Genomic DNA, 57,371 nt, shown 5'->3' with positions numbered 1-57,371 from the left:
CAGGATGGTGGAGGGGCCAAGAAACTCCGCCGAGACCAGCGGCGGGAGCGGCGGCGGCACAGGTCCGTCCGCGACGGCGGTGGCGACTATGGATTTGCGCCGCCAGCGCACATGGATGAACGGCCAGACCAACGCCAGCATCAAGGCCCAGAACAGTGCGCGCGGGATGCTGATATATTGGAGGATGAGTTTCGGATTGAGCAGGGACACCCATTGCTCGATCACCGGATTGGCCGCGGCGAACAGCGCGACGAAGACCGTGCTGAGTGCTGCCGGGAGCAGCCAGCGCGCGATGCCGCGGGTCAGCGCCGACGCGTTGAACCCCTGAGGCGCATCGAGGAAGAACCTGAAGGGGCCGAGCAGGACGAAGTTGCGTAGCGCGCGGACGCGGTCGGCGAGCCCGGTCGTCTCCGGATTGGTCGCCAGCAGCAGGGCGATAAGCAGAGCCGCGCCGAGGATCAGCAACGAGATCGCGTTGAGCTCCTCGACGGCCGGTGCGAGGCCGGCGATGAGAATGGCTGTGGCGATCAGGGCGCGCCGCAGGTTCAGGGCCGCGTGATTGAAGAGCACCGACACGCAAGCCGTGGCGACGGCAAAGAGGGCCAGCGATAGGCCGATCCGGTGGCCATAGAACAGCCAGTCCGCCAGTGCGGCCAGCACCAGCGCGAGGCCGAGCTTGGCCGGAATGGAGGAATGCCTGAGCGGCTGGAGGTCCGCTGCTATCGTCGAAGCCAGGCTCGTCATGTCCAGAAGACCTTTCGTGATGGGTGGCATCACGAAGTCTGAACGGTGCTTGTGCAGAAGCCGGGATCATCGTCTGCACGGTTTCAGGAGTCTTTTGCAGTTTTCGTGCAGGCGCGCTTTTGCCTCTCGCCCAGCGCAAATCGCTTTGATAGGTGCGAAGCATCGCCACTCCCAGCGCGTGATGCATCATGCAATTCCTCCGCGGTATCGGTCTCATCCTGCTCTGGCTTGCCGCGCCTGTGGTCGCATTCGCGGCCGCGAACAAGAACGATCCCTATCTGGTCCCGTTGCGCGGCGCCGGAAACATCGCGCTTGTCGTCGCAAGCATCGCGATCGTCGTTCTCCTGCTGCGCCGCGGGCGCTGGCGTAGTATCGCGGGCAAGCTGCTCGTCACGCTCTGGTGCTTGTCGCCGCTCCTGATGTCCGCGGCACATCTGAAGTTCGAGCTGCGCAAGCACGACGTTCTCGGCGCAAGCGCCGCCGAGGCGCGACAGCTCGGGCCTCATTTCATGGTCGGCTATTCCTCGTTTCCCGAGGTCGCGCGGCTGGCCGAGCAGGGATTGATCGGCGGCGTCTACGTGACCCGGCACAACATCCGGGGCCGGACGATTGCGGCGCTACGTGCCGAAATCTCGGCGCTTCAGGACAAGCGGCGCGCGGCGGGCCTGCCGCCGCTGGTCGTCGCTGCCGACCAGGAAGGCGGCATCGTCGGGCATCTTGCCCCGCCGCTGACCAAGGTGCCGGCGCTGGCGACGCTCACCGGGCTGGCGCCCGACGACCAGCAAGCCAAAGCCGAAGAATTCGGCCGCATTCACGGACACGAGCTCAGTGCGCTTGGCGTCAACCTCAATCTCGCGCCGGTGCTCGACCTCAAGCCGCCGGCGAGGCGCAACCGTCTCGATTTCCACACGCTGATCGGCCAGCGCGCAATTGCAACCGATCCTGCTGTCGTCAGCACGATCGCAAGTGCCTATGTCCGCGGGCTGGAAGAATCCGGCGTCGGTGCCACGCTCAAGCATTTTCCGGGCATCGGCCGCGTGCGCAACGACACGCATCATTTCAGTGCCAATCTCGATACACCGGTTGGGGAATTGGAAGCCACCGACTGGCTTCCGTTCCGCGAGGTGCTGTCGCATTCGCGTAGCGCGCTGATGGTCGGCCATGTCACGCTGACCGCGGTCGATCCCGACCGTGCGGCCTCGCATTCCAAGCGCGTCGTCGATGGCATTCTCCGGGACAAATGGGGCTACCAGGGCATGGTGATGACCGACGACCTCGTGATGGGGGCGATCTACCAGAACGACGTCTGCAAGGCCGTGGTCGAGGCGATCAATGCCGGCGTCGACCTGCTGCTGGTCGCCTATGACGGAACGCAGTTCTACCGCGTCTTCGCCTGCGCTCTGGACGGCTGGCGGCAGGGCCGGCTCGATGCGGCGATGCTGCGCGCAAGCGCGACGCGTCTGGAAAGAGGATTTCCGATCGAGCAGGCACTCGTAGGCTCGGGCGCGATCAGCCTCGCCCGCCAGGACTAGCTTTTCACATACTGACGGTAGTCCGGCTCGCGGTGAAACCAGAACTCGTAGCCGGTGACGGCCTTCTGCATGGCGACGTCGTGGATCGGCTGGTTGAGCGGAACGATCGGCACGTCGCGCATGCAGAGCGCGATGAAGTCCTTCACGCACTGGTCGTACTCGGCCGCGTCCGCGGTGAAGCGGGCCTTGTCGATCAGCGCGTCCATCTCCTTGTTCTGGTAGGAGGAGATGTTGAAGATCGAGTTGTTGCCGTGGAAATTCCAGTAGAAGTAATATTCGGGATAATCGAGCCAGCCGCTGAAACGGTTGAGCGCAAGCGGCAGCTCTTTTTTATTCAGCGTCGTCCGCCAGTTTGCGCCGGGGGTCTTTTCGATTCCCGCCTTGATCCCGATCTTGGCGAGGTTCTCCTGGATCAGGATCGCGGTCGGCTCGCCGACGGTCGCGGTGCCTGTGTCGAGCGACAAGGTCGTCTCCAGGCCAGAGGCGAAGCCGGCTTCCTTCATCAACGCCTTGGCCTTGTCGAGATCGGTGACATAGGGAAACGGCTGCGGCCAAACCGGCTTTGAAACGTCGGCGGCGCCGCCGTACATGGGAACGGCGCGGCCGAAGAACGCGCTGCTCTGGATCTGCTCATACGGCATCGCCCAGGCGATGGCCTGGCGCAGCTTGGCGTTGTCGAACGGCGGCTTTGCGGTGTTCAGAGCAACGTACCAGAGCGCATTGGGGATCGGCACGCCCGACACCCTGACCTTGCCTTCCCTGATCAGCTGGTCGAAATCGCGCGGCGCAAAGCCGCTCGACAAGTCCGCATCGCCTCGCTCCAGCATGGCGCGGCGCGTGCCGCCGGAGGGAACGTCGCGTGCGATCACGCGCCTGATCTTCGGCAACGGTCCGCTCTTCCAGTCGTCGAAGCGCGCCAGCACGGTCTCGCTGCCGGGCTTCCAGCTCTCGATCCTGTAGGCGCCGCCGCCGGCCTCGTTGTTCTTCAGCCACGCCAGCGCCCACGGGTCTTCAACCGTCGCATTTTTCTTCGCCAGCTCGGAATTGATGATGAACGGCACCACGACGGCGACGTTGAACAGCAGCATCTTGTCCTTGCGGACATAGTCGATGCGGAAAGTGTGATCGTCGACGACTACGAACTGCTCGGGCTTTTCCAGCGATCCCGCCGACATCTGGAAGGTCGGAAAGCCGCCGACCTTCACCGCGCGGTCGAACGACCATTTCACGTCCTTGGCCGTAACCGGCGTCCCGTCGTGGAATTTTGCATCTTTTCGCAGGCGGAAGGTGCAGGACATGCCGTCGGCCGCGACCTCCCAGCTCTCGGCGAGTTCGGGCGCGAGCCTCTCGCGATCATACGACAGCGTTCCGTCCGGCAGCGTCTTGGAGGCGTAGGAGAGCAGGCGGTCGTAGCAATTCCACGATAGCCCGTTCACGGTCTGGTTGGAGCCGACGCCCTGCATGTCCAGCGAGTTCGGACCCAGCTCCTGCACCACCAGCAGCGTCTCGCTCCGGCCCCGCGCCCAGGCGAAGGAAGGCGCGACGGCGCTGATGCCGGCGGCACCCACGCCGCCGAGCACCACGCTGCGGCGGCTGATATGGAAGGGTGAACTGCTCATGGGGGCCTCCTGTCCGGCAATTGTCCGGTATCGAGAGGCAAGGTGTGTGCCACCGGCACGAATGATCGTACCGTATCCATGGCCGGCCGCCTCGCGCGACGGCGCGAGGCGGTTTCATTCAGTGCGCCGGTGCGTTGCGCCAGGCGCTTCCTATTCGGCCTGCTCCAGAGCGGCAGGCATCTTCGCAACCGACATCAGCGATCGCGCGACCTGATTGAGCAGGAGATCGGCGTTTTCCTCTTCGGCGAGGGATTTGGAGAGCAGGGCGACCACTGCGCTATGCCGGAGCTGCTGTGCCAGGTTGCGTGCGGTGGTATAGCCGGACATCTCGTAATGTTCGACGCGTTGAGCCGCAGAAATCAGTGCGAGGTCGGCGGCTGCGTCCTCTTGTTCTTCGCCTTCCTTCATGACCTCCTGGCCTTCCTCGATGAGGCCCATCATGCCCTTGCAAGGCTTGGCGCGAGCGTTCTCGCCGAGCAGCTCGAAGCATTCGTTGATGCGCTCGATCTGATTCTCGGTCTCGGCCAGATGCTGCTCGAACAATTCCCGCAACTGGTCGAAGCGGGCGGCCTGCGCCATCTTGGGAAGCGCCTTGGTCAACTGCTTCTCGGCATGGAGAATGTCGCGCAGTTCATGGAGCAGCAGATCGGTCAGGCCGGCTTCGTCGACGGGCGGTGAGCTCTCCGTGACGATCGGCGTGCCGGCGCCGGGATCGGCGGACTGCAGCGCGGGCGATTCCGTGAACACCCAGTCCTCACCCTCGTTCCAGGGACCGCGGGTGTCGATTTCGCCGTGCTCACCGCTGCCGGTGGAATCGTTGAAGTACTGGTTCACCAGGCCGGGCGTCGGCGCGATCCTGCCGACGCTGAAGGCCGGCTTCGACAGGCTTTCGAGCGCTCGCGCGAACGCCTTCATATGAGTGATCTCCCGCGTCATCAGGAACTGGAGTGCGTCCTTGCTGCCGGCGTCGTCGCAGAAATTGATCAGCCGTTCATAGACGATCTTCGCGCGCGCTTCGGCGGCGATGTTGCTGCGGAGGTCGACGTCGAGCTCGCCGGTGATCTTGAGATAGTCGGCGGTCCAGGGATTGCCTTGCGAATTGAACAGGTTGACGCCGCCGCCGCCGGCGATCGCAATCAGCGGATCGGCTTCCGCCGCCTGGCGGTCGTTCTTCGAAGGCGCAAGATGCATCCGTGCGAGACAACCGACGACTTCGAGATGGCTGAGCTCTTCGGTGCCGATATCCATCAAGAGATCCTTGCGGTCGGGGTCCTCGCAATTCAAACCTTGAATCGAGTATTGCATCGCGGCCGCGAGTTCCCCGTTGGCGCCGCCGAACTGCTCGAGCAGCATATTGCCGAAGCGGGGATCGGGTTCGTCGACACGCACGGTGAACATCAGTTTTTTGACGTGATGATACATGGGAGGGCTCGCGCTCTGAGGGAAACTATGCGCGTCAACCGACCCTCGGAATGTTCGTTCCTACTCTCGTCGAGATTCGGATCCGGTGCTGTGCGAGGAAGTAAAGCGGAGCGCATATGCACGTTCGTTGGTGCAGGCGAGATCTCTACGATCCCGCTGCTGCGCGGCTCTACGGCGCCCGCGCGATCAGTCCGTCAATCATCGCGCGCACGAGGCCTGCGATTTCCTTGCGCAGCGCCGGTAGCGGCACGGCGACCAGCTTCTGCTCCAACCCCAGCGCCACCATGCCATGCACCGCCGAGAACAGGCTGCGCGCGGTGATGCCGAGCTCCTCCTGGCCGCGCTTTGGAAACAGCGCGGCCAGCGGCTGGTAGATGTGGCGGAACAGCTGCATCTGATCCGCGACGGACCAGTCGGGGACGACCTTGTCGGCCTCCATGCGGTGCTCGAACAGCGCGCGCCAGAGCTGGAGATTTTCCGCCGCGAAATCGCAATAGGCGATGGCGATGCGGACCAGGGTCTCCTGCGGCGAGGGGACGCCCGCGCCTTCCGCCACGCTCAGCGCCTCGTCGAGCCGGAGCAACGTGCGCGACCCCACACGCAGGATCAGCTCGTCCATGTCGGCCACGAGATTATAGACCGCACCATTGGCGCAGCCGATCTCGCGGGCGAGATCGCGGGTTTTCAGCCCTGACAAACCACGGTCCGCGATCATCCGTTCCGCCGCCAGGATGAGCGCGGATCGAAGTTTCTCTCGACGTTCCAAGGCTTTAGACATATGTCGGCAAAATTCTTGAGCGTTGCTCAAATTTCTCTTGAACAATGTTCAAGGTTGTTGCTACAAAGGTTCTGTGAGCAACGCTCATAACAGGGAGCAACAGATGTTCAAGACCGTCGTGACACTTTTCCGCGGCAGCGTGGCCGCCGCCGGCGAAGAGCTGGAAGACCGAACTGCCCTTCTGATCCTCGACCAGCAGATGCGGGATGCGGCAGCCGCCGTCGAGCGCAGCAAGCGGACGCTGGCCCTGGCCATCGCGCAGGATCAGCAGGAAGGCCGCAAGCTCGAGGCGACGATCGCCCGCATTGCCGATCTCGAGACGCGCGCGGTTGCGGCGCTCGACGGCGGCCGCGAGGATCTCGCCAGGGACGCTGCCGAAGCCATCGCAGGCTTGGAGGCCGACCGCGATGCGGCGATGACGGCCCGCGCCTTGTTCGCGACCGAGATCGCCCGGCTGAAGCGACACGTCGCAACCGCGCAGGCCCGCATCACCGAGCTCGATCGCGGCCGCCGCGTCGCCCGCGCCTCGGAGGCGGTGCGCTCGCTTCGCCGCAGCGGCATCGAGGCGGCACGCCCTTACGAATCCACGCTGCCGGAGGCGGAGAGCACCCTGCGGCGCCTGCGCGAGCGGCAGGTGGAGGCCCAGGCGGCCGATGATGCGCTGGTCGAGCTCGATGCGGCCACCGGTCCGCTCGCCACCGCCGAGAGACTCGCCGAGCAGGGTTTTGGCCCCCGGCTGAAGACGACTGCGGACGACGTGCTGGTCCGGTTGAAGTCCAAGCGCGCGCCGACTGCCTGATCCCCAACCCCATCATCATTCGAACCAACAGGAGACGATCATGAACCAGAACGGCCAACCCCATAGCAGCGCCTGGGTGACCTTCACTTACGCGTCCTTCGCAGCCTCCGCGTTCCTCATTGCCATCGGCATCTTCTTCCTGCCGATCGACCTCTGGATGAAGGGCTATCTCACCATGGGCATCGTGATGCTGATCCAGACCTGCATCACCCTGACCAAGACCGTGCGCGACAATCACGAGAGCAGCCGGCTGGTGAACCGCATCGAGGATGCCAAGGCCGAACGGCTGCTGATGGAGGTTTCCAAGGCGGCTTGAAGAATGTGCCTTGCGCCAATCGGACCACGAGCAAGAGAGCCGCGGAGCGTCGCGCCGCGGCTCTCGCGTCCGCGACCACCCGGAATGACGTTTTGATCGGGCCTTCCGATCCGCATCCCGCATTGTACTTCGAACGCAGGTGCGTTATGGCTCTCGCGCTTTCCAGAGGCGGAGACGAGCTTTGTCGAAACAATCGCTGCGTGAGGAGGCCGAGCGCCTGATCCGCGAATCGATGGAAAAGAAGACCATCGTCGTCAAGCAGGGCGCGACCCGCATCGAGGCCGTCTGCGGCAAGTGCGGCGCGCCGAACCGGATCCAGGCGGAAAAAGGCCAGACCCGGGTCAAGTTCGCTTGCAAGAATTGCGGGCATCAGCAAGAGACGCTGTAGGGCGGTTGCGACTTACCGCGCCGCGAACACTCCAACCCTCATCCTGAGGAGCCCGCTGAAAGCGGGCGTCTCGAAGGATCGAGGCCGGGCTGTTGCAGCCGGGCCTGCATGGTTCGAGACGCGCGCAAGGGCGCGCTCCTCACCATGAGGGTCTGACAGTTATTTCCCTTCCACGAACCTGGTGAACGCGTCCGCGTAGTCCGGGTGCCAGCGCGACAGCGGCGGGCGGTTCTCGACGATGTCGCCGGCGGCCCATTGCATGCGCTTCTCGTCGAGCGCGCGCGGCACGTCGTTGTCCGGGCACAGGATGTAGAAATCGCCCGCCTCCAGCCGCGCCAGCATGAAATCGACCGTTTGCTCCGGCGTCCACGCGCCGTCCGGCTTTTCGGTGCGCCCCTTCGCGGTGAGGCCGGTGAAGACGAAGCCGGGAATAAGCAAATGTGCCGTGACGCGACAGTCTCTCATGTTGCGCAGCTCGTGCTGAAGCGCTTCGGTAAATGCCTTCACGCCGGCCTTGGAGACATTGTAGGCGGGGTCGCCCGGCGGTGTGGTGATGCCCTGCTTCGAGCCGGTGTTGATGATGAGGCCGGTCTTGCCGCGTGCGATCATGTTGGGCGCGAAGATGCGCGAGCCGTTGATGATGCCCCACATATTGACGGCGATGATGCGCTGCCAATTGTCGGGTTCGCCGAACAGCGTGCTGCCCGGCTGGATGCCGGCATTATTCATGAGCAGGTCCGTTCCGCCGAACTGCGCAGCCACGGCGTGTTCCAGTTCCGTCACGCTCTCCGCGCTGCTGACATCGACGGCGAAGGTCATCACGTTCGTGGCAACCGTGACGGATGACAGTTTTGTCGCAGCGTCCGCCAGCCGCTTCTGGTCCACGTCCGCGATACACACCTTCATGCCGGCGCGCGCGAACGCTGCGGCCGCCGCAAATCCGATTCCGGATGCGCCACCTGTGATCACGGCGACATTGTCTTTGACGATGGCGGGATGTGGCATGGATCATCTCCGGGGAGGACTCTTCGTCGCGTTATAACATGGCAGCACTCCGACCCTGCACAAGTTGGCATGGGAGGTCTTCGTTCGGCGCTGCCTTTACGCCTATCCGGCACGGCTGTATCCTTCATCCCAACGATCCCGCCCAGATCGAACCAATAAATCACCTGACAGGGAGTGCAGCCATGGCTGTGTCGCAGGCTATTCCGATCACGCGCCATCCGTTCGCGAATGGGTCCTACAAGCAGATGCTGATCGACGGGAAGTGGGTCGACGCAGCCTCAGGCAAGCGCTTCGAGACTCACAACCCTGCCACCGGCGAATTGCTCGCCACCGTCGCCGAGGGCGACAAGGAAGACATCGATCGTGCGGTTGCCGCCGCCCGCCGCGCCTTCGAGGGCCCCTGGAGCAAAGTGAAACCGTTCGAGCGGCAGAATCTGCTGCTCAAGCTCGCCGATCTCGTCGAGAAGAATTTCGACGAATTGTCGCAGCTCGACACCCTCGACATGGGTGCGCCTCTCAGCCGCACCCGGGCCTATCGTCTGCGCGCCGTCGGCATGCTGCGTTATTACGCCGGCCAGACCACGGCGATCCACGGCGAGACCATCGAGAACTCGCTGCCCGGCGAAATCTTCTCCTACACGCTGAAGGAGCCGATCGGTGTCGTCGGCGCCATCATTCCCTGGAACGGCCCGCTGACCGCGACGATCTGGAAGATCGGCCCGGCGATCGCGACCGGCTGCACCGTGGTGCTCAAGCCCGCCGAAGAGGCGCCGCTGACATCGCTGCGTATCGCCGAGCTGGCGATGGAGGCCGGCATTCCGCCCGGCGTCGTCAACGTCGTGCCCGGCTATGGCGAGACCGCGGGCGCCGCGCTCGCCTCGCATCATGACGTCGACAAGGTCGCCTTCACCGGCTCGCACGTCACGGGTCAGTCGATCATCCGCGCCTCCGCCGGTAACCTCAAGCGTGTTTCGCTCGAGCTCGGCGGCAAGTCGCCGGACATCGTGTTCGCCGACGCCGATCTCGACGCCGCAGTGCCGGGTGCGGCGATGGCGGTGTTCGCCAATTCGGGGCAGATCTGCAGCGCCGGCACGCGCTTGTTCGTCGAGCAGTCGATCTACGAGGAGTTCGTCGGCCGCGTCGCCGAGTTCGGCAAGAAGCTGCAGGTCGGCAACGGTCTCGATCCCAATGTGCAGATCGGCCCGCTGGTGTCCGAGCAGCAGCTCGAGCGCGTCACCGGCTATCTCGACATCGGCCAGAAGGAAGGCGCGAAGGCGCTCGCCGGCGGGGGCCGCGTCACCGAGGGGGCATTGTCGAAGGGCTTCTTCGTCTCGCCGACCGTGTTCGCGGGCGTTCAGGACAACATGCGCATCGCGCAGGAGGAGATTTTTGGCCCCGTCATCTCAGCGATCGCATTCAAGGACATGGACGAGCTGGTCAAGCGCGCCAACAACACCACCTTCGGCCTCGGCTCGGGCCTGTGGACGCGCGACGTCAGCAAGGCGCATGCGGTTGCAAAGTCGCTGCGCGCCGGCTCGGTCTGGGTGAACTGCTACCAGGCCATGGACCCGGCCGTGCCCTTCGGCGGCTACAAGATGAGCGGCTATGGCCGCGAGTCCGGCAAGCAGCATGTCGAGGAATATCTCAACGTGAAGGCCGTCTGGGTCAAGACGGCCTAGCCCCTGTGCTCTCCGCCTTCCGCGAGAGGGAATATCTGCTTTTGTGGGGCGGCGCCTTTTCCGGGGGCCGCCCCTCGCTATATGATCCGCATCCTTCCAAAGTAATTCGGGGTCAGCATGAAATTCGAGGCGTTGTTTAGACCGTTGCAGGTCGGGCCGTACAAGCTTGCGCATCGCGTGGCGATGGCGCCGCTGACACGCATGCGGGCCGAGCGCGCGAGCTTTTCTCCGAGGCCGCTCAACGCCGAATATTACGGCCAGCGTGCGACGCAAGGTGGCCTGATCATCGCCGAAGCCTCGCCGGTGCTCTCGCATGGCCGCGGTAATCCCGCGACGCCCGGCATCTATTCGGAAACGCAGATCGCCGGCTGGCGCAAGGTGACGGATGCGGTGCACGCCAAGGGCGGCATCATCTTCCTCCAACTCTGGCATGTCGGCCGCGTCTCGCATTCCTCCTTCCACGGCGGCGAGCTGCCGGTTTCGGCTTCGGCGATCCCGATCAAGGCCGAGGGCATGAAGGCGATGACGGCCGACGGCAAGATCTCGGACTATGAGACGCCGCGAGCGCTGGAGACCGAGGAGGTCAAGGGTATCGTCGAGGCCTTCAGGCAAGGCGCGAAGAATGCGCTCGCGGCCGGATTCGACGGCGTCGAGATCCACGGTGCCAACGGCTATCTGCTCGAGCAATTCCTGCAATCACGCAGCAACCAGCGCACCGATCAATATGGCGGCGGAATCGAGAACCGCGCGCGGCTGCTGCTCGAGGTCACGCAGGCCGCGATCGATGTCTGGGGCGCCAACCGCGTCGCCGTGCGGCTGTCGCCCCACGGCATCGCCAATGATTCCGGCGAGCCCGACCCGATGCCGCTCTATACACACGTGGTGAAGGCGCTCGACAAGCTCGGCCTTGCCTATCTGCACTTCATCGAGCCGCGCTCCAGCGGCGCCGGCCGTGCCGACGTCCATTGGGAGAACGTGCCTTCCGCGATGGTGCTGTTCCGTCCGCACTACAGCGGCGTGCTGATGACCGCCGGAGGCTTCACCGGCGAGACCGCCAATGCCGCGATCGCCGAGGGGCACGCCGACATCATTGCCTTCGGCCGCATCTTCATCTCCAACCCCGACCTGCCGCGGCGGCTGGAGCATGACTATCCGATCACCCCGTACAACCGCGCGACGTTCTACGGCGGCGAGGAGAAGGGGTACACGGATTATCCTGTTTATGACGAGCTGACGCCGGCCTGATCTCTTCCGTCATCCGGGCGATGCGTAGCATCGAACTATGGTGCGCAATTGCGCACCGGAGAATCTCGAGATTCCGGGTCTGGTGCTTCGCACCATCCCGGAATGACAGCAGGGAAAACACAAATGGCCAAAGCCGCAGCCGCCGCAGGCCTCGCCACCGGGCAATGCCTCTGCGGCAAGGTCACCTTCGAGATCGATATCCCTGCGCGCTGGGCCTGGCACGATCACTCCGCCTCCAGCCGCCGCGCTCACGGCGCGGCGTACGCGACCTATGTCGGCAGCTGGAAGAAGCGGTTTCGCATTACGTCAGGCAAGACGGCTCTGACGCGCTACGAGGACAAGTCCACCAGGACCACGCGCAGCTTCTGCTCGCAATGCGGGACGCCGATCGCCTATGAACGTCCGCGCGGTCCGCACATGGTCAACATCCCGCGTGCGCTCTTTAGGGAGCGCACCGGCCGCCAGCCGCTCTATCACATCGCGATCGAGGAGCTGCAGGATTGGGCCTATACCGGCGAGCCGCTGGTGCCGCTGAAAGGCTTTCCGGGCGTGGTCTGGCAGCGCTCGAAAAAGAAGAAGCGGGCGGGTGGCGAGGATCCGTTCGAGCTGGGGCGGGAGGAGATGTAATGCGCAACGTACTCCGCTCTCGTGCCCCGGAAGCGGTGCGGCACGAAGTGACGCTCCGCTGAGCCGGGGCCCATACGGCGGAGAATGCGGCGAGCAACTGGGTCCCGGCTCTGCGCCGCACCGCTGCGCGCTGCGTCGCGTCCGGGACACGAGCGGGGTTTCCATGCAACGCAGCCATGACCACGCTTCCTTGCGCGCCTCCCGCGACTTCGGCCATCATGCTTTCAGTCCTTGCGGCAACGTCCGCTCCTGGAGGAAACATGAAGAACAAGATCACCGGCCGCTCCGCCTTTCTCGCGCTGCTCAAGGACGAGGGCATCACGCATCTGTTCGGCAACCCCGGCACCACCGAGCTGCCGATCATGCATGCGCTGAAGGACCATCCAGACCTCACCTACGTGATGGCGATGCAGGAGAGTCTGGTGGTCGCGATCGCCGATGGCTATAGCCGCGCTTCGGGAAAGCTCGTCGCCTGCAACGTCCATGTCGCGCCCGGCCTCGGCAACGCGATGGGCTCGCTCTACAACGCCCAGTTCACGGGTACGCCGATGATCCTGACCGCCGGCCAGCAGGAGCAGGGCCATGGCCTGATGGAGCCAGTGCTGTATGGCCCGCTGGTGCGCATGGCCGAGCCGCTGGTGAAGTGGGCGGTGGAGGTGACGCGGCTGGAGGATCTGCCGCGCATCGTGCGCCGTGCCGCCAAGATTGCGACGACGCCGCCGACGGGGCCGGTGTTCATCTCGCTGCCCGGCGACATCCTGAACAGCGAAGCCGGGATCGATCTCGGCCGCTCCACCCGCATCGACGCGCGGACGAGACCGTCGGACGAAGCGCTCAAGGCGTTTGCTGCGCGCCTGCTCAGGGCGGAGCGCCCCGTGATCGTCACCATGGACGAGGTGGTCAAGAGCGATGCGCTGAAGGAGGCCGCCGAACTTGCCGAACTGCTCGGCGCGGCGGCCTTTCAGTCCTCGACGCCCTATGGCTCGCACTTCCTGTCGGAGAGCCCGAGCTTCGTCGGCACGCTGGCACGCGTGCAGAAGGTCGCGCGCGATACGCTTGCGCCATACGACCTCCTGATCGCGCTCGGCGGCGATCCGTTGCGGATGTCTGTTTATAGCGAGGTTGATGCGCTGCCGGATGGTCTCGGTGTCGTGCAGATCGGCCTCGTCGATTGGGAGATCGCCAAGAATTATGGCGTCGAGATCGCCCTGAAGGCGGATCTGAAGGAAACCTTGCGCGCGCTGATCCCGGTGCTGAAAGAGATGGGTGGCGCGACACTGGCGAGCCGCGCCAAGCAGCGTCTCGCCGAACTCGCGCCGAAGAACTGGACCGCACGCCGCGCGGCGCTGGTCGAGCAGATCGGCAAGAGCGCTGGCCGCACGCCAATCGATCCGGACTTCCTGGTGCTGCAAATGGTCGAGGCCATGCCTGACAATGCCATCCTGGTCGACGAAGGCCTCACCTCCAGCCGTCAAGTGACGGCGCTGCGGCCGCATCGCGATCGCTACGGCTATCACGGTCTTGCCTCGGGCGGCATCGGCTGGGGCCTGCCGGCCTCGGTCGGCGCTAGCATCGCCAATCCTGATCGTCCGGTCGTCTGCTTCTCGGGCGATGGCAGTGCGATGTATTCGATCCAGTCGCTATGGACCGCGGCGCATCACAAGCTGCCGCTCAACGTCGTCATCGTCAACAATGGTGGCTACCGCATCATCAAGCAGCGCCTGCTCGCTTTCCACGGCGACGACAATTATGTCGGCATGGATTTCGTCGATCCGCCCGTGGATTTCGCCGGCGTCGCCAAGGCGCTCGGCTGCGAGGTGATCAAGGTCAGCGATCCCCGCGAGCTGAAGGCGACGCTGGCATCGGCGTTCAATCGGCCGGGGACGAAGCTGATCGAGGTGATGGTGGACGGGAAGGTGTAGGGCAGGCTGCTTCCGAACGCCGGGACCCACCGCGCGATCTATCGATTGCGGACAGAGCTAATCCCGAACAAGGAGTCTTCGCCAAACCACTCCCTGGGGTTATGGGTCCCGGCGTTCGCGGGGACGACACCTAGGACGTGGCAACTACCCCTTCCTCCCCACCCTATATCCGGCCGCCGGATGCGGCGCATCGAGCCTTGCGCGGCCGGCGCCGAACAGCTTCTCCCGCAGCGTGCCCTTGGCGTATTCCGACTTGTACCGTCCGCGCCGCGTCAGCTCCGGCACCAGCATGTCGGCAATATCCTCGAAATCGCCGGGCGAGATCGCAAACGCGACGTTGAGGCCGTCGACGTCGGTCTTCTCGAACCAGTCCTCGATCTTGTCCGCGACCATCTCCGGCGTGCCGACCACGACAGGGCCGGCGCCGCCGATGCCGACATGCTCGATGACGTCGCGCACGGTCCAGACGCGGTCCGGATCGCCGCGGGTGACGTTGTCGAGTGCGCTGCGACCGGCATCGTTCTGGACGTGACGGACCTGCTGGTCGAGCTCGTAGCCGGAGAAGTCGATGCCGGTCCAGCCCGACATCAGGGCCAGCGCGCCTTCCGGGTTGATATGCGACCGGTAGTCGGCATATTTCGCCGCAGCCTCTGCTTCCGTGTTGCCGAGGATGATCGTCATCATGTTGAACATCAGGATCTCAGCCGGATCGCGGCCGACCGCGGCGGCCTCCTGGCGGATCGCGGCGACACGCGGCCCGATGATCTTGGCCGACGGTCCCGACATGAACACGCATTCGGCATGCTTGGCCGCGAACTGCCGGCCGCGCGGCGAGGTGCCGGCCTGGTACAGGACCGGCGTGCGCTGGGGCGAGGGCTCGCTGAGATGGATGGTGTTGTTGATGCGGTAGTTCGCGCTCTCGTGATTGATGCGGTGAACCTTGCTGGGATCGGTGAAGATGCCGCGCTTGCGGTCGCGTAGCACGGCGTCGTCCTCCCAGCTCCCTTCCCAGAGCTTGTAGACCACCTCCATATATTCGTCCGCGATGTCGTAGCGGTCGTCATGCCCGGTCTGCTTGTCCTTGCCGGCGCCACGCGCGGCACTGTCGAGATAGCCGGTGACGACGTTCCAGCCGATCCGGCCCTCGGTGAGATGGTCCAGCGTCGACATCCGCCGCGCGAACGGATAGGGCGGCTCGAACGACAGATTGCTGGTGACGCCGAAGCCGAGGTCTTTCGTCACCGCGGCCATCGCCGAGAGCAGCAGCAGCGGCTCGTTCGACGGCGTCTGTGCTGCGTTGCGCAAGGCAGCGTCAGGACTGTTGCCGTAGACGTCGTAGACGCCGAGCACGTCGGCCAGGAACAGCCCGTCGAAACGGCCGCGCTCCAGTGTCCTGGCAAGATCGATCCAGTAGGGCAGGCGGTTATACTCGGCGGTGCGGTCGCGTGGATGAGTCCACAGGCCCGGCGACTGGTGCGCGACGCAATTCATCGCAAAGGCATTGAGCCTGATCTGCTTGGCCATGATCGTTCCCCGGCGCTCTATACTGAGCGCTCTTCGAATGGTAGATGTGCGCCCGAACTTGGCGAAGTTCTTGCATATAACCTGCGCTTGGCAAGGCCAAAATCAGCGGGCTGCCGCCCTTGGCAAGCCAGTCTCAAGAGAGCAAGAACGAATTCCCAAGAGAACTACAAGAGAAGTTCAAGAGAACTCCAAGAACTATCGACGTCCCCGCCACTTTCGAAGGGCCACCTGTCTCGGGTAGTGTCCTTTGTCTCAAAGTCTCGAAAAGCAAGTCATGACCAGAGCCGACGCCATCGCCCGCGCCCGTGAGGATTTCAAATCCGGTGCGTTCCTCGCTGAACTCGACCGCCGCGTCGCCTTCAAGACCGAAAGCCAGAATCCCTCGCGCGGCGCCGAGCTGCGCGCCTATCTGGAACAGGAGATGCAGCCGGCGTTTGCCGCGCTGGATTTTACCAGCCGCATCGTCGAGTCCCCCAGTGGCAAGTCGCCGTTCCTGTTCGCCGAGCATCACGAAAACGCCTCAGCGCCCACCGTGCTGATCTACGGCCATGGCGACGTCGTCGACGGCATGGAGGGCGAGTGGCGCGAGGGCCGCGATCCCTGGCGCACGACGGTTGCGGGCACGCGGCTCTATGGCCGCGGCACCGCCGACAACAAGGGCCAGCACAGCATCAACATGGCGGCACTCCGCGCGGTGCGCGACGCCCGTGGCGGCAAGCTCGGCTTCAACGCCAAGTTCATCGTCGAGATGGGCGAGGAGATCGGCTCACCCGATCTGGGCAAGGTGTGCGACCTCAATCGCGACGCGCTCAAGGCCGACCTGTTCATGGCCTCCGACGGGCCGCGCCTGTCCGCCGACCGCCCGACGCTGTTCCTGGGATGCCGCGGCGGCATCCGCATTCATCTGGATGTGAACCTGCGCGATGGCGGCCACCATTCCGGCAATTGGGGCGGCGTGCTCGCCAACCCCGCGACCATTCTGGTGAATGCGATCTCGACGCTGGTCGACGGCCATGGCCGCCTGCAGCTCGACGCCCTGAAACCGCCGCGCCTCAGCAACCAGATCCGCAGCTATCTTGCCGACGTACAGGTGGTGCCGACCGAGGACGAGCCGGCGCTTGCCGAGAACTGGGGCGAGGAGGGGCTGTCGGCCGCCGAGCGGCTTTACGCCTGGAACACGCTGGAAGTGCTGGCGATGTCATCCGGCAATATCGAGAAGCCGGCCAACGCCATTCCGGGCCATGCCAATGCCGTGCTGCAACTGCGTTTCGTGGTCGGCACCGAGGTCGGCGGCCTGATCGAGGCGATCCGCGCGCATCTTGTCCAGAAGGGCTTTTCGATGGTCGAGGTGCGGGCGGCGCAGAGCTTTGCTGCATCGCGCACCGATTTCGACAGCCCCTGGATCAATTGGGCGGCGGATTCGGTGAAAGAGACCACCGGCAAGCCGCCGGCGGTGCTGCCGAACTTCGGCGGCTCGCTGCCCAACGACGTATTCTCCGAGATCCTGGGTCTGCCGACGATCTGGGTCCCGCACTCCTATCCCGGCTGCTCCCAGCATGCGCCCAATGAGCACATCCTGCTGCCATTGACGGAAGAAGCCTTGACGGTGATGGCCGGCCTGTTCTGGGATCTCGGGGAATTGCCCAAGCCGCTGACCTGAGCCCATTAACCTCTGCCGCAAGCCAGCCGAAAGTCACATTCTAATCCGGCCCAATCTGTGCTTGCATCCGGGCCGCATCATCCTGAAAGGGGACCAAAAAAGTGAAACATTTCCGTAGCATTGGGCTCGCGCTCGCCGCGACCTTCGCCGTCAGCCAGGCCGGGGCCCAGGAGCTGACAGGCACGCTGAAGAACATCAAGGACACCGGCGCCATCACGCTGGGCTTCCGCGACTCCTCGATCCCCTTCTCCTATCTCGACGACAATCAGAAGCCCGTCGGATTTGCGATGGACATCTGCTACAAGATCGTCGACGCCGTGAAGAAGGAGCTCAAGCTCGACAAGCTCGAGGTCAAGCTCAACCCGGTGACGTCGGCGACCCGTATCCCGCTGATGGCGAACGGCACCATCGACCTCGAATGCGGCTCGACCACCAACAATGCCGAGCGCCAGAAGCAGGTTGCCTTCACCAACACCCACTACCTGACCGCGAGCCGCTACGTCTTCAAGAAGTCGAGCGGCCTGAAGTCGATCGAAGACCTCAAGGGCAAGACCGTGGTCTCGACCGCGGGAACCACCAACATCAAGCAGCTGACCGAGGCCAACGTCGAGAAAAAGCTCGGCGCCAACATCATTCCGGCCAAGGACCACGCCGAAGCCTTCCTGATGGTCGAGACCGACCGCGCGGTTGCCTTCGTGATGGACGACATCCTGCTCGCCAGCCTCGTCGCCGGCTCGAAGTCGCCGGCTGACTACGTCATCTCCAAGGACGCATTCTCCAAGCCGGAGCCCTACGGCATCATGCTGCGCAAGGACGATGCCGCCTTCAAGAAGGTGGTCGATGCGGCGACCGCGGCGCTCTATACGTCCGGCGAGGCCCAGAAGATCTATGACAAGTGGTTCACCGCCAAGATCCCGCCGAAGGGCCTGAACCTCAACACGCCGATCTCGGCCGAGCTGAAGAACGAGTTCGCCAAGCCGACGGACTCGCCGAACCCGGACGACTATAAGTAAGATAACCTCGATCTTTCGATCGGGATCATGTCCGGCCACTCTTGACACAGGGGTGGCCGGACATTTGCATAGGCGGCCAGGATATCTCTGACTGGCGCGTTCGCGCGGGGGACACGTGAACTATAACTGGAACTGGGGAATCTTTTTCCAGCCGAACCCGATGGGGACGGGCACCTATCTCGACATGCTGCTGTCGGGCCTGGCGCTGACCCTGAAAACCGCGGCGCTGGCCTGGGTCATCGCGCTGATCACCGGCTCGATCGTCGGCGTCATGCGCACGCTGCCGTCGAAGGGGGCGAACTGGTTCGGCTTCGCCTATGTCGAATTCTTCCGCAACATGCCGCTGTTGGTGCAGCTGTTCCTGTGGTTCTTCGTGCTGCCGGAGCTGCTGCCGAAGGCCGCCGGCATTTGGCTCAAGCAATTGCCGAACGCGCCGTTCTGGACGGCGGCGATCGGCGTCGGCTTCTTCATGTCGGCGCGCGTGGCCGTGCAGCTGCAGGCCGGCATCGGCTCACTGCCGCGCGGGCAGAAGATGGCGGCGACCGCGCTGGGTCTGACCACCGTGCAGGGCTATCGCTACGTGCTGCTGCCGATGGCGTTCCGCATCATCCTGCCGCCGCTGACGTCGGAGTTCCTCAACACCATCAAGAACACGGCGGTCGCGATCACCATCGGCCTGCTGGAGCTGACCGGACAGGCGCGCTCGATGCAGGAATTCTCGTTCCAGGTGTTCGAGGCCTTCACCGCCGCGACCATCCTCTATCTCCTCGTCAACGCCGTCGTGGTGACCGCGATGCGCTTCCTCGAACGCTGGGTCGCGATCCCCGGCTACATCACGGGGAAATAAGCGATGTTCGGCAATCTCGATTTCGACGTCATCCGCCGCGCTCTGCCCTATCTGTTCTACGAGGGCATGACGTTCACACTGACGCTGACGGGCCTTGCAGCCCTCGGTGGCCTCGTCTTCGGCACGGCGCTCGCCCTGATGCGCCTGTCGGGCCTCAAGCTGCTCGGCCGGATCGCCGGGGTCTATGTCGACTTCATGCGCTCGCTGCCGCTGGTGCTGGTGATCTTCTGGTTCTACTTCCTGGTGCCCTATATCGGGCAGTGGCTAACCGGCGCCTCGCGTCCCATCAGCGTCGGCGCGTTCGCATCCTCGCTCATCACCTTCATCATGTTCGAGGCGGCGTACTTCTCCGAGATCATGCGCGCCGGCATCCAGTCGATCTCGCGCGGCCAGCCGGCCGCGGCCAGCGCGCTGGGGCTGACCTACGCCCAGACCATGCGCTACGTCGTGTTGCCGCAAGCTTTCCGCAACATGCTGCCGGTCCTGATCACGCAGACCATCGTGCTGTTCCAGGACACCTCGCTGGTCTATGTCCTCTCGATCACGGACTTCCTGGGAGCGGCGAGCAAGGTCGCGCAGCGCGACGGGCGTCTCGTCGAAATGTATCTGTTCGCAGCCGTCGTCTACTTCACCATTTCCTGTATCGCGTCCTTCGGCGTCCGTCGCCTCCAGGCGCGCATCGCCATCATTCGATAGAGCGTGTCGGTCATGATCGAAATCAGCCACGTCAACAAATGGTACACTCCGAGCTTCCAGGTGCTGACCGATTGCACCACCAGCGTCACCAAGGGCGAGGTCGTCGTGGTCTGCGGACCCTCGGGCTCGGGCAAGTCGACGCTGATCAAGTGCGTCAATGCGCTGGAGCCGTTCCAGAGCGGCGACATCAGCGTCGACGGCACCAAGGTCAACGACCCCAAGACCAATCTGCCCAAGCTGCGCTCGCGCGTCGGCATGGTGTTCCAGCACTTCGAGCTGTTCCCGCACCTCAAGATCATCGATAATCTCTGCCTCGCGCAGCAGAAGGTGCTGGGCAGGTCGTCTGACAAGGCGGTGACGAAGGGCATGATGCTGCTGGATCGCGTCGGCCTGAAGGAACAGGCACAGAAATTTCCCGCGCAGCTTTCCGGCGGCCAGCAGCAGCGCGTGGCAATCGCGCGCGCGCTTGCCATGGACCCGATCGTCATGCTGTTCGACGAGCCGACCTCGGCACTCGATCCCGAAATGGTCAGCGAAGTGCTCGACGTCATGGTCGATCTCGCCCATGAGGGCATGACCATGATGGTCGTCACCCACGAGATGGGGTTTGCCCGCAAAGTGGCCAATCGCGTGATCTTCATGGACCGCGGCGAGATCGTCGAGGACGCGGCGAAGGACGATTTCTTCGGCCAGCCGCGCAGCGACCGCGCGCAGAAGTTCTTGTCGAAGATTCTGTCGCATTAGCTCCCCTGTCATTCCGGGACGCGCCTCTTGGCGCGGGCCCGGAATCCATCGGGCGGCAGTACGCGAGGTAAGATGGATTCCGGGCTCATTCGCTTTGCGAATGCCCCGGAATGACGGATCGAGGGTTTATCGGGCTCGCCAAATCTCCTATACCGGTGGCCAAATCCCCCTTCCCCCCAGGAGACCTGCCTTGGACCCGATCGCCTACGTCAACGGCTCATTTGTCCCGCTCTCGGACGCCAAGATCTCGGTCCTCGATCGCGGCTTCCTGTTTGCCGACGGCATCTATGAGGTCTCGGCCGTGCTTGACGGCAAGCTGGTCGACAACGCCTCGCATCTGGCGCGGCTGGAGCGCTCGGTCGGCGAGATCAGCTTGAAGCTGCCGGAGACGGTCGCGCGCATCACCGAGCTGCAGAAGGAGCTGATCGCGCGCAACAAGGTCGCCAATGGCCTGGTCTATCTCCAGGTGACACGCGGCGCCGACAAGGGCCGCGACTTTCCGTTTCCCAAGGGCGACGTCAAGTCGAGCCTGGTGATGTTCACCTCGGAGAAGGATATCATCAACGCCGCTTCGGCGAAGACCGGCATCAACGTCATCACCGTGCCAGACATCCGCTGGGAGCGGCGCGACATCAAGAGCGTGGCCCTGCTGGCGCAGGTCTTGGCAAAGCAGGCGGCGGCCGAAGCCGGCGCCGGCGAAGCCTGGATGCTGGAAGATGGCTACGTCACCGAAGGCGGTTCGTCCTCGGCCTTCATCCTCACCAAGGACGACGTCATCGTGACCCGCAAGAACTCCAACGCGATCCTGCCGGGCTGCACCCGCAAGGCCGTGGTGGCGCTCGCCGAGGAACGTCAGCTCCGTGTCGAGGAGCGCTCGTTCACGGTCGCCGAGGCGCTTGCCGCGAAGGAGGCTTTTGCGACGTCGGCTTCACTGTTCGTCCAGCCGGTGGTCGCCATCGACGGCAAGACCATCGGCGACGGCAAGCCCGGCCCGATGGCGACGCGCCTGCGCGAGATCTACGTGGAGTTCGCCAAGGCGACGGCGGTCTGAGCCGCGCACTCAGCTGCCGTAGGGTGGGCAAAGCGCAGCGTGCCCACGTCCTGCCTATTTGATGGGAAGACGTGGGCACGGCGCAAGTGCGCCTTTGCCCACCTACGAGACTTACCCGTGAGGGGAGCGCCTCCCGTCACGCCACCGACGCCTTCATCTTCACCGGATGAATCGCACGGAACGCGATCGCGATCCTGTTCCAGGCGTTGATGGCGCCGATCAGCATGGTCAGGTTCACGGTCTCTTCCTCGGAGAACTGCGCACGGACCTGCTCGTAGACATCATCAGGCGCATGCGTCTGCGAGATCAGCGTGACCGATTCCGTCCAGGCCAGCGCGGCGCGCTCGCGATCGGTGTAAAGCGGGGATTCGCGCCAGGCATCGAGCAAATAAATGCGCTGCTCGGTCTCGCCGCGCTTGCGGGCGTCCTCGGTGTGCATGTTGATGCAAAAGGCGCAGCCGTTGATCTGTGACGCCCGGATCTTGACGAGCTCGATCAGCGATTTCTCGAGCCCCGTGGACTGGATCTGCGTCTCCAGCGCCATCAGCGCTTTGATCGTATCCGGCGCGGCCTGATAGTAGTTCATGCGGGGTTTCATGGTCGTTCTCCTTGCTTGCTGGGTTGAGTCAGTGGGCGCCACCGGCTGAGGTCTGGCCGGGCTTCTTCAGGAACAGGACCGCGGCGAGCGCGACGATCAGTGCCATGCCGAGCAGATAAAACGTGTCGCTGAAGGCGAGAATGTACGCCTGCTTCTGCACGATATGGCCAATCGCGACATAGGCGCGATGTGCTGCATCCGCACGGTCGAGGATGCCGTGATTGACGAAATATTGCGTGAGCTGTTCCAGCCGTGTGCGGGTGGCCTGCTCGAACACCGAGACGGACTGCATCAGCACATTGGAGTGATACTGCTCGCGCTTGGTCAGCACGGTCTGGAGCAGTGCGATGCCGACGGCGCCGCCGAGATTGCGCATCATGTTGAACAGGCCCGAGGCCGAGCCCGCGTTCTCCGGCTCGATGCCGGCGGTAGCGACCGCCGAGAGCGGCGCCATCACCAGCGCCTGGCCGATGGCGCGGACGACGTTGGGCCACAGCAGCTGGTCGGCGGCGTAATCGTTGGTCATATAGATGTTCATGAAGTTGGAAGCCGCGAACAGCACGAAGCCGACGCCGATGATGATCCGCGCATCGAACTTTTGCATCAAGCGCGGCACCAGCGGAATCAGCAGAAGTTGCGGCAATCCGGTCCAGGCCAGCACCATGCCGATCTGCTCGGAATTGTAGCCCTGGATGCGCGACAGATACTGCGGCAGGATGAAGACCGAGCCGTACAGCGCGATGCCGAGCAGGAAGTTTGCGAGCATGCCGAAGCCGAAATTGCGGCGGACGAGCAGGCGCAGGTTGAGCAGCGGCTTCTTCACCGTGAGCTCGATGATCAGGAAGGCGGTCAGCGCGACGGCCGCGATCACTGACAGCTTGACGATGAAGGGCGAGCCGAACCAGTCGTCCTTGTTGCCTTCCTCCAGCACGGTCTGCAGCGCCGATAGCCCGATCGCCATGGTGATGATGCCGGCCCAGTCGCCGTCGCGCAGCAGCGCCAGCTTCATCGGCTTGGGCTCGAGCGCGTACCAGAGCATGCCGACCATCACCGCGCCGGGGACGAGGTTGACGTAGAAGATGTACTCCCAGCCGAAATTTTCGGTGAGATAGCCGCCGATGGTCGGGCCGATCGCCGGCGCAAACGTCGCCGACAGCGCGAACAGCGCAAGGCCGACCGGCTGTTTTGCGCGCGGCAGCAGCGTGATGATCAGCGTGAACGCCATCGGAATCAGCACGCCGCCGGTAAATCCCTGCACGGCGCGCAGCACGATCATCTGCGGCAGATCCTGCGCAAGTGCACAGGCCGCCGAGAGAACCAGGAACAGGATCGCATTGGTCAGAAGGTAAATCCGGATCGAGAACACCTGCGCCAGCCAGCCGGACAGCGGGATCACCACGATCTCGGCGACCAGATAGGAGGTCGAGATCCAGCCGCCGTCGTCGATGCCGGCGCCGATCGCACCCTGGATGTCGGCGAGCGAGGCGTTGACGATCTGGATGTTCAACACCGCCATGAAGGCGCCGAGCGTCGCGCCGATCACGGCGACCCAGGTCTTTGCGGATACGGCCGGCGTGCTCGGAGCTGCGGGGGCGGCGAGATTGGTGGCGGCGTCGAGGGTCGGTTGCAGCGTGCTCATGAAGGCCTCGTCTCGGGTACGGAGACAGGATGCGTCAGGCGAATGGTTTCGATAATCGATGAAGCTGTGGAAGGATCGTTCGGCAGGATTTGATAATCCTGCCGAGGCCTTCCGGCTTCAGCCGCCGTTCGGGCGGGACGTGTTGCCGGCGAGGCGCTTCGCCGTCTCGCGCTTCGGCCAGCACCGCCTGCTTGGTGTCGACCGTCGGCACCGCCGACATGCCGGGGCGCAGCAGGCCGGTGAGGCTGTGGTCGTCGAGCACGATCTTCACCGGGACCCGCTGCACGATCTTGGTGAAATTGCCGGTGGCGTTGTCGGGCGGCAGCAGCGCGAATTCGAGCCCGCTCGCGGGCGACAGGCTGTCGACATGGCCGTGCAGGGTTCGATTGCGAAAACTGTCGACGTGCAACTCGACCGGCTGACCCGGCCGCACATGCGTGAGCTGGGTCTCCTTGAAGTTGGCGACCACGTAGACCGCATCGAGCGGCACCACCGCCATCAATTGCGTGCCGGCTTGCACGTACTGGCCGACGCGCAGCGAGCGAGCGCCGACGGTGCCCTCGACCGGCGCGGTGATCTCGGTATAGGACAGGTTCAACGCCGCCTGCTGTGCGACAGCGCGGGCCCGTTCGAGCTGGGCCGCCGCCTGGGCGCGCTGGGTGGTGAGCACGTCGATCTTGCGCTGAGCGGCAAGAAGGCCGGATTTCGCGTGCTGCAATTGCGCGCTGCTCGCGCGTAGCGCCGCGTCGGTCTGCTGCGCGCGCTGGATCGTGCCGGAGCCGGTCTTCATGAGGTCGTCGTAACGGGCGCGCTCTTCCTGCGCGAATTTCAGGTTGGCGTCGGCTGCAGTGACGTCAGCCGTGCTCTGCTCGATGATCGGCTGTTGCAGCTCGAGCTGGGCATCGATGTTGCGCACCGAGGCTGCGCCGGCGGCGACGTCGGCTTTGGCCTGGTCGAGCGCCGCCTTGAAGTCGCGATCGTCGATCTTGGCCAGCGCCTGCCCCGCCTTCACCTTTTCGTTGTCACTGACCAGCACCTTGGCGATGTAGCCGGAGATTTTTGGTGCGATGATCGTGGAGTCAGCCTTCACATAGGCATCGTCGGTTGTCTCGAGGTAGCGGCCGTTGGTCCAGTAATCGTGCCCGTAATAAACAGCGGTTGTCGTGCCCGCGAGGAACGCGAGCGCCAGCGCCGCGCGCCGCACCCCGTTCCGGGCCGGGGCAGTCGGCGGGGTCTTGGGGTTATCGGGGGTGATTTCAGTTGCCTGCTGAAAAGTCTCGGCGCGGGGCATCTCGGACATGGAAGTCTCCTATCGGCGTCCTGAGACTATTGGTCTTTCTGGGCCGGGTGATAATCGGCGAAATGCTGGAAGGATTATCCATCAGGGTTGGATAATCCGGAGAGGTCGCCTTGGTTGTGATGTCTAGCGAACCAGACCCGCGACTGCCCCAGCGGGATTGCCGCGCCCGTCGAGCGATTGCTGCTAACGCATGCGTCCTGCTCCACGCGGGGTGAAATCCCGTGTTTTGATAGATAATCGGGGTGAATTTCTTGCGATTATCCATCAAAGGCGGATAATCGGCGCCATGGATCGATTGACCAGCCTCGAAGTCTTCAGCCGGGTGGTAGAGACCGGCGGCTTCTCTGCAGCCGCCCGCAAGCTCAACATGTCGACCACCATGGTGAGCAATCACGTTCAGGCGCTGGAAGACCGGCTCGGGGTGAGGCTGCTTCAGCGGACCACGCGCAAGGTCAACCTCACCGAGATCGGCAAGGCCTATTACGACCGGTGCGTCCAGATCCTCGCCGACATCGAACAGGCCGACGATATCGCAAGTGAATTGCAGTCGGTGCCCCGCGGCACGCTGCGCATCCACGTCGCCACGCATATGGTGCAGTTCGTCGCGCCTGTGGTGGCAAAGCTTCTGTCGACCTATTCGGAGCTCAAGGTCGATCTGCGAATGGGCGAGGCTGACGTCGATCTCATCGAGGAAGGCTACGATGTCGCCTTGCGCATGACCTCGCCGCCGGATTCAAGCCTGATCGTCCGCAGCCTCGCCACCTGGCGTCACGTGCTGTGCTGCTCGCACGATTATCTCGAGAAGCACGGCCGGGTGCAGAAGCTCGACGAGCTCGCCGCGCATAATTGTGGCCGGCACCTGAACTATCCGTTCGGCGACGAATGGCGCTTCCTCGATCGCAAAGGCGCACCGGCCTCCGTACGCATCTCGGGCAGCTTCGTCACCAATAGCGGAGAAGCGCTGCGCAAGGTCGCACTGGAGGGGGCCGCAATCTGTCTGATGGCGGGATTTCTCGTTCAGGACGACCTCGAAGCCGGCCGCCTCGTGCGCCTCTTGCCGGAATATCGGACGATCGAGCTGTCGATGAACGCGGTCTATCCGCATCGTCATCATCTGTCGGCAAAGGTCAGGACCTTCATCGACCTGCTCGCGTACCACAGCGCCGAGCAGCAAAAGCTGATCAATCCGTATTCGTGAGCCGCGCCGGCAGCGGCCGTGTCGTATGGTGGGCAAAGGCGCCCTTGCGCCGTGCCCACGATCTGTCAATTGGTGGACAGAAGACGTGGGCACGCTTCGCTTTGCCCACCCTACGAGAGCGTCAATGCGGCGGCGGCAGCCGCCCGAACAGCTTTTCAACCGACAAGCCGATCGCGAGCAGGCGGCGATCGCTTCCGGCAGGGCCATCGAGTTCAAGTCCGATCGGCAATCTGCTGGTGGCGCCGAGCGCGATCGGGATCTGGATGCCGGGAATGCCGGCATTGCTGCCGGGGTCGGTGTTCTGGATGAACAGCCCGAAGTTCTCGAGGCTGCTGGAGTCGGGATTGGATGCGATTGCGACGCGCGGCGTGGTCGGGAAAGCGATGGCGTCGAGCCGATGATCGGCGAAGGTCCTGGCATAGAGCGCCTGTAGCGCCGGTCGTGCGGTCTTGATCGCCGCGTCGTAGATCGGCCTGGCATCGAGCAGTGTATTGTCCGGACCCGGCAATTTGCGCGGGATGACGAGGCCATCATAGGTGCCCTTCACGTCGGGGCTCGCAATCTCCTTCGCCAGCGCTTCGATGGTGAGGCCTGTGCCGGTGCGGGCGAGATAGCCGACCATGTCGTCATAGGCTTCATAGAGCGCGACCGGGAAGCCGACCTGGCCGTTGAGTTCGGCGAGCTGCGGCATCTCGACCTCGACGATCGTGACGCCGTGGGCCTTCATCCGCACGATAGCGGCCTGGAAGGCGGTTTCGGTATCGGCATCGAGATTGGTCAACATCGTCTTCACGACGCCGATCCGCACCTGCTTCAGGTCGGCCGGTAGGGCCGCCTCGCCATTCGTGATGACGCGATCGAGCAGTGCGACGTCGGCCATGGTCGCGGCCATCGGGCCTGCAGTGTCGCGCGTGTGCGAGATCGGGGCGATGCCTTCCTGTGGATAGCGGCCGACGGTCGGGCGCAGCGAGGCACATCCGTTCAGCGCGGCGGGCACGCGCACCGATCCTCCGGTATCGGTGCCGAGCCCGCCTGAGACGATCCGTGCGCCGATCGCCGTACCCGTGCCCGACGAGGAGCCGCCGGCGATCAGGTTGCGATCATAGGCGTTCCGCACGCCGAACTCGGTGCCGGTCTTGAACGCGGTGTTGTAGCCGGAGATGCCGAAGGCCAGCTCGTGCATGCTGGTCTTGCCGATGATGATCGCGCCCGCCGCGCGCAGCTTTGCCACGACCGGCGCATCGGCTTTCGGAACGTAATCTCTGAGTGCGGGTGTGCCAGCGCTACAGGGCAGTCCCGCGACCTCGATGTTGTCCTTGATCACAAGGGGCACACCGCCGAGCGGCTTGTCCTTGTCACCCGTTGTGTCGAATGCCGCGGCGGCCTTCAAGGCGCCGGCCTCGTCCAGCGTGACGAAGGCATTGAGATCGGCATTGGCCTTGGCGCGGGCAAGAGCCTCCGTTGTGAGCGCGGTACTCGTGACTGAACCGGCGCGGAGGGCGGCCGCGGCCTGGGTCAGGGTCAACTGGTCGAAATCCATGATGCGTCACCCGATTGGCGGGCAGCCGTCAGGGCGCCCTCCCGGGCATAGAGGCTGAAGCCTCGCCGGCTCCGCGTCAACCGGTGGCGCGCAGCTTTGCCGGCGGCGACGGGTGGAGTTCATTGAACAGCCGCTCGACCTCGATCTTCGCCTTTCCGATCGCGGCGTCCTTGACCGGGCCATAGCCGCGAATGTCCATCGGCGCTGTCGCGATTGCGACGAGACCTGGCAGATGTGCGGCATCGAGCCCGCCGAGGAACCGCTCGATCAAACCTTCATACCAGGCAATCAGCTCGCGCTCGGTGCGCCTTTCCCGGGTGTAGCCGAACGGATCGAACCGCGTGCCGCGCAGCCCCTTCAAGCGCGCGAGCACGGCGAGTGGCATCTGGATCCATTGGCCGAAGGCGCGCTTGCGCGGGCGCCCCCGTGCGTCGCGCCGCGACGGCAGGAAGGGCGGGGCGAGGTGATACTGGACGCTGAAGCCGTCCTCGAATTCGCGCTTCAGCTCGTCGAGGAATCCGCCCTGCATGTGCAGCCGCGCCACCTCGTATTCGTCCTTGTAGGCCATCAGCTTGAACAGGGCGCGTGCGACGGCCTCGGTCAGGGCCTCGCTGTTCAGGACAGCTTCGGCGCGGCGGACCCTTGCGACGGTCGCCCGGTAGCGCGCCGCATAGGCGTCGTCCTGATAGGTGGTGAGGAAATCGGCCCGACGGTCGATCATCTGGTCGAGCGTCTCGGCCTTGGGCGCATCGTCCACCCTCGGCAAAAAGTCCGGATCGACTGCGGCGACCCGGCCCCAGGCAAAGGCCTGCTTGTTGCGCTCGACGGCGACGCCGTTGAGCTCGATTGCACGCAGCAGCGCTTGCAGTGAGATCGGCACCAAACCGCGCTGCCAGGCAAAGCCCAGCATGATGATGTTGGCATAGACGGCATCGCCGAGCAGTCGTTCGGCCAGCGCATTGGCGTTGATGGTGCCGAGATTGCCCTCGCCGATGACTTGGCCGATGGCACGCAGGCGCGCGGGGGAGGCGAGATCGGCATCGCGGAAACGGACGACGTCGCCGGTCGGCATCTCCGCGGTGTTGATCGCGGCGCGCGTGCCGCGGCGGTAGGTGCCGGAGGCCTTCGGCGAGGAGCTGACGACGAGATCGCAGCCGATCAGCGCATCGGCTGCGCCCTGGTCGATACGGACCTGATGCAGCGCCGCGGGGCTCGAGGCGAGGCGGATATAGCTCAGCACGGGCCCGAATTTCTGCGCGAAGCCGGTGAAGTCGAGCACTGAGACGCCGCGGCCTTCGAGGTGCGCCGCCATGCCGATCAGCGCGCCGACAGTAATCACGCCGGTACCGCCGACGCCGGTCACCAGCAGGTCGTAAGAACGGTCGAGTGCCGCCGTCGCGGGCAACGGAAGTGTGGCGGTCCGACCAACCGCGTCGAGCTGGCTCGCGCTCTTCTTGCGACGCGTCGCGCCTTCGACGGTCACAAAACTCGGGCAGAAGCCGTTGAGGCAGGAAAAATCCTTGTTGCAGGTCGACAGGTTGATCTGGCGCTTGCGGCCGAACGGCGTCTCCTTCGGCTCGACGCTGAGGCAGTTGGATTCCACCGAGCAGTCGCCGCAACCCTCGCAGACGAGATCGTTGATATAGGCGAAGCGCTTCGGGTCGGCCATCTGCCCGCGCTTGCGCCGGCGTCGCTTCTCCGTGGCGCAGGTCTGCTGATAGATCAGGACCGAGACGCCGGGGACATCGCGCAGCTCGCGCTGCACGGCATCCATCTCCTCGCGCGGATGAAGGGTGACGCCGGCCGGCAGGTCGGCAGGCGAGAACTGTGCCGGATCATCCGACACCAGCGCGATGCGCGCCACACCTTCGGCGCGGACGCTGTGGGCGATGGCATGCACGCTGATGGGACCGTCGACCGGCTGGCCACCGGTCATCGCGACGGCGTCGTTGAACAGGATCTTGTAGGTGATGTTGGCCTTGGCGGCGATCGCCTGCCGGATCGCCATCGAGCCGGAGTGGTAATAGGTGCCTTCGCCGAGGTTCTGAAAGATGTGCTTGTGGCCGGTGAAGCGTGACGAAGCCGCCCAGTTGACGCCTTCACCGCCCATCTGGATCAGTGACGAGGTCTCGCGGTCCATCCAGCTTGCCATGAAGTGACAACCGATGCCGGCCAGCGCCTTGGAGCCTTCAGGTACCTTTGTTGACGTGTTGTGCGGGCAACCCGAGCAGAAATACGGGGTGCGCGTCGCGCCCGAGACGTTGATGGTGCGTGCGGCCTCCGGCATCAGAGCGGCCGCGCGTGCGGCGAGATTGAGGCCTGGAAACATCGGATCAAGCCGGCGCGCCAACACGCCCGCCAGCGCGCGGGGCGACAATTCGCCGATCCAGGAGATCAGCCTTGCCCCGGTTTCGTCGTGCTTGCCGACCATGCGCTCCGGCTTGCTGCCAGGATAGTCGTAAAAATATTCCTTGAACTGGCTCTCGATAATGCCGCGCTTCTCCTCGACCACGAGGATCTCGCGCTTACCCTTCACAAAATCCATGGCGTCATGCAGCGCCAGCGGCCAGACCATGCCGACCTTGTAGACGTCGATGCCGATGCTGCGGCAGGCGCCTTCATCAAGGCCCATCAGCCGCAGCGCCTCCATCAGGTCCAGATGTGCCTTGCCCGTGGTGACGATGCCGTAGGTCGCGTCCGCAATGTCGTAGATGTGACGGTCGATCGGATTGGCCTTTGCGAAGGCGTAGACCGCGTGCTTCTTCGCCTCCAGCCGCTCCTCGATCTGCGGGCCCGGCAAATCAGGCCAGCGATAATGCAGGCCGCCTGGCGGCGGCGTGAACTCCGGCGTGCGGAAGTGACGCGGCGGCTGCAGCGCGACGGAGGCGCCCGACTCGACGATCTCCGAGATCGCCTTGAAGCCGACCCACATGCCGGAGAAGCGACTCAGTGCATAGCCATATTCGCCGAACGCGAGATACTCGCCGACGCTCGCGGGATGCAGCGTCGGCATGAACCAGCTCATGAAGGCGACGTCAGACTGGTGCGGCATCGAGGAGGAGACACAGCCATGGTCGTCGCCGGCGACCACCAGCACACCGCCATGCGGCGAGGAGCCGTAGGCATTGCCATGCTTCAGCGCATCGCCGGAGCGGTCGACGCCGGGTCCCTTGCCGTACCAGAGCCCGAACACGCCATCGACCTCGCGATCTCCCTGCGTCTCGACCTGCTGCGAGCCGAGTACCGCGGTCGCGGCGAGGTCCTCGTTGACGGCGGGCAGAAACTCGATGCGGTCTCGCTTCAGCCGCTCCTGGATGCGCCAGAGCTCGAGGTCGATGCCGCCGAGCGGCGAGCCGCGATAGCCTGAGATGAAGCCGGCCGTGTTGAGCCCCGCGGCCCGGTCGCGCCTGACTTGGTCGAGCGCGATGCGAACGATGGCCTGTGTGCCCGTAAGGAAGACGCGGCCGTGTTCGCGATCGTAGCGATCGGAGAGTTCGTAGGGGTCGAGTGACGGAAAGGCGTCCATGCGGACCTCCCGCGGCATCCTTGCCGGATGAGCGGAGGGTAGGCCCTGATGGTTGGTAGGTCTTACCTATCTTTCCTAGCTGCAAGCTGATTCTGGTAAATTATCCCGGATTCCGCTATCATGCGGTAGAATACACCAGATTGAGCCGATCGATGATCGAAGACCAGGACACCCGGATTCTCGCGCACCTCCAGAAGGACGGCCGCGCCACCAACCAGCAAGTGGCGGACGAGGTCGGCATGTCCACCTCTGCCTGTTGGCGCCGAGTGCGCGCGCTGGAGGAGGCCGGCATCATCCAGGGCTACGCGGCGCTGGTCGCGCGCGAGCAGGCGGGCTTTGCGATGTCAGCCATTCTCCACGTCTCACTGGAGCGGCATGACGCAAAGTTCGTCGACGAATTCGTCGCGCGGGTAACCAAGCGCCGCGAGGTGCTGGAGTGCTTTGCGACCACGGGCGACGCCGATTATCATTTGCGCGTCGTCGTGCAGGACATGGCGGCCTACAACCGCTTCCTCGACGAGTTCATGTTCCGCATTCCCGGCATCCGCTACGTCCGCAGCAACGTGGTGCTGAAGGAGATCAAGTCGAGTGTGGCGCTGCCGTTTTGATTCCCGAGAGGTGCCGTAGGGTGGGCAAAGCGAAGCGTGCCCACGATCTTTCACGACGGAAAAAGATGGTGGGCACGGCGCAAGAGCGCCTTTGCCCACCCTACGGCACCGGTGCTGCGGGGCCGCTAGCGCCCCTCCCGCACAAACCTGTTCCGCAACGTCCCGACACCGGTGATGTCGATCTCCACGATATCGCCGTGCTTGATGTCGGGCGAGGCACCGTCCGTGCCCATCCAGATCACGTCGCCGGGCCATAAGGTAAAATACTTGGTCAGTTCGACCAGGAACGGCACCACGCCGAAGATCATGTCGTTGGTCGCGAAGCGGTTGGTCTCGTTGCCGTTGACCCGGACCACCGTTTCCATCTGTTCGAGATCGGCCTCGGTCTCGATCCACGGTCCCATCGGCTTGAACGTGTCGGCGTTCTTCGAGCGCCACAGGCTGCGGTCGGCCTTCTGCCAGCTGCGCTCGCTGACGTCGTTGCCGACAGTGTAGCCGAACACGCAATCCATCGCGTTGTCCTCCGTGAGATGCTTCACCTTCTTGCCGATGACGACGACGAGCTCGCCCTCGTAATGGATTTTCTCCGTCGCAAAGGACGGGATCACGACGTCCTCGTCATGTGCGATCAGCGCGTTCTGGGCGCGATAGCCGATCTCGGGACGGTCAGGCACGGCCGGCACGGTGCCGGCCTTGTCGGCGGCTTCCTTCAGGTGCTTGAGGTAGTTCAAGCCGACGCAATAGAAGGTGCGGGGGATCAGTGGCAACTCGATCTTCACGTCCGACAGCGAATGCGTGCGCGAGCTGCGTTGCCATTCGTCGAAGGGATCGCCTTCGACTGCGATTACCTTGTCGTCCTCGATGATTCCCCACGAGGTCTTGCCTGCATCAGTAAATTTCAGCCAGCGCATGCCAAGTCCTCGTTGCTATTCCGCGGCATCGCGCGGCAGCACCTTCCAGGCGCCGGCCGCGGGCCGCTTCAGTCCGAGATTTTCGCGCAGCGTCTTGCCGCGATAGTCTTTTTGAAACAGTCCGCGGCGTTGCAGCTCCGGGACGACATGCTGGACGAAATCGGCGTAGGAGCCGGGCACATAGGTCGCCGCGATGACAAAGCCGTCGCAGCCGCGCTCGACAAACATCTCCTCGAGCTTGTCCGCGATCTCCTTGGGGCCGCCGATCATTGCGTCCTGCACTTGCCCGCGGCCGGAGAAAGTGACGAAGTCGCGCGCGCTCGGATTGCTCTTGCCCGAATTCTTCAGCACGCCGTCGCGGATGCCCAGAATACCCTGCATGCTCTTCAGCTCGTCAGTGGTCAGCGGCTCGTCGAGATCCTTGGAGGCGAAGTCGTAGTTGAGCGCTTCGGCAAGCAGCGACAGCGCGTCGATCTGGAGCGGCAGCTTGTTGATCAGCGCCATCCTGTCCTCGGCTTCCGCCTTGGTCGCGCCACAGACCGGCGTCGTCAAATTGCAAAGGAACATCTCATCAGGATCGCGGCCGGCCTTGGCGGCCTCGTTGCGCACGGACGCATAGCCGTCCTTGGCGCCCTGAAGATTGCGCGCGGCGGTGAAGATCACCTCGCCCCACCGCCCGGCAAAGCGCTGGCCTCGGCCCGATGCCCCGGCCTGGATGATCACGGGATGGCCTTGCTGCGAACGCGGCACGGTGAACGGCCCGCGTGACTTGAACGCCGCGCCCTTGTGGTCGAGCCGCTTCACCTTGGTCGGATCAGCAAAGCGGCCGGTCTTCTTGTCCATGATGAGCGCGCCGTCTTCCCAGGTGTCCCAATGGCCGAGCACGACCTCCATGAATTCGTCGGCCTTGTCGTAGCGGGAATCATGTTCTGGATGGGAGTCGCGCCCCATGTTGAGCGCCTCGCCGTCGTTGAGCGAGGTGACGACGTTCCAGCCGGCGCGTCCGCCGGACATGAGATCGAGCGTCGCGAAGCGGCGGGCGACGTCGAACGGTTCGTAATAAGTGGTCGAGCACGTCGCGCCCAGCCCGAGCTTCTCGGTGACCATGCCCATCGTGGTCACCACGATCAGCGGATCCATCTTCACGCAGCGGATGCCGTATTCGACGGTATGGGCGTGGTCGTTGCCGTAGCGGTCCGGCATCGCCAGGCGGTCGTCGAAGAAGGCCATGTGGAACTTGCCGGCTTCGAGAATTCTGCCGATCTCCTGATAATAGTCCGCCGACATCGAATCGTCGCGCGAATCCGGATGCCGCCAGGAGCTCGGCAGGTTGGTGCAGTTCTGCGCCTGGAGAAAGCCGACCAGGACCATCTGTCGATTCATGCTGCTGTTCTCCTGATGCCGTCAGGCCAGATCGAGGACGGTGTCGAGCCGGTATTCCCGCGCCAGCGCGCGCAGCCTTTCCCAGGTGGCATCCTCGATCTCGATGCCGTCGCGCAGGCGCTGCTGCTCGCGCAGGCCCTCGATCTCGCCGGGATAGTAGACGCCTTTGCTGCCCTCTGACGGCGGCGTCGATTTCAGATAGCGCGCGAACTCGGCGACCTCGCGCTTGAACTCCTGCAGCGGGCGGAATGCGGCGACATTGAACACCGCCATGAAGCAACCGTCATTGTGTCGCCCCGTCGGCTCGACGCCGAAGCCGAGGCCGGTGAGGAGGCCGCACAGCACCTCGACCATCGCAGCAAGGCCGCTGCCTTTGTAACCCTCGGTGCCGCCGAGCGGCAGCAGCGCGCCGCCCTTGCGGTATTGGGTCGGATCGGTGGTGTGCCGTCCCTCGGCATCGATGATCCAGCCCGTCGGAATCTCCTCGCCGCGCGCGACCGCGAGCTGGATCTTGCCGGCCGCGACAGCTGAAGTCGCCATATCCAGATAGAACGGCGCATCGAGATCGGACGGCACGGCAATCGAGATCGGGTTGGTGCCGAGCCGCGCCTCCTTGCCGCCGAACGGCGCCACGTGCTTCGGCGAGCGGCCGGAATCCGCCGTGGCAATCCCGATCATGCCTGCGCGCATCGCCATCAAGGGGTAGGCGGCGAGGCGGCCGACGTGGCTTTGCCGGAACACGGTGCAGGCAGCGACATTCGCCGTCCTGGCTTTGTCGATCGTCAGCGCCATCGCCTTGGCGTTGACGTGGAAACCAAAGCCCCAATGGCCGTCGATCACGGTCGTGGTCGGCGATTCCTGGACCACGGTCCATTTGGCGCCGGGAACGATGTGGCCGGCCTTGATCCGGTCGATATAGGTGGGAACGGCGATCACGCCGTGGGAATCATGGCCGGCGAGATTGGCATTGACGCAGCCGACCGCGACGGCATCGGCTTCTTCCTCGGAGGCTCCGGCGGCGCGGAGTAGGGCGGCGCTGACGCGCGTGAGGCGATCGGCCGTGACGATCGGCATGGCGTTCCCCGGGGTCTTTGCCCTTGGCGGGCACTGATTGTTGGAGGCCATCGTCTCAAAGCGCGGCAGCGATATCAATCTCCCGTAAACCAATACAGGGCTGCAAATTCGTAAAGAGATCGCGCCTCTCGCTGAGGATTCGTCCCGCGCGGCGGTATTTTCGGTAGTTTACCCGGGGTCGTTCGCAGCTCGTTCACTTTGATCGATTGTTTGCAGCGCGCAATAACCACCACTTAGGCGATGGCCCCTCATAAAGTCACCCGGGAGAAATAGGCAGAAATGCCCGGGAGCTGAGATCGTGCCGACGACACTCGCGCGCACATTTGCGGCGTTGAGCGCCATCAACGAAGCGATCCTCTATGCGAAATCGCCGGACGAGCTGTACCAGAAGGTCTGCAACGCCGGGTTTTCGAGCGGGGATTTCTTGGCTGTCGCCGTGTTTCTGGTCGGAGCGGACGACCGGCGGCTCCATTTTGCGGCCGGCTGTGGCGATGACATTGCGCGGCTGCGCTCGATCGAGATCACGACGGATGCCGGCACACCCGAAGGCTCGGGCGTCGGCGGCGAGGCATTTCGCGATCAGAAACTGTGCGTCAGCAATGATTATCTGAACGACCCGCGTTCGCTGGCGTGGCGTCAGGGTGCAGCTTCCGCCGGCATCGGCGCGGCTGCGGCGCTGCCGCTGCTCTGCAACGGCAAGAGCGTCGGCGTGCTCTACGTGACCCGCCGCGAAGCCGGCTCGCTGAACGAGCAGATGGTGTCGCTGTTCGAGCGCATGTCGGCCAACATTTCCTACGCTCTGGACAATTTCGCCCGCGAAACAGCGCGGCAGACCAGCGAACGGGCGACCCGGCGGCTCAACCGCATGTTCGGCGCCATCAGCGCCACCAACGAAGCCATCCTGCGCGCCAAGACCGAGCAGGAGCTCTACCAGCTCGTGTGTGACGCCTCCGTTCACGGGGGCAAGTCGCTGGCGACCATCGTGTTGCTCCGCGAACCGGATTCGCATTGGATGAGTCCGGTCGCGTCCACCGGCCAGAACCTCGCACTGATCACCCAGGCGCGCTATTCGATTGATCCGGAGAATCCCTACGGCAAGGGACTATCCGGTGAGGTGTTCCGGACGCAGAAGGCCATCGTCGAGGACGATCTCGCCAGCCGCACCAGAGGCACGCCGTGGGAGCAGGCCAACGTCAACACTGGCGTTGCCGCCTGCGTGGTCGCGCCGCTGATCAGGCACGGTGAAAGTGTCGGCGTGCTCCTGTTCTTCATCAGCCGCTCCTGGGCCAAGGACGAGGAGATCGTCGCGCTCCTGCTGCGTATGGCGGAGAACGTCTCGTTCGCGATCGATAATTTCGGCCGCGAGTCCGAGAAGGCCAAAATCGCCGCCGAAGAGGAACGGCTGGCACGCATGTATGCGGCGCTCAGCGCCACCAACGAGGCGATCCTGCGGGCGCGGTCGCGCGCCGATCTGTTCGACCTCGTCTGCGAGGCGACGGCGAAGGGCGCCAAGTTCACTTCGGCCAACATCGCCCTGGTCGACCCTCACGCCGGGCTGCTGCGCGTCGTCGCCTGTTACGGACCGAACGCCGACCACGTTCGCAACTTCAAGTTATCCATCTCCGAGCAGGTGCCGGAAGGGCGCGGACTGACCGGCACCGCGTTCCGCACGCGCCAGCCCGCCGTCAGCAACGACGTTCTCGCCGACGAGCGCATCGCGCCCTGGCACGCCAGCGCCCGCCGCAACGGGATCGCGTCCTCTGCCGCGTTGCCGCTCTTCAACGGCGACCAGGTCGAAGGCGTGTTCCTGTTCAACTCCCCGGAGTGCGGCACGTTCACACCCGAATTCGTCGAATTGCTGCGCAAGCTCCAGGCCAACGTCGCCTTCGCACTGGAAGGCTTCGATCGCGCCGAGGAGAAGGCGCAGGTAGACAAGCAGCGCAATCGCCTGAGCGGAATGTTCGAAGCGCTCAGCGCAACCAATGAAGCGATTATGCGCGCCAAGACGCGCGAGGACCTGTTCGAGGCCGCGTGCCAGGCAGCTATTCTCGGCGACGTGTTCGCGTCGGCAACGATCGGCATCATCGACGAGGAAAACGAGCTCGTCCGCGTCGTCGCGGTGAAGGGGCGCCTGCAGCAGCAGATGGTTGGACGGACCTGCAACATTTCCGCCGACCATCCCGAAGCCAAGGGGATCATCGGCACCTCGCTCCGGACCCGCCGGCCCAGCGTCATGAACGACTATCTGAACGAGCCGCGGTCGGCATATTGGCGGGCGAAGGCGATCGAGGACGGAACGCGGGCCGCCGCCAGCTTCCCGCTTCTAAAGGCGGGCCAGGAGCCCATCGGCATCCTGCTTTTCCTCGCGCCCGAGGAGGACACATTCACGCCCGATCTGGTCGAACTGCTCGGGCGCCTTGCCGAAAACGTCTCCTTCGCGCTCGACAATTTTGACCGTGCCGAGGAAAAGGCCCGCACCGAGGCGCAGAAAGAGCGCCTGACGCGCATGTTCGCGGCTCTGAGCGCGACCAACGAGGCGATCATGCGGGCGAAGTCGCGCGCCGAGCTGTTCGATCTCGTCTGTCTCGCGGCCTCGAACGGTGCCAAGTTCACGTCGACGACCATCGCGCTGGCCAGGGCCGACAGCGACCAGCTGGAGATCGTGGCGAGTGCCGGGCCATCTTCCAACACCACGCGGAACGTTCGCCTCTCGATCGACCCCGAGCGGCCCGAAGGACGCGGGATGAGCGGCACGGCGTTCCGCACGCGCCGGCCCTGCATCAGTAACGATTATCTCAATGACGATCGCGTCAGCGCATTCCACGCCGTCGTCCGCGGCGACGGCGCGCGATCTGGCGCGGCATTTCCGCTCATCGTGCACGATCAGGCCGTCGGCGTCATGATCTACATGTCGACCGAGCCGGCTACTTTCACGGCCGAATTCGTCGAGCTGTTGCAACGTCTCGCCGACAACGTGTCCTTCGCGATGGAGAATTTCGATCGCGCCGACGAGAAGAAGGAGGCGGACGAGCGGATCGAGTACCTCGCCTCGCATGACAGCTTGACGGACCTTCCGAACCGCGAGACCTTCAACGGGCTTTTGCGCGAGGCGATCGAAACTGCAGAGCGCCACGACCACCGTTTCGCGGTGCTGTTCATCGATCTCGACCGCTTCAAGGTCATCAACGATTCGCTCGGCCATGAGGCCGGCGACCTGCTCCTGCTCGAAGTCGCCAACCGCTTGCGCGGCGCGCTGCGGGAAAGCGACGTGGTGGCGCGCCTCGGCGGCGACGAGTTCGTGGTGATCCTGGACCGGTGCGGCGAGATCGACGACGTCCAGCGCATCGCGACCGGGCTGCTCGCGGCACTCGCCGAGCCCATGGAGCTCGCCGGACACGAGTGCCACACCACGGCCTCGATCGGTATCGCGATGTATCCGGCCAACGGCTCCGATGCGCAGACCTTGACCAAGAACGCCGACATGGCGATGTACCTGGCCAAGGAGGACGGCAAGAACGGCTACCGCTTCTTCTCCAAGGAGGTGAAGACGCAGTCGATCGAGCGGCTGTCGCTGGAGAGCGCGCTGCGCCGTGCGCTGGAGCGCGAGCAGTTCTCGCTGAACTACCAGCCCAAGGTCGACATGGAGACCGGCCAGATCACCGGCGTGGAAGCCCTGCTGCGCTGGACGCATCCCGATCTCGGCAACATCTCGCCGGCTCAGTTCATTCCGCTCGCCGAGGAAACCGGCCTGATCGTGCCGATCGGCCGCTGGGTGCTCAACGAGGCCTGCGCGCAAGCCATGGCCTGGCAGCGCCGCGGCCTGTTGCCGTTGTCGATGGCGGTCAATTTGTCGCCGCGGCAGTTCGCCGACGAGCATCTGTTGCAGGACGTCGACGAGGCGCTGGCGGCCAGCGGCATGTCGCCGGTGCTGCTCCAGCTCGAAGTCACCGAGAGCATGATGATGCGCAATGTCGGCCGCGCGCTCAAGGTGCTCGATGCCATCCAGAGCCGCGGCATCCGCCTCGCCATCGACGATTTCGGCACCGGCTATTCGTCGATGTCGCTGATGAAGCACTTCCCGATCGACACCATCAAGATCGACCGCTCCTTCGTGCGCGACCTGCCGCAGGATTCCGAGGACCAGGCGATCGCGCAGGCCATCATCAGCATGGGCAAGGCGCTCGGCATGACCGTCGTCGCCGAAGGCGTCGAGAACGTCGAGCAGGAGGCATTCCTGCGCACCCATGGTTGCGACGAGATGCAGGGCTTCCTGATCTCGAAGCCGCTGCCGGCCAAGCAGATGGCCGAGCTGCTGCGGCCGATGGTCCTGCCTGTCGCGCCGCCGCTCCAGCCGGAGCCGGACGTCGCCGTCACGAAAGCCGCGGCGTCACGGCTGAAACGCGCTGTCGTCTGACGGCTGCGGGTGCAGCTCGCGGACGTCGTGCTCCCCGACCTCGGCCTTGCTCGGAAAATCCTGAGGCCCCGTCAGCGACGTCTGCTCGACGAACAGCGCGAGAATCGCGTGCGCGCCCTCGGCGAAGCTCGCACCCTCGTTCAAACCGAGTTCGGCGCACCATGGGCTACTCATCTGCTCCTGGTCGTCGAACACCGCCATGGCAGGTCCCCACCACCAGGCGGGCGCAGGGGAGCGCTCGTCCGCAGGCACAATGTGCCAGCGGGCAAACTCCTCCATCACGCGCTCGAACTCCAGGCGGGCGGCCTGATGCATTCGTTCCATGCTCCCAGGAATCCGCGACCGATGACAGGCTTTCGCGCCGAAATGATCGTGACCTGACGCTCGGAAAAATCGGCTCGCTCAATCGGCCGAGCATGCATGCCGGCATCGTCGCCGGCAGCGAAGGCCCAGTCTAGCCGTTCACGCCTTCGCCGAGCAAGGCGCGAGCGCCCCGATTGCCTAACGCGGTCTGAACGGATGCGCCTTCTGGTGCCAGGCCCAGGCGGTGCGGATGACCGTCGCCAGGTCGGAATGGCCAGGCACGAAGTTCAGCACCTTTCGCGCAGCGGAGGGGTCTGCGACCAGATAAGTCGGATCGCCGGCGCGGCGCGGCTTGACGGTGTGCGGCACCTCGCGGCCGGTCTCCTGCCTGATCGCGTTCAGGATCTCGCGCACGGAAAAGCCGGAGCCGGTGCCGAGATTGAAGCTGCCGCCGGCATGCCCCTCTTCCAGCAGCTTCAGGGCCGCGACATGCGCCGCGGCGAGGTCGGTGACGTGGATGTAGTCGCGGATCGCGGTTCCGTCGGGCGTGTCGTAGTCGTCGCCGAACACCGCGAAGTCGACATGGCCCTGCAGCGCCATCATGGCGCGGGGAATGAGGTGGGTTTCATTGTCGCGCAGCTCGCCGATGCCGCCGGCCGGATCGGCGCCGCTGGCGTTGAAATAGCGCAGGCAGAACGCGCCGAAGCCATAGGCCGAGCGATAATCGGCGAGCATCCGCTCGATCATCAATTTCGATGCGCCATAGGGATTGATCGGCATGCAGGGAAAGTCTTCCGGCAGCTCCTTGGAATCGGCATTGCCGTAGACGGCGCCGGTCGAGGAGAACACGATGCGATGGCAGCCTGCGTTGCGCATCGCCTGCAACAGCGACAGCGTGCCCTGAACGTTGTTGATGTAGTATTTCTGCGGATCGGTCATGGACTCTCCGACCAGGCTCGCTGCCGCGAAATGCATCACCGCCGTGATTTTGTGGTCGGCGAAGGCGCGTGCCAGCGCCGTGCCGTCGAGCAGATCGCCCGTCACCAGGGGGCCGGCAACGAAGCTGCGATGACCTGTCGAGAGATTGTCATAAACGACGGGCTGGTAGCCGGCGGCGGTCAATGCGCGGCAGGCATGCGAGCCAATATAGCCCGCGCCCCCGGTGACGAGGACGGTCGGTCGGTCGGTCATATCGTCTTCTGCTCTTCTCTTAGCGGAGGGGCCGGTTGCGGCTGAAGAGAAGATAGAGCGCGCGGGGGTTGGTGGTCAAATAGCGCCAGAACAGGCGACGCGGCTCGAGCAAGGTGCGCCAGGCCCATTCGAGTCCGATCTTCTGCATCCATTGCGGCGCGCGGGAACGGCTGCCCGACAAAAAGTTGAACAGGCCGCCTGATGTCTTGATAACGCCAACATTGGTCAGGTACGGCGTGAATTCCTCCACGAATGCCTGCTCGTTGGGCACGCCGAGCGCGACCCACAGATAGTCCGGCGCAAGCGCGTTGATCTCCTCGACCTTGGCGCGCAGCGCCTCGCCTCGCAGATAGCCGTGGCTGCGTCCGATGATCTTGAGGTTCGGATACATCTTCTGGACGTTCTCGACCGCCACGATGTTTTCGGCCTCGCTGGCGCCGAACATGTAGAAAGTGCGGCCGACCGCTTCCGCCTTGCGCGCGACGACGTGGAACAGGTCCGTGGTCGCGACGCGCTCGGGCAGGGGAAACCAGGATTGCAGCCTTGAAGCCGCCACCAGCGGCTGGCCGTCGGCGTTGATTAGGTCGGCGGCGCGGAACAGGCGCTCGGTCTGCGGTTCCGTCGAGCAGCGCGCCAGCACCTCGCCATTGGCCGAGGTCAGGAACAACGGACGGCCGATGCGATTGTCGGGATCGGTCGCTTCGATCATGAAATCGGCGGTCGCTTCCAGATCGATCGCGGCCATGCGGAGCCCGCCGACGGTGATTCGCGGCACGTCGGCCGTTGCTGCCCGTCCGTCGAGGTTGACGCGACGCTCAAGCATATTGTCTGCCTCGCTGGCGCGTTTGGATTGCAGGGGTGAGCTCGTCCAGCACGACGCCGACGAGCTTGCGCTCAGCGCGGCCCAGCGCGGTCAGGATCTCTTCCAGGCTGTCGTTGATGTCGAGGCTGGTCGGCAGCACCGCCACCAGCGCGTCGGTGTCGTCCAGCAGCTTTCGGCCGCCGGCAAGAAGCGGCATCACGGGGCCGTCGAGGATCACGAGGTCATAGCCGCCCGCGGCGCGCGCCTGCGCAATCGCCTTGCGGATCGCATCGGTGGCCTTGCCGGCGTCGCCCTCGCCGGCCGGCAGCACCGAAATGCCGTTGACCGTCCTGATCTCGCGTGCGGCCTTGCTGCCGATCGAGAGCCAGCCGAGCCTGCTCGGTTCGTTCCTGCCGGGGCGGCTGACCTTGTTCGAGAGTGCGTGGGCCTGATGGTCGGCATCGATCATCAGCACGCGGGCGCCGTCGCGCGCAGCCGCAAGCGCGAAATTCAGCGCGATCACGCTGCGTCCGGTGGTGTCGCCGGCGCCGACGAGCGCGATGACCGGCATCGCCTTGTCGCCGGCGCGCCGGGCTACGGCAGTGCGCATATCGCGCCAGGCGTTGAGCAGCTTCGTCAGCGGAAAGCCGGGCCGCAATGTCGGCCAGCCCAGCCGGGTAAGGTCGACGCCGCCGCCGGTGGCGAGAATGGCTCCGAGCGTGTGGATGACGTCGGCCTCCTGGAGGCGCGCGATCAGCGGCTTTTCGATCAGGGGCTTTTCGACCATCGCAGGCTGCAGCGATGGCGCGGCAAGTTCTGGCAGGGCCTGCGCCACTTCCTGAGGTCGCGAGACCTGAGGAGATTGCGGAGCTGCCGGAGCCGGCAATACCTCGGGAGCGCGCGTTCTCTCCGGCGCCGGCTCGCGCTCACGGCGGACTGGCGCAGGCGCCGGTGCGCCGACGAGCAGGAGTTCGACCGCGGCGAACCAGCTTGACGCCGCGAGCGCGCCGAAGATGAAGCCGATCATGGCGAACAGGCTCATCGCGGGCGGGAACGAGCGCCGCTGCGGCACCGTCGCTTCGCCGATGACGCGGGCCGCCGAAGTGTTCAGCGTCTCCTGCTCTTCGGTCTCGCGCGAGCGCTTGAGGAAGGATTGATAGACGTCGCGGCTGGCATCGGCCTCGCGCTCGAGCTCGCGCAGGCGGACGGCGGCCTGGCTGAGCTGCACGCTCTGCCGCTTCTGCGCCTCCATGGCCCGGTTGAGCGAGGCCTCATAGTCGCGGGCGCGCGTCAGATCGTTCTTGGCCGACTGGGCGAAGCGATCGATCTCCTCGCTGATGGTGCGCTTGAGATCCTCGACCTGCTTCTCGGTCTGGCGCAGTGCCGGATGGCGCGGCCCGAGCTCGCCGGCCTGCTCAGCATATTTCTTGCGTGCATCGGCATATTGCGCGCGCAGGTTCGCGATCGTCGGCGATTGCAGCGCCTCCGGGATCGCGCCGGCGTCGGCCGCGGTACGGCGGCTCGCCTCGATCTGGTCGAGCCGCGCCTGGGCATCCATCGTCGCCGCGCGGGCCGCGGAAAGCCGCTGGTTGCTGGCGGAAAGCTGCTGATCGCTGATCAGCGCATCCTGGGTGCCGACGAAATTGTTCTGGGCCTTGTAGGTGGCGAGCGCGGTCTCGGCGTTGCGCAGCCGCTCGCGCAGCTCCTTGAGGCGGCCGGAGAGATCGTTGGTGGCGCGCCGTGCGGCCGAAGCCTGCGAGTTGCGGGACTCGGCGAGATAGGCATTGGTCAGCGTGTTGGCGAGCGTCGCCGCCTTCGCCGGATCCGTCGACCAGACCTCGATGTCGACGATGAAGCTCTTTTCGGTCTTGCGGATCGTGATGTGCCTGTTCAGCGCCTCGAGCGCCGCAAGCTGCACCTCCTTGTTGTCCGCAGCGGAGGGAGCGCGGGGCTGCAGACCGATCAGGCCGAGCAGCGACGACATCAGGCTCTGGCCGTCGCTGCCGCCGCCGAATTCCGGGTCCTTGTCGAGACCCGTCTGCTGGATCACCTTGAGCAGTACGCTGTTGGAGGTGATCAGCCGCGCCTGGCTCTCCACCACCATGGCCATGCCGGAGACGTCCTGCGCGCGCGGCGTGAGCTCGCGATCGACGAGCTGAAGCTCGCGCGGATCGACATAGAGCTGGGCGGTGGCGGTGTAGCGGGGCGTCAAGCTCTTGCCCACGGTAACGGCGAGCGTTGCACCGAGCAGGGCAGCCGCGGTAATCGCGATCTTGCGTCGCCAGAGCAAATTGGCGAGCTCCAGCACGTTGAAGCCGGCCTGGGGCCTCTGTTGCGGCGACTCCGGTCTGGCCCGATCTATCGGCTGGTTATAGTCAAGCATGATCCCCAGCTTTCATTCCAAATGCCGCAGGCTGAGGGGCTACTCTTCGCTCTACGCCATGCACCCGGGATATAGGTGCCCAATCAACGCAACAGGGAAAATTAACCATACTCATTGAGGGACTATTCACCGAAATGGCAAACAAAGCGTTTAAGCGCATGCCACTCCGCAGTGCGTCCTCGTGACGCCAGCGATGCCGGGGCTCCCTGGAGATTAACGGTTCGTTACCGCGCGCGGCATGGCTGCGAAGCTCCGCCTGTTCTGCAATGGGCCGCGCGCGCGCCATGATCGTCAGCTCTTCCGCAGGATGACGTGATAGTCGCCGCGACGGACGTCGGTCCCGCGCGAAAGCATGGTATTCAGCACGGCGGCGCCGGCGTCCACGAGCGCCGCGAACAGCGGCTTGCTCCGGCGCATCTCGGGATAGCGCGGACTCTCGACCTCGCGGCGGTAGATCATCTCAAGGCCGTTGGCGGCCGCGAAGGCTTCGAGCCGGGGCAGCGTCACCAGCGGATGGAAGAAGGTCGGGAACGGCGGCTCGCCGGGCATGCCGGCATCCTTGATGCCGCGGATGTGCCGGTAGAACCAGACGTGAAACCAGTGCGGCGAATATTTGGTGACGACGCCGGAGAGCGAGCGGGGATTGGGCGCGCCGATCAAGATCATGCCGCCGCGCTTGAGCGCATCGCGGAAATTCAGGAGCGCGGCGTCGACGTGGGGCAGATGCTCGATCACGTTGTAGCAGATCACGAGATCGAAGGTCTCGCGCTCGAAGCGGTAGGTCTGCACGTCGCCGAGGATAGCCTCGTCCGCGTAGGTGTTGTTGCGGACCTGGTCCTCGTCGATGTCGACGACGGTGACCTTGCTGCGTCCAGGCAATTCCGGCGGCAGGACGCTGCACGAGCCGCCGCCGGCTTCATAGATGGCGAGCTGGCCTTGCGGCAGTTCGCGCCGCAGCACGTCGTGAACGGCGAGCAGGCTGTCGCGCGCTTCGCCCGGGACGAGATCGTGAAGCGCCTGGACGGGTGCCGCGGCCGCGGGGATCCGGATCGCCGTGGCTGTCGCAAAATCGATCGTGGCTGGCTTGTTCATATTTTCTGACCGCGCTTGTTCTATTCAAATTTACAGGAAAAATATCGCGAGCCCGAAGAGCAAATCTGATGCCGCGCCGTCTCACCGGTCGCAGTGCTTACGGTCGGGTTAATGCGCATGCGCATTAACTACGGCATTGTTCATGTTGGGTCTTGATCGACGCGTGGACCGCGAATTGCAGTACCACGTGCGCATGATTTCGCGGGAGAAACAGGCGAAAGCGGTTAAACGCATGATGTTGTCTTGGGACGGTCGGGAGACTGGCGTGAGGCGCAGGCACGCGCCATCAACAGGCCGTTCGTTTTGGGACGCATCTGTCCCGCGACGATGTGCCGTCGCGGGACGTACGAATGAAGCAGGGCTTTTTCAATATATCTCGGACATCTAGAACGGCATGACATTGATCCCGACAGACCTGTCTGCCACGCGTATCGCGGATGCCGTGCGCGATCCCAACCGGGAGATCGTGGCGAGCTCCGCGGTCATCGACCTGTCGGTCGGTATCGTCGTCTGCATTCCCTGCTTCCGCCGTCCGCAGCATCTGCGGTTGACGCTGGAGTCGCTGGCGAACCAGCGGACCCCGCGTTCATTTGCCGTCGTCATGGTCGAGAACGATGCCGCGCAGCGCGAGAGCGCGCCGGTTGCCGCGGAGTTTCTGGCCGCCGGCAGGCTGCAGGGCGTCTGCCTCGTCGAGAAGCGGCAGGGCAATTGCCAGGCGATCAATGCTGCGTTCGAGACGGCGCAGGCACTGTTTCCTGCCGCAACCCGCTTCCTGATGATCGACGACGACGAGATCGCGTCAAGCGACTGGCTCGAACTGATGGTCCGCACCGCGGAGGCGACCGGCGCCGACGTGGTCGGCGGGCCGGTGCTGCCGGTGTTCGACGACGACAGCAAGCCGTGGCTGTCGCGTCATCCCGCCTTCTGTCCCGCCTACGACTATTCCGGCGCGGTGCCGCTGATCTATGGCTGCGGCAATTGTCTGATCACGCGCGCGGCCTTCGAGCGGTTCGACCGTCCCGCCTTCGACCTGCGCTTCAATTTCCTCGGCGGCGGCGATTGCGATTTCTTCGTGCGGTGCCGTGATGCCGGCATGATCTTCCACTGGACGGCGGAGGCCGTCATCACCGAGACCGTGCCGCAAAGCCGCACCAGCCTCGGCTGGATCGCCAAGCGTGGCCTGCGCATCGGCGCGATCAATTATCGCGTGCAGTACAAGGCCGCGCAGAGCGCGGCGGCGCGGGCGCGGGTGTTCGTACAGATGCTCGGACGGTTGCCGCTCTCGCTGGTTCGGTCCGCAGGTCTGCTGACGTCGTCGAAGGCCGTCGTCGCGATGCACCCCGTGATGGTCGCGTTCGGCTCGATGCTCGCCGCGTTCGGGATCGAGCCGAAGCCCTACGAGGCCTCGAAGATCGTGTCGTGACGATCAGATGCCGAAGCGGGCGAGGGCAGTCCTGGCCGCGGCGCGCGGCAACGCCTTGAGCGAGCGGCGGCCGACCATTCCAAGATAGCCAAAAGCCTGGCGATATCGGCCGAAACGGACCGCCTGCATCGCCGAGTAGGTGATGAGATGAAGTTCGGCGGCGAGGCGCAGTCCGGCCGCCGTGCCCTCGGGCAGACGTGCCAGGATCAGCCCGTCGTCGAATACCCGCGCGATGGCAGGGAAGAAATCCTTGGGCGTCCGCACCGCGGCGTTCATGGTGTTGGCGGTGTGCAGGCGATAATCGAGCAGCAGTTTTGGCGCGAATTCGAACTCGCCGATCGCCGCCAAGCGGCACCAGCAATGCCAGTCCTCGCAATATCTCAAGGACGTATCAAAGCCGCCGATGGCCCGGAAAGCTTCCGCGCGCGCGAGCGCGATGCCGCCATTGACGATGAAATTGCCGGCGGCGAGCCGCGTCAGCACGTCGCCGGACGGCTTCCGGCGCCCCTTCAGCAGGCCGCGCCGGCCGATCTGATGTCCTTCGCTGTCGATCGTGTTGTAATCGCCATAGACGAGCACCGCCCGCGGAGCCGCGCGTACCGCCTCCAGCAGCGCCGCCACTGCGCCAGAGCGAAGGCGGTCATCGGCATCGAGGAAGAGCAGCCAGTCGCCGCGGGCATATCGCGCACCGAGATTGCGCGCTGCCGACACACCGGCGGAATCATTCGTGATCAGGTGCAGCCGCGGATCGCGAATGCCGCGGACGATGGCGGCGGTGTTGTCGGTCGAGCCGTCGTCCACGACGATGACTTCGCCCACCTCGCCCTGCGCCAGTGCGCTGGTGAGGGTTTCGCCGACATAGGCCGCAACGTTCTTGGCGGGAATGACGACGGACACCGACCAGGTCGAGCTCGACGGCAGCGGCTGGCGTGCCGCCGGAACGACGCGTCTGGTGGCCGGCAAATCGAGGACGTCTTCGGCGGTGATCTGAGCCACGGCTCGCCTTTAAGAGTCTGTTAACCAGGACGCGTGCGCTGAATGGATGATGCGATCGATCGCAACGTGGGCAGGCCCCGCGAATGATACTCGCATTACAGCCAGATCGTTGCCGTGAAGCCGTGTGTGGCGCTGGTTTCGTCAATTAGCGTTAAGCCGCTGGCATTAAGCCTGTGGCAAATTTGGAAGAGTGCGACCGCCGGTCCCATGCGAGAATGCGCATCCGGCTGCCGCGGATGGAATCCAGTGCCCGCAAAGACATTCGAACACGACCCAGATGCGATGATCCTCAACCTCTTCTATGAGGACAAGGACGATCGCTGGTTTCCCGGCGACCGGCATCTGCGACGCATGGCGCGCCGGTTGCTGCTCGGCGAGCCGCGCATGAGCGGTCAGCTTCGCGTGTTCCTCAATCTCTGTGCGGGGCTCGATCGGCTCGGCATCCGCTACCGCGTCAACGATTACGGCTACATCGCGCGGCATCCCGACGAGCTCGCCTGCATCGTCGGCCGCACCTTCCTGCTCGACAAATTCGCGTGGAAGAATCCGATCCTGCTCGGCGTCGCCGCCCATAATCATCCGCTGGACGACCTCGATCTGTTCAAGCGCCTGCCGGTGAAGAAGGTCGTGGTGCCCGGGCCCTGGTACGTCGACATGTACCGGCCGTATTGGCCCGAGACGGAGGCCTGGCCGGTCGGTATCGATACCGATCTCTGGGTGCCGTCGCACGCCTCGCAGAAGGCGGTCGACGTGCTGATCTACGACAAGGTCCACTGGGACCGCGAGCGCTATGCGCCGGAGTTGATCGAACCCGTCCGCGCCCGTCTGCGAAAAGAGGGCCGCTCGTTCACGGAGCTGCGTTATGGCAGCTACAAGGAAGAAGATTATCAGGCGGCGCTGGCGGCCTCGCGCGCGATGATCTTCCTGTGTCAGAACGAGAGCCAGGGCATCGCCTATCAGCAGGCCTTGTCTTGCGGCGTGCCGGTATTCGCCTGGGATCCGGGCGGCCCGTGGCGAGACCCCGATTACTATCCGCACCGCGTGCAGTTCGCGCCCGTGTCGTCGGTGCCGTATTGGGATGAGCGCTGCGGGGCCAAATTCGTCGACGTCGCGGGATTCGAGGCGGGGTGGGACAATTTCTGGGAAGGGTGTGCCGCGGGCGCGTTCGATCCGCGCGGCTATATCCTGGACAGTCTCACGCTGGAGCAACGGGCGCTGCAATATTACGAGATTGCGCGGAGCATCGTGCGGCAGCCGGTGGCGCAGACTTCCGAAAGGCCTGGTGACGGACGCTCAATGGGCTTGAGCCAGGACCTCGAACTTCACCGGCGTCACCAAGTGTCTTGAGCCGTGGACCGCAGTATGGACCGCAGCGCCGCCGACATGACTGACCTCGAGGCCCGATCGTTGGGCCGCGTCCTGCGCGACGGCCTGGCGGAGCTCAATGCCGTGCAGGCGGCGCGCTGCCTCGTCGCCGTCGCCTCGCTGCTGCTGGTGCTGGTGACGCTCGATCCGTTCCCGGACCTGCGCAATCCCGATGTCACCACCGTCGTCGGCGGACGAATGGCGCTGGCCTATGTTTCCTGGGGACTGCTCGCTGCGGTCGCTGTGCTGCTCGTCGCCACCACCGATGCGCCCGCGCTGAAGACTCTGGTGACGCCGCTTCACCTCTGCCTCGTGGGCTGGCTGGTGATCAACATTGTCCTCTCTGAAAGCCGCGGCGTTTCGATCCAGCGCTTCGTGCTCGCCGCCAGCGTGACGTCGCTCGCCGTCCTGCTGCCATTGCTGCCGCCGACGCAGCGCAGCTTCAACCTGTGCCTGGGCGCTGCCGCGCTGGTGCTGCTCGCGCTCTGCTATCTCGGCGTCATCCTCGCGCCGCAATATTCGATCCACACCGGGCTTGATATTGGCGAGCCGCAGCTTGCCGGCGACTGGCGCGGCAGTTTTGGCCACAAGAACATCGCCTCACCCGTGATGACCATCCTGGTCTATGTCGGCATCTACCTGACCGCCGTCGGCTCGTTCGTGATGGGACCGGCGATCGCCGCGCTGGCCGGCATCTTCCTGATCTTCACCGGCGGCAAGACCTCGTCGGTGCTGTGCCTTGCGATCTTTGCGCTCGCGTCGCTGGTCTACGTGACGCCGAGCCTGTGGCTGAAGCGGATCATCTGCTTCGTGCCGCTGATCGTGATGAACCTTTTGACGGTCGGCAGTGTCTTGAGCCCGGCGCTGGGAGCGATGACGCGGCTGCTTCCCCTTGATCCGACCTTCACCGGCCGATCCGCGATCTGGGAGTTCGCGCTCGCGGCCGTCGCCGAGAAGCCGGTCATCGGTCACGGCTATGCGGCCTTCTGGGATGATGTCACGGCGCGGCAGACCGCCCAGGGCGCCGAATGGGCGACGTCGGCGGCGCACAGTCACAACAGCTATCTCGACCTCGCGGTCACCATCGGTCTGCCGGGGCTGCTGCTCGTGATTCTCGTGTTCGTGCTCGCCCCCCTCCGTAATTTCCAGTCAGCCCAGACACACAACCGCAGTGGCGCACTGGCAAAGCTGTTCCTGACCGTATGGCTGTTCGGCCTGTATTACGGCGCGACCGAGACCTTCCTGCTCGAACGGCAGAATCCGATCTGGTTCATGTTCGCGCTCGCGGTGGCCGGCCTGCATTTCCTCGCCAGGTTCCAATGCGTCGAGCAGATGGAACCGGAGCGCTGACAGCTTGTCGCAGTCGGGGCGATGGTGGCATCGGCTTAACGATTAAGCGGCTAGGTCTCTTGTGGTGCGCGACAAAACATAATCTATCTCGAAACATTCAATAATCGTATGCCCCGCAGATGACGTTCCTCAGCGTCGAGCAACCAGATGGCCTCGTGTCCAGCACGTCGAACATCGCTGTCGATTTCCTGCGTGACTGGCGGCAGGCCGCGTCGCGCCTGAGCGCCGGGCATCGCACCGCATTCCAGCATGGTTACTGGCTCGATGCATGGTATGAGGCGTTTCACGATTTTGCGCCGCTGATCGCGATGATCTCGGATGCCGCCACCGGCAAGGACATCGCGATGGTGCCGATGATCAGCCACATCAGGCGCGGCATCCGCATCGTCGAATTCGCCGATCTCGGCGTCTCCGACAACAACGCGCCGATCCTGGCGAGCGATGCCGCGTTGGACGCGGCGGCGGCGCATGCGATCAGCGGGGCGCTGGTGGAGGCGTTGCGCGGCTTGCCGGACCGCTTCGACCTGCTCCGCCTGAAGAAGATGCCGGCCCATGTCGGTGGCAAGCCGAATCCGCTGGTGGCGTTCGGGCGGATCGGATCCTCATCGCTGAACGGCAATGTCGTGCTGATGGGCGACGACTATGAGAACTATCAAGCCTCGATCAAGCGCATGCAGATGCCGCGCTGCTGGCGCGTCTTCAGCCGTCACCAAGGCGCGCGGTTCGAGATCGCCGCGGACGTTGCGCGCGCGCATGAGCTGCTGGACGTGATGGATGTGCAGCAGCAGGCGCGCATGCGCCAGCTCGGCTCGCGGTTCGTCCTCAATGACGACGCCCATGCGCAGTTCTACCGCGAGGTTGCCCGCCAGGGCGTCGCGGAAGGCTATGCCGTCGTTGCGGCACTGGTCTGCGATGAAGCTGTCATCGGCACGTCATTCGGCATCAGGCAGGGCGCGACTTATTACCTGCTGCGCATCAGCCACGGCGGCGACTCATGGTCGAGCTGCTCGCCGGGCCTGCTCGTCGCCGAGCGCACCATGGCCGCGATGCATGCGAAAGGCGTACGCCGTTTCGACCTCAGCATCGGCAATCAGGATTACAAGCGGCGCTTCGGCGCCGAGCGGGTGCCGCTGACCGACGTCAGCGTCGCGCTGACCTGGCGCGGCGCTCCTTTCGCATGGCGCGACCACGCCGCGCAGGGCCTGCGCCGCTATCCCGCGGCCGCCGCCCTCGCGGCGCGGGCGATACGCAAGATGCGCTGACACAGGCTGTCTGCTCGCCCGTCATCTCGGAAGGCCCGCGCAGAAGGCATCCAGCAATGCGCGACCCTGCGACCAGTCGCCGAGCCCGCTCGACCCATTGATGTGGCCGAGTGCGCCCGGCACGATCAGGCCGGACTGCCAGGCGCGTGCGCGTCGCTGTGTCACCTCGAGGCTGCCGTAGGGATCGTTAGTGCTGGCGACGATGAGCGAAGGGAAGCGCAGCGCGCGGTCGGGGACCGGCTTGAACGCGGCGGCCTCGCCGGGAAAGCTGGTGCCGTCAGGATCGGGCACCGCTACCAGAAACGCACCAGCGATCGCGGATGGGAAGCGGGCGGCCCAGTGCGCCACCAGCAGGCAGGCGAGGCTGTGGGCCACCAGCACCGGCGGCTTCGCGCAGCGCCTGACCGCTCGCTCCAGTGATTGCTCCCAGTCGTCGAGCTCGGGCTGGTCCCAGCTCGTCGGCTGAAATCGTCCGAAGCACGCATCACTGCGCTCCCAGAGCGTCTGCCAATGGGTTTCGCCGGAGCCGCCGAGGCCGGGCAAGGTGATAATGTCGTGCATGATCGTCCCGTGATATCTGAGATGGAGGCGCAGTGTGGCCGGTCACGGTGCTGCGTGACATGGCAAGTCATCGGCCGAATCGATCATCTGCCGATGATCTCAAGGCGGAATGGAGAATTTTCTTGGATCGTTTCGGAAGCATCGACGCCAAGGATCTGAAGATCCTGGAGGCGCTGCAGGCCAATGCGCGCGTGCCGTTGTCCGAGCTTGGCCGTTCCGTCGGCCTGTCCCAACCGGCGGTCTCCGAGCGCGTCAAGCGGCTTGAGGAAGCCGGCATCATCGAAGGCTACGGGGCCCGGATCAACCCGCGCGCGCTCGGGCTCGGCCTGATGGCGCTGGTGCGCCTGCGCACGTCGCATGAGCACATCAAGACCTGCCTGAAGAGATTCAGCGAGATTCCATACATCATCGAGGTCCATCGCGTGACCGGCGATGACTGCTTCGTGCTGAAGGTGCTGGTTCCGGCGCCGGAAGACCTGGAGACGATCGTGGATCGCATTGCCGGTTTCGGCACTGTGACGACCTCGCTGGTGCTGCGGAGCGAACCGGCGCGGCCGATCGGCCGCGAGCTCGTCAGGAAGAAGACCGAGCGGAGCTGAGGCGGCATTCCCGAAAGAGAATGCCGCCCGTCGCGTCAGCCGTGTGGCTAGCCATGGAGCTTAGCCATGGAGCTTCTTGGCGGTCTCCGCGATCTGGCGGCCCTGATAGCGCGCGCCGGCGAGCTCGTTGGCGCTGGGCTGGCGGCTGCCGTCGCCGCCGGTGATCGTGGTGGCGCCGTAGGGCGCGCCGCCCGTGACTTCGTCGAGCTTCATCTGGCCGGCGAAGCCGTAGTTCATGCCGACCACGACCATGCCGAAATGCAGGAGGTTGGTGATGATCGAGAACAGCGTCGTCTCCTGGCCGCCATGCTGGGTCGCAGTCGACGTGAAGGCGCCGCCGACCTTGCCGTGCAGTGCGCCCTTGGCCCAGAGCCCGCCGGCCTGATCGAGGAAGTTCGCCATCTGCGAGGCCATGCGGCCGAAGCGGGTGCCGGTGCCGACGATGATTGCGTCGTAGCTGGCGAGATCCTCAATCTTGGCGATGGGGGCGGCCTGATCGACCTTGTAATAGGAGGCTTTGGCGACCTCGGCCGGCACCAGCTCCGGTACGCGCTTGACGTCGACGGTGGCGCCGGCCTCGCGCGCGCCCTCGGCGACGGCGTTGGCCATCGCCTCGATATGGCCATAGGCGGAATAATAGAGGACGAGAACTTTGGTCATGGTGGTCTCCGTTGGGGGATGAGTTTGAATGGTTGTTTGAGCCGTGGATGGCCGGGACAAGCCCGGCCATGACGGAGAGAGTCGTCAGGCCGCGTCGACGAGCACGAGCTCGGTGTCCTCGAGCGCGGTGATCTTCAGCCGGTCCTCGTCGCGGATCGCGGCGCCGTCGCGGGCGTTGACGCGCACGCCGTTGATCTCGACTGAACCTGCCGCAGGCACCAGGTAGAGATGCCGCGCCTTCTCTGGTGCGTACTCCGCGCTCTCGCCGGCCTTGAGCGTGGTGACGAGCACCCGCGCATCGGCGCGGATCGGCAGCGCATCCGTGTCACCTTCGATCCCGCTCGCAATGGTGACGAGCTTGCCGGAGCGATTCGCTTTCGGAAACGGCTTCGAACCCCAGGTCGGCTGTCCGCCGCGCGTCGTCGGCTCGATCCAGATCTGGAAGATCCGCGTTTGGGTCGGCTCCAGATTGTACTCGGAGTGGCGGATGCCGCTGCCGGCGCTCATCACCTGCACGTCGCCCGCTTCAGTGCGGCCCTCGTTGCCGAGGCTGTCCTGATGGGTGATCGCGCCCTCGCGCACATAGGTGATGATCTCCATGTTGGCGTGGGGATGGGCGGGAAAGCCGGTGTTGGGCGCGATCTCGTCGTCGTTCCACACCCGCAATGCGCCGTGACCCATGTTGTTCGGGTCGTAATGGCCAGCGAAGGAGAAGTGATGCTTGGCCTTGAGCCAGCCGTGGTCGGCGCTGCCGAGCTTGTTGAAAGGTCTGAGTTCGATCATCTGCGTAATTCCTTGTGTGGGTGGTTGGCGCCTTGATCAGGCGCCGAACCCGCCGTCGACGTTGAGCACCGTGCCAGTGACGAAGGAGGCGTCCGGGCTTGCGAGGAAGACGATGCCGGCGGCGACTTCCTCGGGACGGCCGAAGCGCTGGAGCGCGTGCTGCTTGCGCTGGGTCTCGGCGAACTCGCCGCCATCCTTCGGATTCATGTCGGTGTCGATCGATCCTGGCTGCACCACGTTCACGGTGATGCCGCGCGGTCCGAGGTCGCGTGCCACGCCCTTGGTGTAGCCGACGACGGCCGCCTTGGTGGCGACGTAGTCGGCAAGGCCCGGGAACGAGGCACGGTCGGCCAGCATGGAGCCGACGGTGACGATGCGGCCGCCTTCACCCATCAGCTGCGAGGCGGCGCGGATCGCCGCGATGACGCCGTGCACGTTGACCTGATCCTGGCGGGCGAGGGCATCCGTGTCGGCATTGGCGTCGTCGATGGCACCGCCCGCGGCAACGCCGGCATTGTTGACGAGGATGTCGAGATGGCCGAATTCCCTGGCGACGTCGTTGACCAGTTGCGTGACGTCCTTGGCGGAAGCCTGGTCCGCCCTGAAAGCGCGGGCCCTGACGCCCTTGGCCTTCAACTCGGTGACGACGGCTTCCGCCTTTTCCGGCGAGGCCACGTAGCTGATGGCGACATCCGCGCCTTCGTCTGCGAGAGCGCGGGCAGAAGCCGCGCCGATGCCGCGCGAGCCGCCGGTGACGAGGGCAACCTTGCCTGAGAGCTTCTTGGTCATTGGATTTCTCCAGTCCTGAATGTCTGATGACCCCTTGGATAAGCCTCCGTCTGTGGTATAGAAATAGAAACTGTTGAAACGCATTGTTTCCATAAATACCCTATGGATGGGTCGCCATGGCAAAACTTCCCGATTTCGAGGCACTCGCGATCTTCGCAAAAGTCGTGGAATTGCGGTCGTTCGCGGGGGCCGCGAGCGAGCTGGCGATGTCGAAAGCGACTGTGTCCAAGGCGGTCACCCGCCTGGAGGAGCGGCTCGGCGCCCGGCTGTTCAACCGCACCTCGCGCCGGCTTGCGCTGACCGACGCCGGGCACAAGCTCGCCGAGCGCGCGACGCGCCTGCTGTCCGACGGTGAAGCGGCGGAGAACGAGGCGCTGGCGCAATCGGTGGCGCCGCGGGGCCTGGTGCGGCTCGCCGTGCCCATGACGTTCGGCATCAAGGCGGTGGCGCCGCTGCTGCCGGAGTTTTTCGAGGCCTATCCGGAAGTCTCGGTCGATCTGCATTTGAGCGATGCGACCGTCGACCTGATCGGCGAGGGTTTTGACATGGCGGTGCGGATCGCGCGGCTGCCGGACTCCTCGCTGCTCGCGCGGCGGCTCTTCACCATGCCGCGCTTCACCGTGGCCGCGCCGTCCTATCTGAAGAAGCACGGCCGGCCGACGCATCCGATGCACCTGGCCGAGCACAAGTGCTTCAGCTACGCCTATATGTCGACGCCCAACATCTGGCACTACACCAATTCGGCCGGCGAGCAGGCCAGCGTGCGCCCGGGTGGACAGCTCCGCGTCAACAACGGCGAAGCCGTGATGCCGGCGCTGATTGCGGGCCTCGGCATCGCCGAGCTGCCCGAATTCATCGTTGGCGAAGCGATCTCGTCGGGCGCCGTCGAAGTGATCCTGAAGGACTGGAAGCAGGCCGAAGGCGCCGTGCACCTGGTGACGCCCCCCGGCGGCCCCCGTCCCGCCCGCGTCGAAGCGCTCGGCGATTTCCTCGCGGCCAAGCTCCCGGGCACCTGCAAGCGGCGCGCGAAGAAAGGTGCGAGGGCGGGATAGACTTTGGTGGGCACGGCGCGCGCAGCGCGCCTTTGCCCACCTACGAGATCTCGCTAGTCTATCGTTCGCGCAAGCTATCGTAGGGTGGGCAAAGCGAAGCGTGCCCACGGCTTCGCCTGAGGGGATCGCAAGTGTCTCGATATCGGCGGGCACAAGGCAGCATGTTCTTCTTCACCGTCGTGCTCGCCGACCGCTCGAGCACGCTGCTCGTGGACCAAGTTGATCGCCTCAGGCGAATTTACCGAACAGTTCAGCAGCGCCGCCCGTTCGAGACGATCGCCATTTGTATCCTGCCCGACCATCTCCATGCTGTTTGGTTGCTTCCGGAGGACGATGCTGATTTTTCGTCGCGGTGGAATCTGATCAAGGGCGGCTTTTCGCGAGGCTTGGAGGGCGGGCCGCCTTCAATGAGCAAATTGAAGAAGCGCGAAAAGGGCATTTGGCAGCGTCGCTATTGGGAGCACACCATTCGCGACGACGCAGATCTGGAGCGACACGTTGATTACATCCATTTCAATCCCGTGAAACACGGGCTCGTCACGCGCGTGCGCGACTGGTCCCTCAGCAGCTTTCATCGTTACGTGGAGCAGGGCGACCTCCCCGTGGATTGGGGCGGGGACATGCGCGACATCGCCGGTCATTTCGGAGAGTGACCGTGGGCACGGCGCGCGCAGCGCGCCTTTGCCCACCCTACGGCAGCTCGCCAATCTATCGTTTGTGCAAACTATCGTAGGGTGGGCAAAGCGAAGCGTGCCCACGTCTTTGTCTGAAGAGATCACAGGCGTCTCGATATCGGGCGCGCGGGAGACCTTTGGATTGGGGCGGGGACATGCGCGACATCGCGGGTCATTTCGGAGAGTGATCGTGGGCACGGCGCGCGCAGCGCGCCTTTGCCCACCCTACGGCAGCTCGCCAATCTATCGTTTGTGCAAACTATCGTAGGGTGGGCAAAGCGAAG

General features: G+C 64.6%; 47 protein-coding genes and 1 pseudogene (1 of these 48 only partly in view). 24 read left to right on the top strand and 24 right to left on the bottom strand.

Translation table 11 applies throughout. The features are described from left to right. On the bottom strand, window positions 1-744 hold the 5' portion of the coding sequence (locus GGD61_RS06720) for a DUF4173 domain-containing protein (protein ID WP_177237067.1). The gene continues 765 nt to the left of window position 1, outside the view; 744 of the gene's 1,509 nt are visible here — the first part of the coding sequence; the start codon lies at window positions 742-744; its stop codon lies off the left edge, out of view. Between the two features lie 188 nt (window positions 745-932). Between GGD61_RS06720 and GGD61_RS06715 the strand changes: the two genes are divergently transcribed. After that, window positions 933-2,276, top strand: coding sequence for a glycoside hydrolase family 3 protein (locus tag GGD61_RS06715; RefSeq protein ID WP_183230445.1), 1,344 nt, complete (start codon window positions 933-935; stop codon window positions 2,274-2,276). Here GGD61_RS06715 and GGD61_RS06710 read toward each other — a convergent pair. From GGD61_RS06710 to GGD61_RS06700, 3 genes are all read right to left on the bottom strand, one after another. After that, window positions 2,273-3,895 carry an ABC transporter substrate-binding protein gene (locus GGD61_RS06710; protein WP_092255434.1) on the bottom strand — a complete coding sequence of 541 codons (1,623 nt, stop codon included), beginning with the start codon at window positions 3,893-3,895 and terminating at the stop codon, window positions 2,273-2,275. The two genes, GGD61_RS06715 and GGD61_RS06710, sit on opposite strands and share 4 nt — an antisense overlap. A gap of 150 nt (window positions 3,896-4,045) precedes the next feature. Beyond that, window positions 4,046-5,317 (bottom strand): DUF892 family protein, encoded by a 1,272-nt coding sequence (locus GGD61_RS06705; protein ID WP_092255432.1) that lies wholly within the window; start codon window positions 5,315-5,317, stop codon window positions 4,046-4,048. A gap of 169 nt (window positions 5,318-5,486) precedes the next feature. Further along, window positions 5,487-6,095, bottom strand: coding sequence for a TetR/AcrR family transcriptional regulator (locus GGD61_RS06700; RefSeq protein ID WP_092255429.1), 609 nt, complete (start codon window positions 6,093-6,095; stop codon window positions 5,487-5,489). A 103-nt stretch (window positions 6,096-6,198) separates the two neighbouring features. Here GGD61_RS06700 and GGD61_RS06695 point away from each other — a divergent pair, with 103 nt between their 5' ends. The 3 genes from GGD61_RS06695 (at window position 6,199) to GGD61_RS06685 (ending at window position 7,598) form a co-directional block, all read left to right on the top strand. Then, complete coding sequence (locus GGD61_RS06695; protein WP_092255426.1) at window positions 6,199-6,894, top strand: PspA/IM30 family protein; 696 nt, start codon at window positions 6,199-6,201, stop codon at window positions 6,892-6,894. Between the two features lie 40 nt (window positions 6,895-6,934). Beyond that, window positions 6,935-7,210, top strand: a complete 276-nt coding sequence (locus tag GGD61_RS06690) for a YiaA/YiaB family inner membrane protein (RefSeq protein WP_018321499.1) — start codon at window positions 6,935-6,937, stop codon at window positions 7,208-7,210. 181 nt (window positions 7,211-7,391) lie between these two features. Then, window positions 7,392-7,598: a hypothetical protein gene (locus GGD61_RS06685; RefSeq protein WP_092255423.1), complete on the top strand. Its 207-nt coding sequence runs from the start codon at window positions 7,392-7,394 to the stop codon at window positions 7,596-7,598. A gap of 159 nt (window positions 7,599-7,757) precedes the next feature. Here GGD61_RS06685 and GGD61_RS06680 read toward each other — a convergent pair whose 3' ends face one another. Next, window positions 7,758-8,603: an SDR family NAD(P)-dependent oxidoreductase gene (locus GGD61_RS06680; protein WP_092255420.1), complete on the bottom strand. Its 846-nt coding sequence runs from the start codon at window positions 8,601-8,603 to the stop codon at window positions 7,758-7,760. A 182-nt stretch (window positions 8,604-8,785) separates the two neighbouring features. On the opposite strand from GGD61_RS06680, the gene GGD61_RS06675 reads away from it, so the two are divergent. From GGD61_RS06675 to GGD61_RS06660, 4 genes are all read left to right on the top strand, one after another. Then, entirely contained in the window at window positions 8,786-10,282 is a 1,497-nt protein-coding gene (locus tag GGD61_RS06675) for an aldehyde dehydrogenase family protein (protein ID WP_018321502.1), read from the top strand. A 117-nt stretch (window positions 10,283-10,399) separates the two neighbouring features. After that, window positions 10,400-11,527, top strand: coding sequence for an alkene reductase (locus tag GGD61_RS06670; RefSeq protein ID WP_092255417.1), 1,128 nt, complete (start codon window positions 10,400-10,402; stop codon window positions 11,525-11,527). Between the two features lie 123 nt (window positions 11,528-11,650). After that, complete coding sequence (locus tag GGD61_RS06665) at window positions 11,651-12,154, top strand: GFA family protein (protein ID WP_092255415.1); 504 nt, start codon at window positions 11,651-11,653, stop codon at window positions 12,152-12,154. A 260-nt stretch (window positions 12,155-12,414) separates the two neighbouring features. After that, window positions 12,415-14,076 carry a thiamine pyrophosphate-binding protein gene (locus GGD61_RS06660; RefSeq protein ID WP_183230444.1) on the top strand — a complete coding sequence of 554 codons (1,662 nt, stop codon included), beginning with the start codon at window positions 12,415-12,417 and terminating at the stop codon, window positions 14,074-14,076. A 144-nt stretch (window positions 14,077-14,220) separates the two neighbouring features. On the opposite strand, the gene GGD61_RS06655 is transcribed toward GGD61_RS06660, so the two are convergent. Then, window positions 14,221-15,600, bottom strand: a complete 1,380-nt coding sequence (locus GGD61_RS06655) for an LLM class flavin-dependent oxidoreductase (RefSeq protein WP_092255409.1) — start codon at window positions 15,598-15,600, stop codon at window positions 14,221-14,223. Window positions 15,601-15,874: 274 nt separating this feature from the next. On the opposite strand from GGD61_RS06655, the gene GGD61_RS06650 reads away from it, so the two are divergent. The 6 genes from GGD61_RS06650 (at window position 15,875) to GGD61_RS06625 (ending at window position 21,611) form a co-directional block, all read left to right on the top strand. Beyond that, window positions 15,875-17,260 carry a M20 family metallopeptidase gene (locus GGD61_RS06650; RefSeq protein WP_183230443.1) on the top strand — a complete coding sequence of 462 codons (1,386 nt, stop codon included), beginning with the start codon at window positions 15,875-15,877 and terminating at the stop codon, window positions 17,258-17,260. 101 nt (window positions 17,261-17,361) lie between these two features. Beyond that, entirely contained in the window at window positions 17,362-18,273 is a 912-nt protein-coding gene (locus GGD61_RS06645; RefSeq protein ID WP_092255403.1) for an amino acid ABC transporter substrate-binding protein, read from the top strand. A 115-nt stretch (window positions 18,274-18,388) separates the two neighbouring features. Continuing rightward, complete coding sequence (locus tag GGD61_RS06640; protein WP_018321509.1) at window positions 18,389-19,120, top strand: amino acid ABC transporter permease; 732 nt, start codon at window positions 18,389-18,391, stop codon at window positions 19,118-19,120. Window positions 19,121-19,123: 3 nt separating this feature from the next. Next, on the top strand, window positions 19,124-19,816 hold the full coding sequence (locus tag GGD61_RS06635) for an amino acid ABC transporter permease (protein ID WP_018321510.1): 693 nt from the start codon (window positions 19,124-19,126) through the stop codon (window positions 19,814-19,816). 12 nt (window positions 19,817-19,828) lie between these two features. Beyond that, a complete protein-coding gene (locus tag GGD61_RS06630; RefSeq protein ID WP_018321511.1) occupies window positions 19,829-20,560 on the top strand; it encodes an amino acid ABC transporter ATP-binding protein in 732 nt (243 codons plus the stop codon). A gap of 190 nt (window positions 20,561-20,750) precedes the next feature. Then, window positions 20,751-21,611, top strand: a complete 861-nt coding sequence (locus GGD61_RS06625) for a D-amino-acid transaminase (RefSeq protein ID WP_092255400.1) — start codon at window positions 20,751-20,753, stop codon at window positions 21,609-21,611. A 136-nt stretch (window positions 21,612-21,747) separates the two neighbouring features. Here the strand turns inward: GGD61_RS06625 and GGD61_RS06620 are convergent, their stop codons facing one another. From GGD61_RS06620 to GGD61_RS06610, 3 genes and pseudogenes are all read right to left on the bottom strand, one after another. Continuing rightward, the gene (locus tag GGD61_RS06620) at window positions 21,748-22,209 is read right to left on the bottom strand and encodes a carboxymuconolactone decarboxylase family protein (RefSeq protein ID WP_092255397.1); all 462 of its coding nucleotides are present in this window, start codon (window positions 22,207-22,209) and stop codon (window positions 21,748-21,750) included. 28 nt (window positions 22,210-22,237) lie between these two features. Then, window positions 22,238-23,848, bottom strand: coding sequence for an MDR family MFS transporter (locus tag GGD61_RS06615; protein ID WP_092255394.1), 1,611 nt, complete (start codon window positions 23,846-23,848; stop codon window positions 22,238-22,240). Between the two features lie 117 nt (window positions 23,849-23,965). Continuing rightward, window positions 23,966-25,148, bottom strand: a pseudogene (locus GGD61_RS06610) (HlyD family secretion protein). Window positions 25,149-25,434: 286 nt separating this feature from the next. On the opposite strand from GGD61_RS06610, the gene GGD61_RS06605 reads away from it, so the two are divergent. Then, window positions 25,435-26,346 (top strand): LysR family transcriptional regulator, encoded by a 912-nt coding sequence (locus GGD61_RS06605; RefSeq protein WP_183230442.1) that lies wholly within the window; start codon window positions 25,435-25,437, stop codon window positions 26,344-26,346. A 121-nt stretch (window positions 26,347-26,467) separates the two neighbouring features. Here GGD61_RS06605 and iaaH read toward each other — a convergent pair whose 3' ends face one another. Both iaaH and GGD61_RS06595 read right to left on the bottom strand, forming a co-directional pair. Continuing rightward, complete coding sequence (gene iaaH, locus GGD61_RS06600; RefSeq protein ID WP_092255385.1) at window positions 26,468-27,886, bottom strand: indoleacetamide hydrolase; 1,419 nt, start codon at window positions 27,884-27,886, stop codon at window positions 26,468-26,470. Between the two features lie 76 nt (window positions 27,887-27,962). Beyond that, window positions 27,963-31,412 (bottom strand): indolepyruvate ferredoxin oxidoreductase family protein, encoded by a 3,450-nt coding sequence (locus tag GGD61_RS06595; RefSeq protein WP_092255383.1) that lies wholly within the window; start codon window positions 31,410-31,412, stop codon window positions 27,963-27,965. 152 nt (window positions 31,413-31,564) lie between these two features. Between GGD61_RS06595 and GGD61_RS06590 the strand changes: the two genes are divergently transcribed. After that, window positions 31,565-32,020 (top strand): Lrp/AsnC family transcriptional regulator, encoded by a 456-nt coding sequence (locus tag GGD61_RS06590; protein WP_092255380.1) that lies wholly within the window; start codon window positions 31,565-31,567, stop codon window positions 32,018-32,020. A gap of 125 nt (window positions 32,021-32,145) precedes the next feature. Here GGD61_RS06590 and GGD61_RS06585 read toward each other — a convergent pair whose 3' ends face one another. The 3 genes from GGD61_RS06585 to GGD61_RS06575 are packed head-to-tail and all read right to left on the bottom strand — an operon-like array spanning window position 32,146 to window position 35,388. Then, window positions 32,146-32,931, bottom strand: coding sequence for a fumarylacetoacetate hydrolase family protein (locus GGD61_RS06585; RefSeq protein WP_092255377.1), 786 nt, complete (start codon window positions 32,929-32,931; stop codon window positions 32,146-32,148). Between the two features lie 15 nt (window positions 32,932-32,946). Beyond that, entirely contained in the window at window positions 32,947-34,314 is a 1,368-nt protein-coding gene (locus tag GGD61_RS06580) for an LLM class flavin-dependent oxidoreductase (RefSeq protein ID WP_183230441.1), read from the bottom strand. 21 nt (window positions 34,315-34,335) lie between these two features. Then, complete coding sequence (locus GGD61_RS06575; protein ID WP_092255371.1) at window positions 34,336-35,388, bottom strand: Ldh family oxidoreductase; 1,053 nt, start codon at window positions 35,386-35,388, stop codon at window positions 34,336-34,338. 298 nt (window positions 35,389-35,686) lie between these two features. Between GGD61_RS06575 and GGD61_RS06570 the strand changes: the two genes are divergently transcribed. Next, window positions 35,687-39,802, top strand: a complete 4,116-nt coding sequence (locus GGD61_RS06570; RefSeq protein WP_092255368.1) for a GAF domain-containing protein — start codon at window positions 35,687-35,689, stop codon at window positions 39,800-39,802. Here the strand turns inward: GGD61_RS06570 and GGD61_RS06565 are convergent. The 5 genes from GGD61_RS06565 to GGD61_RS06545 all read right to left on the bottom strand — a co-directional run bounded on the left by GGD61_RS06565 (window position 39,776) and on the right by GGD61_RS06545 (window position 45,573). Continuing rightward, window positions 39,776-40,117: a hypothetical protein gene (locus GGD61_RS06565; protein ID WP_092255365.1), complete on the bottom strand. Its 342-nt coding sequence runs from the start codon at window positions 40,115-40,117 to the stop codon at window positions 39,776-39,778. The genes GGD61_RS06570 and GGD61_RS06565 overlap by 27 nt on opposite strands. Before the next feature lie 186 nt (window positions 40,118-40,303). Next, on the bottom strand, window positions 40,304-41,296 hold the full coding sequence (gene galE / locus GGD61_RS06560) for a UDP-glucose 4-epimerase GalE (protein ID WP_092255363.1): 993 nt from the start codon (window positions 41,294-41,296) through the stop codon (window positions 40,304-40,306). Window positions 41,297-41,315: 19 nt separating this feature from the next. Continuing rightward, the gene (locus GGD61_RS06555; RefSeq protein WP_092255360.1) at window positions 41,316-42,119 is read right to left on the bottom strand and encodes a WecB/TagA/CpsF family glycosyltransferase; all 804 of its coding nucleotides are present in this window, start codon (window positions 42,117-42,119) and stop codon (window positions 41,316-41,318) included. Continuing rightward, complete coding sequence (locus GGD61_RS06550) at window positions 42,112-44,481, bottom strand: exopolysaccharide transport family protein (protein ID WP_092255358.1); 2,370 nt, start codon at window positions 44,479-44,481, stop codon at window positions 42,112-42,114. The genes GGD61_RS06555 and GGD61_RS06550 overlap by 8 nt, the downstream gene beginning before the upstream one ends. A gap of 291 nt (window positions 44,482-44,772) precedes the next feature. Then, window positions 44,773-45,573 (bottom strand): bifunctional 2-polyprenyl-6-hydroxyphenol methylase/3-demethylubiquinol 3-O-methyltransferase UbiG, encoded by an 801-nt coding sequence (locus GGD61_RS06545; protein ID WP_092255355.1) that lies wholly within the window; start codon window positions 45,571-45,573, stop codon window positions 44,773-44,775. Between the two features lie 394 nt (window positions 45,574-45,967). Between GGD61_RS06545 and GGD61_RS06540 the strand changes: the two genes are divergently transcribed. After that, window positions 45,968-46,996: a glycosyltransferase family 2 protein gene (locus GGD61_RS06540; RefSeq protein ID WP_092255352.1), complete on the top strand. Its 1,029-nt coding sequence runs from the start codon at window positions 45,968-45,970 to the stop codon at window positions 46,994-46,996. A 3-nt stretch (window positions 46,997-46,999) separates the two neighbouring features. On the opposite strand, the gene GGD61_RS06535 is transcribed toward GGD61_RS06540, so the two are convergent. Further along, window positions 47,000-47,992 (bottom strand): glycosyltransferase, encoded by a 993-nt coding sequence (locus GGD61_RS06535; protein ID WP_177237066.1) that lies wholly within the window; start codon window positions 47,990-47,992, stop codon window positions 47,000-47,002. Window positions 47,993-48,238: 246 nt separating this feature from the next. On the opposite strand from GGD61_RS06535, the gene GGD61_RS06530 reads away from it, so the two are divergent. The 3 genes from GGD61_RS06530 to GGD61_RS06520 all read left to right on the top strand — a co-directional run bounded on the left by GGD61_RS06530 (window position 48,239) and on the right by GGD61_RS06520 (window position 51,969). Then, entirely contained in the window at window positions 48,239-49,339 is a 1,101-nt protein-coding gene (locus GGD61_RS06530) for a glycosyltransferase (RefSeq protein ID WP_092255349.1), read from the top strand. 15 nt (window positions 49,340-49,354) lie between these two features. Next, a complete protein-coding gene (locus GGD61_RS06525; protein ID WP_183230440.1) occupies window positions 49,355-50,707 on the top strand; it encodes an O-antigen ligase in 1,353 nt (450 codons plus the stop codon). A 119-nt stretch (window positions 50,708-50,826) separates the two neighbouring features. Further along, window positions 50,827-51,969, top strand: coding sequence for a GNAT family N-acetyltransferase (locus tag GGD61_RS06520; RefSeq protein ID WP_177237065.1), 1,143 nt, complete (start codon window positions 50,827-50,829; stop codon window positions 51,967-51,969). Window positions 51,970-51,990: 21 nt separating this feature from the next. On the opposite strand, the gene GGD61_RS06515 is transcribed toward GGD61_RS06520, so the two are convergent. Beyond that, window positions 51,991-52,530 (bottom strand): alpha/beta hydrolase, encoded by a 540-nt coding sequence (locus GGD61_RS06515; protein ID WP_092255346.1) that lies wholly within the window; start codon window positions 52,528-52,530, stop codon window positions 51,991-51,993. A gap of 122 nt (window positions 52,531-52,652) precedes the next feature. On the opposite strand from GGD61_RS06515, the gene GGD61_RS06510 reads away from it, so the two are divergent. Further along, window positions 52,653-53,129, top strand: coding sequence for an Lrp/AsnC family transcriptional regulator (locus tag GGD61_RS06510; RefSeq protein ID WP_018321535.1), 477 nt, complete (start codon window positions 52,653-52,655; stop codon window positions 53,127-53,129). Window positions 53,130-53,189: 60 nt separating this feature from the next. On the opposite strand, the gene wrbA is transcribed toward GGD61_RS06510, so the two are convergent. The 3 genes from wrbA to GGD61_RS06495 all read right to left on the bottom strand — a co-directional run bounded on the left by wrbA (window position 53,190) and on the right by GGD61_RS06495 (window position 55,361). Then, entirely contained in the window at window positions 53,190-53,789 is a 600-nt protein-coding gene (gene wrbA / locus GGD61_RS06505) for an NAD(P)H:quinone oxidoreductase (RefSeq protein ID WP_018321536.1), read from the bottom strand. Window positions 53,790-53,873: 84 nt separating this feature from the next. Further along, window positions 53,874-54,572 carry a pirin family protein gene (locus tag GGD61_RS06500; protein ID WP_092255343.1) on the bottom strand — a complete coding sequence of 233 codons (699 nt, stop codon included), beginning with the start codon at window positions 54,570-54,572 and terminating at the stop codon, window positions 53,874-53,876. Between the two features lie 36 nt (window positions 54,573-54,608). Further along, complete coding sequence (locus GGD61_RS06495; protein WP_092255340.1) at window positions 54,609-55,361, bottom strand: SDR family NAD(P)-dependent oxidoreductase; 753 nt, start codon at window positions 55,359-55,361, stop codon at window positions 54,609-54,611. Window positions 55,362-55,477: 116 nt separating this feature from the next. Here GGD61_RS06495 and GGD61_RS06490 point away from each other — a divergent pair, with 116 nt between their 5' ends. Both GGD61_RS06490 and GGD61_RS06485 read left to right on the top strand, forming a co-directional pair. Next, window positions 55,478-56,413, top strand: a complete 936-nt coding sequence (locus GGD61_RS06490) for a LysR family transcriptional regulator (RefSeq protein WP_092255337.1) — start codon at window positions 55,478-55,480, stop codon at window positions 56,411-56,413. A gap of 131 nt (window positions 56,414-56,544) precedes the next feature. Continuing rightward, complete coding sequence (locus tag GGD61_RS06485) at window positions 56,545-57,066, top strand: REP-associated tyrosine transposase (protein WP_177237064.1); 522 nt, start codon at window positions 56,545-56,547, stop codon at window positions 57,064-57,066. Window positions 57,067-57,371 lie beyond the last annotated feature (305 nt).

The sequence above is a fragment of the Bradyrhizobium sp. SBR1B genome (assembly GCF_014198205.1).
GTDB lineage: Bacteria > Pseudomonadota > Alphaproteobacteria > Rhizobiales > Xanthobacteraceae > Bradyrhizobium.
This window is presented reverse-complemented; position numbering and strand designations above follow the sequence as displayed.

What these genes read in the sequence shown, in the direction of transcription:
- GGD61_RS06715 (WP_183230445.1), top strand. Translation starts at nt 933, where the DNA reads ATGCAATTCCTCCGCGGTATCGGTCTCATCCTGCTCTGGCTTGCCGCG.
- GGD61_RS06710 (WP_092255434.1), bottom strand. Translation starts at nt 3,895, where the DNA reads ATGAGCAGTTCACCCTTCCATATCAGCCGCCGCAGCGTGGTGCTCGGC.
- GGD61_RS06705 (WP_092255432.1), bottom strand. Translation starts at nt 5,317, where the DNA reads ATGTATCATCACGTCAAAAAACTGATGTTCACCGTGCGTGTCGACGAA.
- GGD61_RS06700 (WP_092255429.1), bottom strand. Translation starts at nt 6,095, where the DNA reads ATGTCTAAAGCCTTGGAACGTCGAGAGAAACTTCGATCCGCGCTCATC.
- GGD61_RS06695 (WP_092255426.1), top strand. Translation starts at nt 6,199, where the DNA reads ATGTTCAAGACCGTCGTGACACTTTTCCGCGGCAGCGTGGCCGCCGCC.
- GGD61_RS06690 (WP_018321499.1), top strand. Translation starts at nt 6,935, where the DNA reads ATGAACCAGAACGGCCAACCCCATAGCAGCGCCTGGGTGACCTTCACT.
- GGD61_RS06680 (WP_092255420.1), bottom strand. Translation starts at nt 8,603, where the DNA reads ATGCCACATCCCGCCATCGTCAAAGACAATGTCGCCGTGATCACAGGT.
- GGD61_RS06675 (WP_018321502.1), top strand. Translation starts at nt 8,786, where the DNA reads ATGGCTGTGTCGCAGGCTATTCCGATCACGCGCCATCCGTTCGCGAAT.
- GGD61_RS06670 (WP_092255417.1), top strand. Translation starts at nt 10,400, where the DNA reads ATGAAATTCGAGGCGTTGTTTAGACCGTTGCAGGTCGGGCCGTACAAG.
- GGD61_RS06665 (WP_092255415.1), top strand. Translation starts at nt 11,651, where the DNA reads ATGGCCAAAGCCGCAGCCGCCGCAGGCCTCGCCACCGGGCAATGCCTC.
- GGD61_RS06660 (WP_183230444.1), top strand. Translation starts at nt 12,415, where the DNA reads ATGAAGAACAAGATCACCGGCCGCTCCGCCTTTCTCGCGCTGCTCAAG.
- GGD61_RS06655 (WP_092255409.1), bottom strand. Translation starts at nt 15,600, where the DNA reads ATGGCCAAGCAGATCAGGCTCAATGCCTTTGCGATGAATTGCGTCGCG.
- GGD61_RS06650 (WP_183230443.1), top strand. Translation starts at nt 15,875, where the DNA reads ATGACCAGAGCCGACGCCATCGCCCGCGCCCGTGAGGATTTCAAATCC.
- GGD61_RS06635 (WP_018321510.1), top strand. Translation starts at nt 19,124, where the DNA reads ATGTTCGGCAATCTCGATTTCGACGTCATCCGCCGCGCTCTGCCCTAT.
- GGD61_RS06630 (WP_018321511.1), top strand. Translation starts at nt 19,829, where the DNA reads ATGATCGAAATCAGCCACGTCAACAAATGGTACACTCCGAGCTTCCAG.
- GGD61_RS06620 (WP_092255397.1), bottom strand. Translation starts at nt 22,209, where the DNA reads ATGAAACCCCGCATGAACTACTATCAGGCCGCGCCGGATACGATCAAA.
- GGD61_RS06615 (WP_092255394.1), bottom strand. Translation starts at nt 23,848, where the DNA reads ATGAGCACGCTGCAACCGACCCTCGACGCCGCCACCAATCTCGCCGCC.
- GGD61_RS06605 (WP_183230442.1), top strand. Translation starts at nt 25,435, where the DNA reads ATGGATCGATTGACCAGCCTCGAAGTCTTCAGCCGGGTGGTAGAGACC.
- iaaH (WP_092255385.1), bottom strand. Translation starts at nt 27,886, where the DNA reads ATGGATTTCGACCAGTTGACCCTGACCCAGGCCGCGGCCGCCCTCCGC.
- GGD61_RS06595 (WP_092255383.1), bottom strand. Translation starts at nt 31,412, where the DNA reads ATGGACGCCTTTCCGTCACTCGACCCCTACGAACTCTCCGATCGCTAC.
- GGD61_RS06590 (WP_092255380.1), top strand. Translation starts at nt 31,565, where the DNA reads ATGATCGAAGACCAGGACACCCGGATTCTCGCGCACCTCCAGAAGGAC.
- GGD61_RS06585 (WP_092255377.1), bottom strand. Translation starts at nt 32,931, where the DNA reads ATGCGCTGGCTGAAATTTACTGATGCAGGCAAGACCTCGTGGGGAATC.
- GGD61_RS06580 (WP_183230441.1), bottom strand. Translation starts at nt 34,314, where the DNA reads ATGAATCGACAGATGGTCCTGGTCGGCTTTCTCCAGGCGCAGAACTGC.
- GGD61_RS06575 (WP_092255371.1), bottom strand. Translation starts at nt 35,388, where the DNA reads ATGCCGATCGTCACGGCCGATCGCCTCACGCGCGTCAGCGCCGCCCTA.
- GGD61_RS06565 (WP_092255365.1), bottom strand. Translation starts at nt 40,117, where the DNA reads ATGCATCAGGCCGCCCGCCTGGAGTTCGAGCGCGTGATGGAGGAGTTT.
- galE (WP_092255363.1), bottom strand. Translation starts at nt 41,296, where the DNA reads ATGACCGACCGACCGACCGTCCTCGTCACCGGGGGCGCGGGCTATATT.
- GGD61_RS06555 (WP_092255360.1), bottom strand. Translation starts at nt 42,119, where the DNA reads ATGCTTGAGCGTCGCGTCAACCTCGACGGACGGGCAGCAACGGCCGAC.
- GGD61_RS06550 (WP_092255358.1), bottom strand. Translation starts at nt 44,481, where the DNA reads ATGCTTGACTATAACCAGCCGATAGATCGGGCCAGACCGGAGTCGCCG.
- GGD61_RS06545 (WP_092255355.1), bottom strand. Translation starts at nt 45,573, where the DNA reads ATGAACAAGCCAGCCACGATCGATTTTGCGACAGCCACGGCGATCCGG.
- GGD61_RS06540 (WP_092255352.1), top strand. Translation starts at nt 45,968, where the DNA reads ATGACATTGATCCCGACAGACCTGTCTGCCACGCGTATCGCGGATGCC.
- GGD61_RS06525 (WP_183230440.1), top strand. Translation starts at nt 49,355, where the DNA reads ATGGACCGCAGCGCCGCCGACATGACTGACCTCGAGGCCCGATCGTTG.
- GGD61_RS06520 (WP_177237065.1), top strand. Translation starts at nt 50,827, where the DNA reads ATGACGTTCCTCAGCGTCGAGCAACCAGATGGCCTCGTGTCCAGCACG.
- GGD61_RS06515 (WP_092255346.1), bottom strand. Translation starts at nt 52,530, where the DNA reads ATGCACGACATTATCACCTTGCCCGGCCTCGGCGGCTCCGGCGAAACC.
- wrbA (WP_018321536.1), bottom strand. Translation starts at nt 53,789, where the DNA reads ATGACCAAAGTTCTCGTCCTCTATTATTCCGCCTATGGCCATATCGAG.
- GGD61_RS06500 (WP_092255343.1), bottom strand. Translation starts at nt 54,572, where the DNA reads ATGATCGAACTCAGACCTTTCAACAAGCTCGGCAGCGCCGACCACGGC.
- GGD61_RS06495 (WP_092255340.1), bottom strand. Translation starts at nt 55,361, where the DNA reads ATGACCAAGAAGCTCTCAGGCAAGGTTGCCCTCGTCACCGGCGGCTCG.
- GGD61_RS06490 (WP_092255337.1), top strand. Translation starts at nt 55,478, where the DNA reads ATGGCAAAACTTCCCGATTTCGAGGCACTCGCGATCTTCGCAAAAGTC.